The sequence below is a fragment of the Leeuwenhoekiella palythoae genome (assembly GCF_900130045.1).
GTDB lineage: Bacteria > Bacteroidota > Bacteroidia > Flavobacteriales > Flavobacteriaceae > Leeuwenhoekiella > Leeuwenhoekiella palythoae.
Map to the genome: position 1 here is coordinate 61,159 of NZ_FQXT01000006.1, position 57,671 is coordinate 118,829.

A 57,671-nucleotide genomic window follows, 5' to 3' on the forward strand; every position below is an offset into this window, starting at 1 on the left:
CAGTACCGGAGTTTCTGAATCTGTAAGATTACCAAAGCTTGTTTTCATACTGCAAAACTAGGAGTATTCCACTTAAATGTAAAAAGCTTTAACGACATCTTAATACAATGCTAAGAAGCGCTTATATGGGCGTTAAATGCCGTTAATCCTTTAGTGCGCCTTTTGGGCGCTAAGTAACTTTAACCAAGAATACTTGAACCGCAAAAAATACTAATGTTATGGAAACCAGTAAAGAAAATGTTTTAGTGGCAGGCGCAAACGGAACGACCGGAAAATTGATCGTAAGCTATCTCGATCAGTCGCAATATTATAACCCGGTGGCTATGGTGCGCAAACAAGAACAGCAAAAACAATTTAAAATACAAGGAATAGACACCGTTTTAGGGGATTTAGAAAAGGATTTATCTAAAGCGGTAAAAGGTATTGATAAGGTAATTTTTACTGCGGGTTCCGGCGGAGACACTGGTCCTGAAAAAACAATTGATGTAGATCAGGAGGGTGCCAAGCGACTTATAGATGCGAGCAAAGATGTTGAGGTTAAAAAGTTTATCATGCTAAGTTCAATTAACGCTGATAATCCTGAAAGTAGCGAGTCGCTGAAACACTATCTGGAGGCTAAACGTAAAGCAGATAATTATTTAAAGAATAGCGGACTTAACTATACGATTGTGCGTCCCGGAACTTTAAAAAATGAAGAAGGCACGCGTAAAATTGAAGCGGCACTTGATGTAGAGCACGGCGAGGTTACCCGAGACGATGTTGCTTATACGTTGGTTCACGTGTTAAATGATGATGTGGCGCAAAATGCCGTTTTTGAAATGGTCGAGGGCGAGCAAAGAATAGAGGATGCTATTAAAGAATTTTAAACATTTTCCATATGAATCGATATACTTCAATCTGTTTTGTGGTCTTCACGCTCACTTTATTTTCTTGTGTAGAAAGCATTCCTAAAAATCTTGAAGTCGAAAGTCAATCGAAGGAACAAATTTTTGATAAGGGTACCCGCACCTCAAAGGAAAAGTTTGTGGGAGATGTTTATATGAATTTGTTAGTTCCTGAAGATTCGATATACACTACAAAATCGGGTAGCGTAACTTTTGAAGCGGGCTCACGTACCAACTGGCATTATCACCCTAGCGGACAAATTTTAATGGTTACAGAAGGAACAGGGTATCACCAGATTGAAGGCCAAGCCAAAGAAACGATAGTTAAAGGGGATGTGATCAAAGTGCCAAAAAATGTAAAGCATTGGCACGGCGCTTCAGCCGATGAAGCTATGACCCACATTTTTGTGATTCCAAATACAGAGATGGGAGCTTCCGTATGGTTTGAACCTGTAAGCGACGCAGAATTCACAGAGTAGATTACTATTTGAAGTATGAAATCAGGTTAGTTGATTTATCAGTAGAAAACCAAAAAACCCTGTGAAGTGTTAATTTCACAGGGTTTTTTAAATTCTAGTTGTACCCGGGATGGGACTTGAACCCACACGTACGAAGTACACACGGCCCTCAACCGTGCCTGTCTACCAATTTCAGCACCCGGGTCTGTTTAATTCAAAATTACTATAAAATAAAACCAGACGGCAAAATCTGGTTTAAATTCTTGTGACTTGGCTGGGGCTCGAACCCAGGACCCTCTCCTTAAAAGGGAGATGCTCTACCAACTGAGCTACCAAGTCGATGGTGTACTAAAAAACAAAACCAGACGTTAAAATCTGGTTTATGTGGTTTGTGACTTGGCTGGGGCTCGAACCCAGGACCCTCTCCTTAAAAGGGAGATGCTCTACCAACTGAGCTACCAAGTCTTTCCTTAAATGCGGCTGCAAATATACATCCATTTTTTTAATCTACACAAGCCTTTTTGTGATAAATTTGAATAAAATTAAAGAAGCAGGTATAGGCTTCTGAAAATCAGTAATGTTTTAAAATGAAAATCTATTTAATAGGCTATATGGGTTCAGGAAAGTCTACCTTAGGGAAGATCTTGGCCCAAGAGCAGGAGATGAATTTTATCGACTTTGATCATTTTCTTGAAGAAAAAGAAGGAAAATCTATTGCAAAAATTTTTGAGGAGCGCGGTGAAATTTATTTTAGAAAAAAAGAGTCAGAATATTTAAATGAATTGCTTCAGGGGTATGATAACACAATTATAAGCCTGGGAGGCGGTACACCTTGTTACGGAGACGCAATGGAGCGCATTAAAGCGGCCGAAGGAACTTCGGTTTATATAAATGTAGGCGTTGCGGAATTAACACAGCGTTTGTGGTCTCAACGCGATCATCGTCCTGTTTTAAAACATCAAGATACTCCAGAAAAATTAGAAGAATTTATACGGAAACACTTATTTGAGCGCAGTTATTACTACAATCAAGCAGCTGTCAAATTGATGGTTAAAGGAGAGCCTGTAGGCGAACTCGTCGCGCAATTGCAACAAAAACTATTCTAAGATCGCAGAGTCTTTGCCGGGCTTGAAGCGCACTTTAACGCGTTCATTAAGTGAAGTGCTCAAGGAGATACCTTTAAAATCTGCCTTAACCGGATATTTTTTATGATTACGATTGACTAAAACAGCGGTCTTAAATTGTTTTAGAGGTACATCTAGAAAGTGCTTTACACCGTAAATCAGCGTCGTTCCGGAATTCAAGACATCATCTATAAGCACAAGAGATTTATCTTTGTATTCTGATGCATTAAGAGAGGTTTCAACTGTGCCTTGAGGAGCAGTTTTATTCATTGTAACTTTGCACAAGGTACATTGAAGCGCTGAAACTTCCTCGAGAATTGCTTTTAAACGCTCGGCAATAACATAACCGTTAAGTGCGATTCCGGCAAGAATAATTTCTTTTTCGTCTACGTTGCTTTCGTAGATCTGATAAGCAATTCGGCGAATTTTATTCTTAATGTCTTCGTGATCTAAAATGGTTTGCACCTCGATTTTCATCATTTAGCTGTTGTTGATTTTTCAAAGATAAAAAAGAGTTCGTTGCCTTGTCTTGGTTTTATAGAATTATAGCAGGCTTCTAAAGTTCTAAATTCAAAATAAGGCGTAAATAAGTTTTGATATTCTGTTAGGCTTCCGCCAAATGGAGGTCCTTTTTCGGTCAATTCAAAGTTGAATAAGACTCCAGCGATTTTGCCTTTTTCAGCTAATAGATCAAAGCAGTGTTGGACATAGCTAGGTCTTAAATCAGGTTCTAAAGCACAAAAAAAGGTTTGTTCTAAAATAAGATCATACGTGCCGTTATGGTCAAAAAAATCACCTTCGATCAGTTGATAGTTACAGTTTTCCGGCAGGCGCGCTTTAAGATTTCGCAACGCGGAAACTGAAAAATCAACTACCGTGACATTTTCAAATCCTAAATGCGCTAGGTGCAGCACTTCGTGGCCATAACCAGCTCCAGGAACAAGAATTTTTAAATCTTTGTTAGTGATCTGGTCAGTATATTCTTTTAAAGGTTGAGTCACTTGGCCGGCGTCCCAACCCGTTTGATCATTTTGATACCTGTGCTCCCAATAATTTTTATTTAAATCAGTCTTCAAAAAAGTCGTCGTTTTCGTAAAAGTCATCAAGATCACGCCGATCTTTTTTAGTGGGCCGCCCGGTTCCTTTTTTTCGATAATAATCCTGTGAATATTTTAAAAGATCTAGTTTTTCAAGGTTTTCAGCAGGAGTTTTATCAACGCAGTAGAGGCCAACCAATTTGGCTCCCACGCGACTAGGCGGATGGTCTAAGACCTCAATGACATAGTTAATTTGATTTTTTCTTACTTGAATGGTGTCTGATGGAAACACTTCTCGCGAAGGCTTCACTGCAACATCATTAATTTTTACCTGTCCTTTCTTACAGGCATTTGTAGCTATAGAACGTGTTTTAAAGTATCTCACACACCACAAATATTTGTCAACTCGCATAATCTATTGCTTTAAAGCTCGTTTTTAACAATACAAAAATAGCGTAAAATTGTATCTTGCGCGACCTAAAAGCAATATGATGACTATGGTAAGAAAAGTGTTTGTGGCGGTTATGGGCCTTTTATTTTTTGTTTCTTGTAAAAAAGATGACGACGGAACTACAGAGATCGAAGTTCGTGATCGGGGGGAAGTGCAAGTAGAAAGTTCGGCCAACTTGAGAGCTTATCTTGATACGCACTTTTATAATTATGAGGAATTTGAAACGCCTGCTGCTGACTTTGATTTCAAAATTCGTTTTGATACGATTAGCGGAGCTAATGCTGATAAGACACCACTTTCTAGTCAGGTGATCACACGTCAATATACTTTTGAAGATACTGATTACGAACTATACATTTTAAAAGCTCGTGAGGGAGCAGGAGTGCAGCCTACTTTTGCCGACTCAACTTTTGTGAACTATCAAGGAAGTGTTGTAGGCGGAGATCGTTTTGATGCTTCAGTTACGCCGGTTTGGTTTGATTTAACTCAGGTGGTTTTTGGTTTTGCTAACGGAGTAAGTGAATTGAAAGCCGGTACGCAGTTTACTCAAAACGCTGATGGTACATACAGCTTTGGAGATGATTATGGCATTGGAGCTGTTTTTATTCCAAGCGGACTAGGGTATTTTAATAGTTCTGGGACAGGTTTTTCGGCATATTCAGATCTTGTGTTCACCTTTGATCTTTATCGTGCGGTAGAGGATTCAGATAATGATAATGACGGGGTTCCTAACTGGAAGGAAGACATCAATGGTAATCATTATGTAAACGAATTAGGAGATGATACTGATGGAGATAATGTTCCAGATTATTTAGATACTGATGATGATGGTGACGGAACGTCTACGCGCGATGAACTGGATTTTGATGAAGATGGAAATACCATATACATTGACTCAAATAATGATGGTCTTGATGATTATTTAGATCCAGATATAGGGTAAGAAAACCATAAAAGGAAATAAAAAAGCCCGTTATCATTTTTGATAACGGGCTTTTTATTGGTGCCACCAAAGATTTTAGCACTCTGTGGCTTACCTTATGAACATGATTATAAATTAAGTGATACACTTAAAATAAGTTGATCAGGTCGTGTGTCTATTCTTGATCCTGAAGTGATGATTCCGTTAGAATCTAAAAACTCTGCTTCGTTATCACCAAAACCACGCTCATAGCGTAAGTCAACGCCAAGTTTTCCTAAAGCGATTGCTGCGCCCACATTGAGACCTACTGTAAAATCGTTTTTTACATCTCCCAGGGTGATGCCGTCATACTCGGTATCTAAAATGTATTGAAAAGCAGGACCTGCAAAAACTTGTAGTGGCCCAATAACTTCAAGACCTACTAGAACTGGTAGGTCTAGCTTTTGCATGCTAAAATCATCATCTTCATAGGTAGAATTGAGCTTGGTATAAACAAGTTCTGGTCGCAAGAAGAGTTTTTCTCCTGTACGCCCAAAGACCCCCACGTGATAGCCTATATCGCTACTTGGGTCTTGATAAGCGTTTTCGGCAGAGTCGCTAATGTCTCCTGTGCCTCCGTAGTTAAGACCGGCTTTAATTCCAAAACCAGGATCTGATTGTGCGTGTGCAAACGACACGGCTAAAAATAAAATTCCTAAAAATGCTCTTTTCATATCAGTTAAGTTTAGCTCAAAATTGAGCGGTTAAAGTTAAAAGAGATCTGTAAAGATCGCCTTAAACTAGCTGATAGAAGCAAACATTTTTAGGAATAGAATCTATAAAAGTGCTTACTTCTTAGCTAGCACTCTATTAACGGCTTCTACAATAGATTTAGTATTAAGGCCGTATTTTTCCATAAGTTGAGCAGGAGTTCCACTCTCACCAAAAGTATCATTGGTTGCTACGAATTCTTGGTAAACAGGATCGTTTTTAGCAAGCAAGCCAGAAACGCTTTCGCCAAGACCACCTAAGTAATTGTGCTCTTCACAAGTTACTACACAACGTGTCTTTTTTATAGAATTTAAAATAGCTTCATCATCAAGTGGCTTGATGGTGTGGATGTTAATAACCTCTGCGCTGATTCCTTTTTCCTCAAGTGCTTCGGCAGCTTCTAGAGCGTGCCATACCAGGTGACCGGTCGCTAAAATGGTTACATCAGAACCTTCAACAAGGTGCAATGCCTTACCGATTTCAAATTTTCCGTCAGCTTCAGTAAAGTTAGGAACGCTAGGTCTACCAAAACGTAAGTAAACCGGTCCGTCGTGATCTGCGATCGCAATGGTGGCTGCTTTAGTTTGGTTAAAGTCACAAGGGTTGATCACGGTCATTCCCGGTAACATTTTCATTAAACCTAGATCTTCAAGAATCTGGTGCGTTGCTCCATCTTCACCAAGAGTAAGACCGGCGTGAGAAGCACATATTTTTACATTTTTTCCAGAATACGCAACACTTTGACGAATTTGATCATACACACGACCAGTTGCAAAGTTTGCAAAAGATGTTGCGTAAGGTATTTTTCCGCCTATGGTCATACCGGCAGCCATACCAATCATATTAGCTTCTGCGATACCGGTTTGAAAAAAGCGTTCTGGATGGTTTTTAGCAAAGTCGTTCAGTTTTAAAGAGCCGGTAAGGTCCGCACAAAGCGCCACAACATCTTCATGAGTTTTGCCCAATTCGTCCATACCTGCACCAAAACCAGAACGTGTATCTATATTTCCTGAATTTGTGAATTTTTTCATATTTCTGACCCCATTTTATTCGTTATGAGTAAAATATATTCGGGGTAATTTTTAAGGTTAATAGTTTCTTTTTGATGGGTGTCAATTAGTAATCCCCTAAAGTTTCAGGGTTTTGCGCTAGTGCTTTTTCTAATTGCTCATCATTAGGCGCTTTACCGTGCCACGCGTGACCATTCATCATAAAGTCAACACCGTGTCCCATAATGGTATGTAGTAAAATACAAACTGGTTTTCCTTTACCGGTGCGTGATTTAGCTTCGTTGAGACCAGCGATAATCGCTTCGATATCATTTCCTTTTTCAACATCTAAAACGTCCCAGCCAAAAGCTTCAAATTTAGCACGTACACTACCCATGTTCAACACATCGTCAGTGCTTCCATCAATTTGCTGACCGTTGAGGTCAATAGTAGCAATTAGGTTATCTACCTTGTTACCGGCAGCATATAAAATTGCTTCCCAGTTTTGACCTTCTTGTAATTCACCGTCACCGTGAAGGGAATAAACAAGGCTGTCATCACCATTTAATTTTTTAGTTTGAGCAGCCCCAAGAGCAACACTCATTCCTTGTCCTAGAGAACCTGAAGCGATGCGAATGCCTGGCAGGCCTTCGTGAGTTGTTGGGTGACCCTGTAAACGAGAATCTATTTTTCTAAACGTATTTAATTCTTCAACCGGAAAATAGCCAGAACGAGCCAAAACGCTGTAAAATACAGGAGAAATATGTCCATTAGACAGGAAGAATAGATCTTCGTCCTTTCCGTCCATATCAAAACCTTCTTTACGTTTCATTACTTCTTGATATAAGGCTACAAAAAATTCAGTACAGCCTAAAGATCCTCCCGGATGCCCAGAACTCACTTGGTGTACTTGCCTTACGATGTCTCTTCTTACCTGAGAGACAAAATCTTCTAATTGTTTTGTGTTTGGCATTTTAATTAAGTTAAAATTTGAAGTTCAAAAATACCCATTTTAAACACGTATTACAATCAATAACCCATATATTACTAAGCTTTTAAGGAAATTTAAGAAGATTGATATTTTAAGTGTAAAATTCGCACTTATCTTGTGCTTTTCTGTATCAAGACTATCTATTAAATAGTTTTATCTTTGCCGCTCTAAATTATACTATGCTATTTAATCTTGTCACAAAAGACGCTGCCAGTAAGGCGCGTGCAGGAGCAATCACCACCGATCACGGAACCATTGAAACCCCAATTTTTATGCCTGTGGGCACCGTTGCCACGGTAAAAGGGGTGCATCAGCGGGAGCTAGAACAAGATATAAATCCTGATATAATTTTAGGAAACACCTACCATTTATATTTAAGACCACAAACCGAAATCCTCGAGAAGGCCGGTGGCTTGCATAAGTTTATGAATTGGGACCGAAACATTCTAACCGATAGTGGCGGGTATCAAGTTTATTCACTTTCTGCAAATCGAAAGATCAAAGAAGAAGGTGTGAAGTTTAAATCACACATCGATGGCTCATTTCATATGTTTACACCAGAGCGTGTGATGGAAATTCAGCGTAGTATTGGCGCCGATATTATTATGGCTTTTGATGAGTGTACGCCGTATCCTTGCGATTATAATTACGCAAAACGCTCGATGCATATGACGCATCGATGGTTAGATCGCTGTATCAACCACTTGGCTAAAACTCCGGTGAAATACGGTTATGATCAAGCGTTTTTTCCTATTGTTCAGGGAAGTACGTATAAGGATCTGCGGAAACAATCTGCAGAATATATTGCTAACTCGGGAGCAGTGGGTAACGCCATTGGCGGACTCTCAGTAGGGGAGCCGGCGGAAGAAATGTACGCGATGACCGAAGTAGTGACTGAAATCCTTCCGGAAGATAAACCACGGTATTTGATGGGTGTGGGAACACCTATCAATATTTTAGAGAATATTGCGTTAGGTATAGATATGTTTGACTGCGTAATGCCTACGCGTAACGGGCGCAACGGAACTTTGTTTACACAACACGGTACGATAAATATTAAAAATAAAAAGTGGGAAGCTGATTTTTCTGCGCTTGATCCTGACGGAACGACTTGGGTAGATACCGCGTACTCTAAAGCCTATGTGCGTCATTTATTTAGTGTGAACGAAATTTTAGGGCGTCAGATAGGCACCATTCATAATCTTGGTTTCTATATGTGGCTGGTACGCGAAGCCCGAAAACATATTATTGCCGGAGATTTTTACAGCTGGAAAGAAAAAATGGTAAAACAAATGGATAAAAGACTTTAGATGAAAATCCTTGATTGGTACATACTGAAGCGTTATCTGGGCACTTTTATAGGAATGCTGCTCTTATTTATCCCCATCGGGATCACGGTAAATCTCGCCGAGAAGATAGATAAGATGTTAGCTAACGAGGTGCCTTTTGTTGAGGTAGCGATCTATTATCTCAATTTTACCATCTATTTTGCCAATCTGTTATTTCCGTTGTTTTTATTCCTGTCGGTGATTTGGTTTACTTCAAAACTGGCAAACAATACTGAGGTTATCGCATTTTTGAGTAGTGGTGTTTCGTTTTACAGGTTTTTACGACCTTATCTTATAGGAGCAACGCTGGTTTGTATCGGGGCTTATATTCTGGGTACTTATCTTGCGCCTAATGCCAGTAGAGGGTTTAATGAGTTTACTTATGAATACCTCAAAAATGGTAAGGCAGCACGGGAAACCCGAAATGTTTACCGCCAGATCAATGATCACGATTACATCTACGTGAGTAGGTTTACACCGTCTAGCAAAATGGGGCAGAACTTCACTTTAGAACATTTTGAAGACAATACGCTGCAATATAAAATTCAGGCGCGCAGTATCGTCTACCGTCCTGAAGATACACTCTACCGCCTTAATGGTTATAAAAAGCGAATTGTAGGTAAAGAGGGTGATATTTTAATTTCAAAACCAAAATTAGACACCTTATTTTCTTTTGACCTAGAAGATCTCACTCCGCTAGAATATATCGCGGAAACTTTGACGACGCCGAGACTACGAGAGTTTATAGATAAGGAGCGTGCTCGTGGTTCTTCGGCGATCAACAGGTATGAAGTGGTGCTGTACAAACGCTACAGTTTACCGGTAAGTGCCTATATCTTAACCATTATTGCCGTTGCAGTTTCTTCGATGAAGCGCCGGGGAGGAATGGGAATCAATCTGGCGTTGGGGATTTCACTAGCCTTTATATTTATCTTTTTTGATAAGGTTTTTGGGACCATTTCAGAGCAATCAGATTTTTCGCCTATGGTTGCCGTATGGCTGCCTAATGTGCTTTTTGGTATTTTAGCTGTTTATCTTCTCAACCGTGCAAAACGATAGTCTTAAAAGTTACCTTCATTTTCACGTCATCGTGTTCATTTGGGGGTTTACGGCAGTTCTGGGTGCTTTGATCAGCATTGGTGCTACGGCATTGGTTTGGTATCGTATGCTCATCGCTTCTCTGGTAATTTTTGTCTACATAAAAATTAAAGGGATTTCGCTCAAGGCGAAAGGAAAAACAGTTTTAGAGCTTGCAGGTGTAGGTGTTCTAATAGCCTTGCATTGGTTGACGTTTTTCGGCGCGGTAAAAATCGCTAATGTTTCTATCACTTTGGCGATGATGAGTACTGGTGCTTTCTTTACAAGCATATTAGAGCCTATCTTTTATAAACGGAAACTCATCTGGTATGAACTCGTTTTTGGTTTGCTTGTTATTGGTGGCTTATATCTCATTTTTGAAGTAGAAACACGTTACACCGAAGCTATCATCGTTGCGCTTATTTCGGCATTACTGGCGGCCTTGTTCACGCTATTTAATGGTAAATATGCTAAAAAGCACGATTCGGTGATGATCTCTTTTTATGAGCTGCTCACCGGAGCCTTGTTTATTACTGTTTTTCTGGCGGTAACTAATCGTTTTGACGCTTCCTTTTTTCAGGTGCAGCAAACAGACTGGATCTACCTTATAATTTTGGCTACGGTGTGCACCGCCTATGCATTTATTGCTTCTGTGAAAGTTATGAAGCATCTAACGCCGTATACGATTATGCTCACCACAAATATGGAACCGGTTTATGGAATCATCCTCGCATTTCTCATTTTAGGCGACGCTGAACAAATGAATACCGGATTTTATTTTGGAGCGATTCTTATTTTATTGACGGTAATTTTAAACGGAATTTTAAAAAATGCCAGAAGACGCAAGGCCGCTCGTGCATTAAATACGATAAAAACAAACTAAAAAAATGACCGGTTAAAAACCGATAAGGGTTTGGGAGAAGCTTTTTAAAACCTTTATATTTGTCAGCTAACTAAAAATTTCCCCTAAATGGAATATTTAGAATTTGAACAACCTATTAAGGAGCTAGAAGAACAGCTCCAGAAGTGCTCACTTATTGGTCAGGAAAGTGATGTTGATGTGACCAATACGTGTAAGCAAATAGAGAAAAAACTCATTGATACTAAGAAGGAGATTTACAAAAATCTTACACCTTGGCAACGAGTTCAACTTTCACGTCATCCTAATCGCCCGTATACATTAGATTATATCAAGGCGCTTTGTGGGGATACTTTTTTAGAACTTCACGGCGATCGCAATGTCAAAGATGACAAAGCGATGATAGGTGGCTTAGGTAAAATTGGCGACCAAAGTTTTATGTTGATCGGTCAGCAAAAGGGATTCAATACAAAAACACGTCAATACCGTAATTTTGGTATGGCAAATCCAGAAGGCTACCGTAAGGCTCTGCGACTTATGAAAAGTGCAGAGAAATTTAACCTTCCTGTAGTATGCTTTATCGATACTCCGGGAGCTTACCCGGGTCTTGAAGCTGAAGAGCGCGGTCAAGGAGAAGCGATCGCTCGTAATATTCTTGAAATGACCCGTCTTAAAGTGCCAATCATCGTCGTGATCATTGGGGAAGGAGCTAGTGGTGGAGCTTTAGGAATAGGTGTTGGAGACAAAGTATTGATGCTTGAGAATACGTGGTATTCTGTGATTTCTCCAGAATCTTGTTCTTCGATTTTATGGAGAAGCTGGGAGTTTAAAGAGCAAGCGGCAGATGCCTTAAAGCTTACCGCAAAAGATATGAAGAAGCAAAAGCTTATTGATGAGATCGTAAAAGAACCTCTTGGTGGGGCGCACAGCGATCGCGAAGCGACCTTCACTACAATAAAAGAAGAGATTTTAAAAGCGTTTAAAGAGTTTAAAAACTTATCACCAAAGGATTTGGTTGAAAAACGTATGGATAAATATTCAAATATGGGTGTGTTTAAAGGCTAATACACTTAAACATCACTTGCGACAAAATTCCGGAGTTTTGCACTCCGGATTTTTTTATGCTTGTTAACAAGAATGTTTAGTTATCAACAAGCTATTTGTTAACTTATGGTGGACAATGACAGTATTGAAAAGTTGAACCTGCCAAAGCAAATTTTTTACATTCGCCCTCATGGAAAATCTGAAAACCAAGCCCAATTTTATAAATCCTAAAAAAGATGTGATCTCCTTAGAACGCGGTAAATTACCACCTCAAGCTATTGATTTAGAGCAAGTTGTTTTAGGTGCGATGATGATCGATAAGAAAGGTGTAGATGAGATCATAGATATTTTAAGTCCGGAAGTTTTTTATAAAGATGCGCATCAACATATTTATGATGCCGTACGTGCTTTATTTGAAAACGGTGAGCCTATTGACTTATTAACTGTTTCTCAGCAGTTAAAGCAAATGGGGAAATTAGACCAGGCCGGCGGCGATTACTATTTGATTCAATTAACTCAAAAAGTATCGTCTTCAGCACATATTGAGTACCACGCCCGTATTATTCTTCAGAAATACATTCAGCGTAGTTTGATTAAAATTTCAAATGAAATTATCGAAGAAGCTTACGACGAGACCACAGATGTTTTCGACTTACTCGATAATGCCGAAAGTAAACTTTACGAAGTGACTCAAGGTAACATTAAGCGTAGTTCTGAAACCGCGCAGAGTTTGGTAATTCAGGCAAAAAAGAAGATTGAAGAGATCTCGAACAAAGAAGGGCTTTCAGGGATTCCATCAGGTTTTGATCGTTTAGATAAATTGACTTCAGGATGGCAGGCTAGTGATTTAATTATCGTTGCTGCACGTCCGGGTATGGGTAAAACGGCACTCACGCTTTCTATGGCGCGTAATATTGCAGTAGGGCAAAACATTCCGGTGGCGTTTTTCTCTCTGGAGATGGCTTCGGTACAGTTGATTACCCGTTTGATATCTTCAGAAACCGGTTTGTCTTCAGAAAAATTACGAACCGGTAAACTCGAAAAACACGAGTGGGAACAGCTCAATGTCAAAGTAAAGAGCTTAGAAAAAGCGCCTTTATTCATTGATGATACGCCATCGCTTTCCATCTTTGATTTACGTGCAAAAGCACGGCGTCTGGCATCACAACACGGGATTAAGATGATCATTATTGATTACCTGCAGTTGATGACCGCCGGTGGTAGTCAAAAGGGTGGAAACCGTGAACAGGAAATCTCAATGATCTCGCGTAACCTTAAAGCACTCGCAAAGGAATTGATGGTGCCGGTGATCGCATTATCACAGCTATCGCGTGCGGTTGAAACGCGTGGTGGAAGTAAACGACCGCTGCTTTCTGACCTTCGTGAATCTGGTGCGATCGAGCAGGATGCTGATATTGTATCGTTTATCTATCGTCCTGAGTATTATAAGATTGATGAGTGGGATGACGAAGAGCGCAGCCCAACAGAAGGCCAAGCCGAATTCATCATCGCGAAGCACCGTAATGGTGGATTAGAAAACATTAGGCTGAAGTTCTTAGGGCACCTTGGTAAATTTGACAACCTTGATGATTTTAGTACTCCGTATCAGTTTGAATCTGCAATGAATCAAAATGCTGCAGCTAACGATGACACCTTTACTCCAGACAGTTTCCCAACGCCTGATCAGGCTTTTGGAAGCTCGATGAATGATGGAGGCTTTGATCGAAACGGAGAAGATGAGGTTCCGTTTTAGAATTTAAAGAGAATAATTAGAGAAAGGAAGTCGGTTTTGGCTTCCTTTTTTTATTGGAGCCGCTAAGGGGAAAACAGCCAGGTTGTTTTTGGTATAGTTTATTAAATCAACTTAGCTAAATACTAGGCATAGTCTTTGAATCGTTGTAACTTCAACAGCATAAATCAGTAGACTTTTGTTTTGAGCTTGAATATATATTGTACTTTTCGACGGTTTTTTCTATTTCTTTGCTTGTGTGTTTTTTCGCTTCCTGCGAGCGCTTCCTATGTGTTGATCCCAATGGATGCCGAAAGTCAGAAAGAACATTTAAAAGCATACGGAATCACCTATTGGACACTAGCACAGCAACAAAAAGTTAAATGGTTGCTCAATTACAGAGGTGGAGCTTTTTTACTTCCGGATACTGAAGAGCTTCAAAAAGAATGTAAGATACGTGGAGTTTCGTTTGAAGTTCTAAGCGATGCGAAAACCGAAAGTATTTTATCCGAAATTGAGAGTCCGTCGCAAAATATGGAAGCGATCGTGCTAGAAAAAGCGCCTAAAATAGCGGTCTACACACCAGATAGTTCGGTGCCGTGGGATGATGCGGTTACAATGGTTTTAGAATATGCCGAAATACCTTACGATAAAATATATGACCGCGAAGTGCTGGCAGACGAACTCGTGCTGTATGACTGGCTGCATTTACATCACGAGGATTTTACCGGACAGTATGGAAAATTCTACGGCTCGTACAGAGCGACTTCCTGGTATATCGAAGAAAAGAAACAAGCCGAAGCTCTTGCGACGGAATTGGGTTACGATAAAGTTTCTAAAGCGAAGCTCGCAGTTGCTACTAAAATCAGTGATTATGTGATAGGTGGCGGTTTTATGTTTGCGATGTGTAGCGCGACTGATAGCTTTGATATTGCGCTTTCGGCAACGGGAGTTGATATTTGCGAACCTATGTTTGACGGTGACGCTTCAGAGGCTAATTATCAGTCAAAAATCAATTTTGAACGCACCTTTGCTTTTACAGATTTCACGTTGGTTAAAAATCCGCAGCAGTATGAATTCAGTAGTATTGATACGACGCCGTTTAGAAGAGTTCCTGCAGATACTGATTATTTTAGTCTGAAAAGTTTTTCGGCAAAATGGGATCCTGTACCTACGATGCTCTGCCAGAACCACACCGCTTTGGTGAAAGGTTTTATGGGGCAAACCACTGCTTATAATCCTAAAGAGATCAAAGCGAATGTGCTAGTTATGGGCGAGAACAAAGCCAATGGTGAAGCACGCTACATACACGGCGTGAAAGGCAAAGGCTTTTTTACCTTTTATGGCGGTCACGATCCTGAGGATTATCAGCACCGCGTGGGTGACCCCAAAACAGAATTAAAATTGCATCCTACAAGTCCCGGATACCGTTTGATTCTCAATAATATTTTGTTTCCGGCAGCAAAGAAGAAAAAACAAAAAACGTAAATGAAACGTACTGTTCTGCTTCTGTGTTGTCTGTGTTTGCTAGCCGGGCTCCAAAGAAAGTCGGCACGAATGCCGTGGCGGTCCGGGCATACATTAAGGTGGTCAGACTTCCAGGCGTTACCTGATGAGCACAGCGGGTTTTCTGCCAGTGCTAACACAGGAATTAGTCATCGATATACGATTTCTAAAGCGGGTGTGCTTGATCCTTCAAAATCAATTATCAAAGCTAATTTTTATCCCAAACTTTCGTGGTACAAGCCGGAACTCATAGATGAGTTTACGCTGAAACACGAGCAAACGCATTTTGATATTTCTGAAGTGCACGCGCGAATGTTTCGCAAGGCGGTGGCAGAATTTCGATTTACCCGAAACTCTAAAGCTGAAATTCAGAAAATTTATAAGAAGATCGAAAGTAGCCGTCGGAACATGCAACAGCAGTTTGATGCAGAAACAGAACACTCCGTAAATCGGGAGGCTGAACGGCGCTGGGAGTTCAATGTAGAAGCTTTACTGCGTAAGTACAGGCATTGGGCCGATTGAAACGCTTGATTTTAAGGTTTCTTATGTAATAGGCGTTAATCTTGTGTTAGAAAATTTAAGTTTCCCGAAGTTCTCGGCTAACTTTAAAAGAAAAACTATGATACGAGAAGGAAGTACAGTACAATGGAAATGGGGTAACGGTACCGCAAAAGGCGAAGTAAAAGAATCTTACGCTAAAGAAATTACCAAAACAATTGATGGTAGCGAAATTACCCGAAAAGGAGAACAAGGCAATAAAGCGCTTTTAATCAAGCAGGAAGATGGTTCTACTGTTTTAAAATTAGAAAGCGAAGTAGAGAAAGCATAATAACGAATGGCAGAGTTTATAAAACTTTATGACGAAAACCCCAGCGAACGTGAGATCAAACGTATTGTTGAGGTTTTAAAAAATGACGGGGTGATCATTTATCCCACAGATACGGTATACGGTTTGGGTTGCGACATTACCAGCAATCGAGCATTGGAGCGGGTTGCACAGTTGCGCGGAGTAAAATTGGCGAAAGCTAATTTCTCTTTTATCTGTGAAGATTTGAGTAATCTTTCAGATTATGTGCGGCAGATAGATACGCCAACATTTAAATTATTGAAACGGGCATTGCCGGGACCTTACACCTTTATTCTTCCTGGGAACAATAATTTGCCTACTGTGTTTAAAAAGAAGAAAACTGTTGGGATACGAGTGCCGGATAACAACATCGCTCGTGCTATTGTGAAGCATCTTGGGAATCCCATTATTTCAACTTCGATTTATGATGAAGATGATGTGATTGAGTACACTACAGATCCAGAGCTTATTCTTGAAAAATGGGACAAGCTTGTAGATGTTGTGGTTGATGGCGGTTATGGAGGTAATATTCCTTCTACAGTGATTGACTTGACTAGTGGTGAGGCTGTTTTAATTAGAGAAGGTAAAGGAGATCTTACGATTTAGAATTCACTCATTAATTTGAGAGCACTACACGATTCCAGAGCAATTTCTTGAGACTTTGGGTAGAGCTTTAATTTAGATTAGATGTAGACTTTAAATAGGAAATCTTTGGCTGATGCCAATAAAAAACCCGGTCATTTGACCGGGTTTTAATATTTTAAAACTAAAGCTTTTTAGTTTTTAGGCATTCCCTCTTCAATCATTTTGTAGAATTGGTCTAGTTTAGGAAGAACAACGATACGTGTTCTACGGTTACGAGCACGACCTTCTGCAGTATCATTGCTAGCTAAAGGCACGTAGTAACTTCTACCTGCTGCAACCATACGCTCTGGTGGTACACCAAATTCTTCTTGAAGAATACGCACTACTGAAGTTGCACGCTTCACACTAAGATCCCAGTTATCTTCAATTACTGAAGTACTAATTGGTTTACTGTCTGTGTGACCTTCTACCATAAACTCGATGTCTGGCTTGTTTTTAACTACAGTTGCAACTTTACCAAGAACTTCTTTAGCGCGGTTAGTTACATCCCAACGACCACTGTTAAATAATAATTTGTCTGAGATAGAAACATAAACAACACCTTTCTCAACGTTGATCTCGATGTCTTCGTCGTTAAGGTTACCTATGGCTCCTTTTAAGCTGGTAACAAGAGCAAGCGTTACAGAATCCTTACGGTTCATCGCATCACGGAATGCTTTGATCTGAAGGTCTTTTTCTTTCATTTGCTCAAGAGACTTCTCTAAGTTTTCAGCACCTTTAGCTGAAAGTGTAGTCAAGTTTCCTTGCGTATTGATCAAATTGTTATTTGCACTTCTTAGGTCAGTGATCTGCTCTTTCATCGTTTCACTCTGCGCTAAACAAGCGTTAAGTTTTACGGTTGCTGTGTTAAGCATATCCTGCGTTTCTTTTTGTTTTGCCTCTAATGCAGCATATTTCTTTTGAGATACACAAGAGGAAAGAAGTACCAGCGCTGATGCCGATACCATCATTAATTTTCTCATAATTTCAGTTGTTATCTTTAATTTTTAGTAACGTCAAATGTATTAAAATTCGTGCCTAATTGCCCAACCTTAACAATACTTTAGATTTTGTTAAAATATGTCGGTGTAGTGCATATTTTTCCTTATGAAATACTCCCAGACGATAGATTTGACCTTGGCGTAGGGCTGATTTCCTGAAGTGCGCGCACGCTTGTTAAGCAATTTGGGAATTTGGGCATAAAAATTGAAATGCGCTTTGAGCACTGCTGTAAAATGTTTCGGTTTTCCTTCTGTTAAGAATTTAAAAGCGGCGATTCCGTCGAGGCACATTCTCGCAAATAGAATAGGGTAAACCTTAAAACCTGCTACGTTTTTTAATAAAAGCATCAGGTTATTTCTAAAATTCAAAAAGGTTTTTTTCGGATTCATTTGCTCTAGCGTGGCTCCGCCTAGGTGATACACCACACTTTCTCCTATATATTGAATAGAATACCCCAGATTCTTTATTCTCCAGCACAGATCAATTTCTTCCTGATGTGCAAAGAAATCTTCATCAAGAGCGCCGGCCTGCCAAAAAACTGATTTTCGCACGGCTAAACAAGCGCCAGTCGCCCAGAAAATTTCTAAAGAATCATTGTATTGCCCGGTGTCTTCTTCACAGGTGTCAAATATGCGTCCGCGACAAAAAGGATATCCTAAAGAATCTAGAAATCCTCCGGCAGCACCCGCATATTCAAAGTGTGTTTTCTTTTTTAGATCTAAAAGTTTTGGTTGGGCAGCCCCCAGATTTGAATCTGTTTCAAAAGCTTTGATCATAGTTTCAAGCCAACCGGAAGTTGTTTTAATATCACTATTCATCAGGATCAAAAGCTCTTCGTCCAAGTATTGCAAGGCGTCATTATAGCCTTTGGCATAGCCGCCATTTGAAGCATTCTGAATGATTTTTACTTGCGGAAATTCAGCCTGTACAAAAGCGACAGAAGCATCGGTTGAAGCATTATCGGCTACATAAATGGTCGCTAAATGCGCGCTATGTTTGATGACGCTGGGTAAAAATTCTTCTAGTAGTTTTTTACCGTTCCAATTGAGTATAACGATGGCTGTTTTCATAAGCTGTAAACCGGAATATCTCGTAAGAACACATATTTTTTCGCTTCATAATCCATCTGACAATAGTAATGGTTGAGTCCGTTAGTCACCATTAAATATTCTGCTTTTACCGCGAGATTATACCGCGCAATCTGATCAAAAGTTTCCTGTGTGATTTTAACCTTTGGGGCTTTGCATTCAATGATCAAAAAAATGCTTCCGTCAGGATTAAAAACAACGCCATCATAACGTTTTGAGGTGTTATTGATCTTTAATTCTTTCTCAACATTTATAAGCGATAACGGATATTTATACGCGGCTAAAAGATGTTTTACCACGTGTTGCCGCACCCATTCTTCCGGGGTGAGTACCACAAATTTTTTACGAATAGGGTCAAATATAAGCGGTTTATTTTCGCTACTTTTGAGCCTGAAGGCATATGGAGGAAAATTTAATTCTTGCATCGTTTCAAAGGTAATCAACCTACGGAATTTTTTAAGCCTGCATCAGTTTTAAAACTTCGTCCCAATCGGGATATTCATTTATAAAGAGATTCAATACAACCTTGGTAGAAGAAGTTACACGCATTGTAAAGGATATTAAAAAAGGCAATCTGAGACCCATTTATTTTTTAATGGGAGAAGAACCTTATTATATAGATCAGCTTGCCGATTATATTGCTGATAATGTGTTGACCGAAGAAGAAAAGGGATTTAATCAGATGGTGCTTTACGGGCGCGATGTGTCTCTTGATGATGTGCTATCGCAGGCCAAACGTTTCCCAATGATGGCAGAGCGTCAAGTGGTTATCGTAAAGGAAGCACAGGATATGTCTCGTGAAATTCTGGCGCAACCTGATAAAAGCAAGAACAAACTTGAGGCTTACGCCGAAAATCCGCAGCCAACTACGGTTTTAGTGTTTTGCTATAAGTACAAGAAGCTTGATAAACGCAAGCGGGTTTATAAGGAAATTGCCAAGAGCGGACTCATCTTTGAAAGTAAGAAGCTTTATGAAAATCAAGTGGGCGACTGGATTCGGCGTGTGATGTCTGGCAAAGGCTACACCGTAGAACCCAAAGCGGCGCATATGCTTGTAGAGTTTTTAGGAACCGACTTATCGAAGATCAATAACGAATTAGAAAAACTCCGGCTAATTCTTCCTGAGGGCAGCACGATCACGCCACTTGCGGTAGAAGAAAATATCGGGATCAGTAAAGATTTTAACAACTTTGAGTTGCAGCGCGCCATTGGTGAAAAAGATGTGGTAAAAGCGCATCGTATCATCAATTATTTTAGTCAGAATCCTAAGGATAACCCGATGGTCGTAACCATTGCTTTGCTTTTTAGCTTCTTTCAGAATTTATTGATCTATCACGGTTTGCCCAGTAAAGACAAGAGCACCGTTGCAAAAGCGCTAAAAGTAAATCCTTATTTTGTTGGCCAGTATGTAGATGCAGCGCGTAATTACCCGATGAAAAAAGTGAGCCACATTGTCAATTTATTACGCACGGCAGATGTGAAAAGTAAAGGCGTTGGCGCTTATAACCTTTCGCAGGGAGATTTGCTCAAAGAGCTTTTGGTCCAAATTATGTCTTAATTAAACCTCGTTTACAAAAGCAACACTGTGCGTTGCTACAATTGCGGCAGTTTCGGTGCGTAGGCGGCTTTCTCCAAGCATTACAGGGCTGAATCCGGCTTGAATGGCTTGCTCTATTTCGCTAGGCGAAAAATCTCCTTCAGGACCTATTAAGATTAAAACATCTCTTTTAGGCTGAAGTTTTTGTTTGAGCGAAAATCTGTTAGTTTCTTCACAATGCGCGATAAAGCGATCTCCGTTGAAATGTTTTGCAGCCTCTAAAAAATCACTGAAGAATTGCGCTTCATTCAGTTTAGGAATATGCGCTTTCAATGATTGCTTCATAGCACTTTGAATGATACGCTCATAACGTTCTTCTTTAATGACTTTACGCTCGCTATGATCACAAATAATAGGAGAGATTTCTGAAATTCCTATTTCAGTGGCTTTCTCGAGAAAGAGCTCAAAACGATCATTCAACTTTGTTGGCGCAACAGCCAGATGTAAATGATAGGGTAGTGGCTGTTCTGAGGTTACTTCTAAGATCTTAACCGTACAGTTTGACGGACTAGCTACGATGATTTCGGCTTTAAAGAAGTTTCCAGCCCCGTTGGTGATATCCAGCACGTCACCGGTACGTTTACGCAGTACTTTAATAATATGCTTGCTTTCGTCTTTAGGAAACGTTGCTTCTTTAGCTTCCGCAGCAATTTCGGGATGATAAAAGAGTTGCATACTTAAATTTTTAGACGTGATTGCGCCATTACTTTGGTATCTGTATAACCGGTTTCGGCTAGATTTTCCTCAAGGTATTTGAGGTATCCAACGATCCCGATCATCGCTGCATTGTCTGTGGTGTACTCAAATTTGGGGACAAAAGTTTTCCAGCCATATTTCTGCTCTGCGTCTTTAAGCGCTTTACGGATCCCGCTGTTTGCTGAAACCCCGCCGCCGATGGCCACTTGTTTAATGCCGGTTTGCTTTACCGCTTTCTTGATTTTATCCATCAAAATATTAATGATCGTATGCTGAATGGACGCACAGATATCATTGCGGTTTTTCTCAACAAAATCAGGATCTGCGGCGACCTCTTTCTGATAAAAATAAAGCACCGCTGTTTTGAGTCCGCTAAAACTAAAATCCAGATCGCCTACTTTCGGTTTAGTGAATTTGTATGCCTTAGGATTTCCTAGTTGCGCGTATTTATCGATCAATGGTCCGCCGGGGTAAGGAAGGCCAAGAATTTTGGCACTTTTATCAAAAGCTTCGCCCACCGCATCATCTAAGGTTTGACCAATTACCGTCATATCAAAATAACTGTCCACACGAACAATTTGGGTATGTCCGCCGGAAATCGTCATCGCCAGAAATGGAAACTCTGGTTTATCGTAACCCTCTTCTTCAATAAAATGAGCAAGAATATGCGCCTGCATATGATTTACATCGATCAACGGAATGTCTAATCCCATCGCCAAAGACTTTGCAAAAGAGGTCCCTACGAGTAACGAACCCATAAGTCCGGGACCACTGGTAAAAGCAATCGCATTAAGGTCTTCTTTTTTTACATTTGCCTTGCGCAGCGCCTCGTGCACCACAGGAACAATATTTTGTTGATGGGCGCGTGAAGCTAGCTCAGGAACCACACCGCCATATTGCTCGTGAACAGCCTGGCCCGCCACAACATTTGCAAGGGTTTTGTCGTTGTGAAGCACAGCAGCCGCTGTATCATCACAAGAAGATTCTATAGCAAGGATATAGGTGTTATTTTTTGACATTAGGTCGCAAGGTATAGGGAATGTTAATGTACTTTTACTCGAAAATTCGGTAGTAGCTATTTATAGGTTTCCTTTAAATAGTAAGGGTTGAGCAATTCGTCTAAAACAGAAGTTTTGCCGTTCCTAAGTACGTATGCTGTGTTTCAATAAAATTAAGGCTTTAGTTTTGTGTTTTTAAATCTAAAGCGGGACAAAGTTAAAACTTAAAAACGTATCAGAAAATTCAGAAAAATAATTACGCGAACCCTATTTATTTTAATAGGTGTCTTTGCATTGCTTTTAATTATTTTTTCGATTCCGGCGGTACAGACTTCGGTCGCTAAAAAGGTCACTAAGGCGCTTAATGATACCTACGGCACCGCAATTTCTATAAATAAAATTCAGCTAAAATATAATGGTAATGCGCTCATAAAAGAGGTATATATCGCAGACCATCATCAAGATACGCTTATTTATGCTCAAACTGTAGAAACAAGTTTGCTGAGCATTCGATCACTGATTGAGAATGAGATGCCACTGGGCGATATCTATCTTGGAGCGGCAAAACTTTATGTGAAAAAATACCAAGGGGAAGAAAACGATAACCTCTATGTATTTTCTCAAAAATTCAACACCGGGAAAACGGGCGGAACTCCTTTTAAACTTTCGGCTTCAGAAGTTGAAATTGAGGATATGCACTTCAAGTTTATTGATGAAGATCTGGACACTCCGGAAGTTATAAATTACCACAACCTGTATATACGTGCCGAAGATTTTGACCTTGATGATGTGACCATCACGACCCAGATTAAAGATCTGCGTTTTGATGCCGACCGCGACTACCACTTAAGAGGACTAGAAGCTGATTTTAAATACAATCCTGATGAGATCATTCTTAAGGAAATGGTGTTGTCAACTGAACACTCTGTGATACGCGGTGATGTGTATTTAGACACGCGTAATGACGCTTTTCAAGATTTTAATAATCTGGTCAAGATTGATATTGACTTTGATGAGAGTAAAATCTCCACTACTGATCTGCAAGCTTTTTATGCTGAATTTGGTGCGGGAGAAGACATTTTACTTTCCGGAAAATTACAAGGAACACTTAATGATTTTACCGTAACAGATTTTGATCTTACTGGTTTAAGCAACAGTCGCATTCTTGGGAATGTGAGGTTTGAGCAGCTTTTAGGAGACAACAGTACCTTTAGAATCAATGGGGATTACAGACAGCTGAAAACGACCTACCTTGATTTGACCTCTTTATTACCTAATATTTTAGGGAACAATCTTCCGCCGGAATTGGTGCGTTTGGGAACCGTTGATCTTACCGGGACTTTAAATGTTTCTGAAAATACGGTATATGTTAAAAGTAATATTCAGACAGACCTTGGTTTTCTTGAAACCGATATTGATCTGAGGAATACTCAAAATATTCAGAATGCTTCGTATGTAGGAATGTTGCGCGGAGAACAGTTTAATATGGGGCGTTTGCTCAAAGTGCCAGAACTCAAAAATATCACCTTTAATGTACGGGTAAATGGTTCTGGTGTTGAAGCCGAAACGTTAGATACTCGTGTGGAGGGTGTGATCAGTTCGGCGACGTACAATAACTATACGTATCGCGGAATTACCGTAGCCGGAAATCTGCAAAACCCCAATTTTGATGGTCGTCTGACCGTTCGGGACCCTAACGCCAACTTTACATTTGATGGTCTTATTGATGTTTCAGAAGAAATTCACACGTACGATTTTACTGCAGATATCGCACGCATAGACTTAGGGAAGCTTAATTTCCTAAGAGATTCCTCGGCTGTATTAAAAGGAAAGGTTGTGATGGATATGCGCGGGACGAACATAGATGATACTGGTGGGGTTATTGCGTTTAGTGAAGCGAGCTTCGAGAATGCTAATGACCTTTACGAGTTTCAAGATTTTGTGATCACTTCAGGTTTTAGACGCGGCATACGTACGATCACGATGAACTCCCCTGATATTATTTCGGGGCAGGTTTCCGGAGTGTTCAAAATTGGGGATGTAAAGGCCTTATTTCAGAATGCAATAGGAAGTCTATACACCAACTATGAGCCGCAAACGGTTACTGAAAATCAGTTTATGGATTTCAATATTCAGATTTACAGTAAGATCGTAGAGGTTTTGGTGCCTGATGTTGAGCTCGAGCCTGATACTTTCGTCCGCGGAAGCGTAGTTGCTGACGATTCTGATTTTAAATTGACGTTTAGATCGCCGCGCATCAAAGCTTTTGGCGTTATGGCCGAAGCGATCAATGTACGTGTAGATAATAAGAATCCGCTGTTTAATGCCTATGTCGAAGCGGATAGCATTGGTAGCGGCGTGTATGGAGTAAGCGATTTCAACTTGATCAATGTAACTCTGAAGGACACCTTGTTTATTCGGTCTGAATTTAAAGGCGGTCCTGACAAGCAGGATAATTTTGATCTTAGTTTTTATCACACCATTAATGAAGAGAATAATTCGGTTGTAGGTTTTAAGCGCAGCAGCCTTCGGTTTAAAAACAATGAATGGTTTTTAAATGAGCAGGACAATAAAAACAATAAGATCGTTTTTGATAATAACTTTTTAGATTGGGATTTAAAGGAATTGACGTTGTCTCACGACAAGGAACGAATTTCCTTAAAAGGTCAGGTTAAAGACAGTACGTATAAAGACATACAGACTAATTTTGAAAATGTGAGACTTTCGCATATCACTCCATATATAGATAGTTTGGATATGCGCGGACTCGTAAATGGAAATCTTGATGTTCTTCAGAAAGAAGGAGTTTATTTACCTAACAGTAGTGTGAATATCGCCAATTTCACCATTAATGATATCTTGATGGGAGATCTAGATCTGTCTATTGAAGGCAATGAAAGTTTAACCAATTATCAAGTCAATACGCGCCTGAATAATGATGATGTTGAAGTGTTGTCTGCTCTGGGAACCATTGATGTAGGTCAAGAAAACCCGTCTATAGATCTGGATGTGCAATTGCGCAAGTTGAATATGAAAGCGTTTAGCCCATTGGGTGGAGAAGTGATTTCAAAAATAAGAGGTTTAGCAAGTGGTAGGGCGACCGTCACGGGTGATTATCGCAATCCTGATGTGGATGGCGAACTGTTACTACGAGAAGCAGGTCTGGCGATACCTTATTTGAATACCGATTACGACTTTAGAGGTACAGCGAGAATTACGCTAGATGATCAAGAATTTAGATTTGGTTCAGTAGCGTTGGTTGACACTAAATACAAAACCACAGGTACGCTCACCGGAAGCATCAGTCATCAGTATTTTAGAGACTGGGAGATGGATCTTGATGTGAATACAGATCGCCTTGTAGTTTTAGATACCGAGCCAGATGATTTTGCATTGTATTACGGTACTGCGTTTATAAGTGGCGAAGCCAGTCTTACCGGTCCTACCGATGAATTGGTGATTGATGTGACCGCCACCACTCAGGAAGGTACTGTGTTTAAGATTCCGCTGAGTGATACTGAATCTTTTGGTGACAACAGTAATATTTACTTTTTAAGCCCGGAAGAAAAACAAGCCCGACTAGATGGGGAAGAAGTGGTAATCGAAGAGATCAAAGGTTTAGAGCTGAATTTTGATCTGGAGGTGACACGCGATGCTGAAGTTGAGATCGTTGTAGATGAGGTAAACGGAAGTACGTTAAAGGGAAGAGGAGCGGGATACTTGCTGATTCAGATCAATACCAATGGGAAGTTCAATATGTTTGGTGACTTTACACCCTATTCAGGAACCTATAATTTCAGGTACAGTGGGGTGGTGCAGAAGCAATTTAATATCCTTCCGGAAGGAAAGATTAGTTGGGATGGAAATCCTACCGAAGCCTTGCTAGATATTAGCGCGGTATACAACACCCAGGCCAACCCGTCTATCTTATTAGAGAATCCTTCCATAAACCGAAAAATCCCGGTAAATGTGATCATCAATCTTGATGGCGAATTGATTCAGCCTGAGATCACTTTTGATTTTGAATTCCCTAACACGAGTTCGATCGTAACCTCAGAATTAGCATACAGGTTAGACAACAGAGCTACGCGAGAGCTTCAGGCGTTTTCCTTAGTTACGCAAGGTTCGTTCTTCAGTCAAAGCGGAATCGATGCCCAGTCAGCAGCCTACGGAAACTTGATCGAGACGGCTTCGGGTATTTTTAATGACCTGCTTTCAGACGAAGACGGGAAGTTTAATGTAGGCTTAGATTATGTGCAGGCAGACAACCGGCCTGACTTGCAAACTTCAGGACGTTTTGGATTTACCCTTTCGACGCAGATTTCTAAGAAAGTATTGATCAATGGTAAAGTAGGTGTGCCGGTAGGTGGGATCAGTGAGCAGGCTGTAGTGGGTGATGTCGAGGTAAATTTCTTATTAAATGAAGATGGAAGCTTGCGTGCAACAATCTTCAACCGTCAAACTGATATTCAATTTGTAGCCCGAAACAACGAAGGCTATACCCAAGGAGCCGGATTATCTTATTCGGTGGACTTCAATACATTTAAAGAATTAATTCAGAAAATCTTCAAAGGAAAAGCCCGGGAAGTTGAAGAAGAAATTAAGGTGATTCAACCGGATTCTGAAATCCCGTACAACGGTTTTGACCAATAAGGCGATAAGCAATTCTTTTTGTGAATATGATATTTTGAGGTTGTGTAAATTTTTAATCTAATAAAAACACCCTATTTAGATTATAAATCCGCCAATTTTATCCCTTTTTAAAAAATAGTTGTTAACGATAACGATTGAAATTGCGAATGCCGTGAAATTCATTAAGAATGGCTTAGGAAAATGCAATTCAATTGCTATTTTTACTTCTCATTCAACAGTAAATGGCACAAAAAATTAGAAAAATCGGAGTTTTAACTTCTGGTGGGGATTCCCCTGGAATGAATGCAGCGGTGCGTGCAGTTGTACGTACGTGTGCATATCATAAAATTGATTGCGTAGGTATTTACCGTGGGTATGAGGGATTGATTGATGGAGATTTTGAACCTATGGATGCGCGTAGCGTACGTGATATCATAAATAGAGGAGGTACAATGCTTAAATCGGCGCGTTCAGACCGATTTAGAACCCCTGAAGGAAGAAAAATTGCATACGACAATTTAGTAGAAAATAAAATTGATGGCCTCGTTCTTATAGGAGGTGATGGTACGTTCACAGGCGGACTTATCTTTAATAGAGAGTATAATTTCCCGGTAATGGGAATCCCTGGAACGATAGATAACGACATCAGTGGTACAGATAAAACTTTAGGTTACGATACCGCGCTTAATACAGCTGTAGAAGCGATAGATAAAATTAGAGATACGGCTAGTTCACACAACCGTTTATTCTTTGTGGAAGTAATGGGGCGCGACGTAGGTCATATCGCCTTAAACGCAGGAGTAGGAGCAGGAGCAGAAGAAATTTTGATTCCTGAAGAAAATCTTGGTTTAGATCGTCTTTTAGAGTCGTTATTGCGCAGTAAGGCCAGCGGAAAAACTTCTAGTATCGTTGTGGTTGCAGAAGGAGATAAAACAGGTAAAAATGTTTTTGAACTAAAAGACTACGTAGATGAGAACCTTGATGGTTATGATGTGCGTGTGGCAGTTTTAGGGCATATGCAGCGTGGAGGATCTCCTAGTTGTTATGATCGTGTTCTGGCAAGTAGAATGGGTGTTAAAGCTGTAGAATCACTCCTAGAAGGCGAAAGCAATTATATGGTAGGTATTCAGCATGAAAAAATGGAACTCTACCCTATTGAAAAAGCGATTAAAGGAAAATCACATATAAATAAAGAACTCGTTCGTGTGTCTGAAATAATGACCACATAATTAGTAATACAAATCAAATAGTAAATAAAATGGGAAATTTAAAATTAGGTATCAATGGTTTTGGCCGTATAGGTCGTATCGTTTTTAGAGCAACCGTAAAACGTGATAACGTAGACGTTGTAGCGATCAATGACTTATTAGATGTTGAGCACTTAGCATACCTTTTAAAATACGACTCAGTACACGGAAACTTTGATGGTACTGTTGAGGTAAAAGACGGTAACCTTGTGGTAGATGGTAAAACAGTACGTATCACTGCAGAGCGTGACCCTAAAAACCTTAAGTGGGATGAAGTAGGAGCAGATGTTGTTGCAGAATGTACCGGTATCTTTACTTCTATGGAGACTGCTGATTATCACATTCAGGCAGGTGCTAAGAAAGTTGTTATTTCTGCACCTTCTAAAGATGTACCTATGTTTGTAATGGGTGTAAACCATAAAGATGTAACTGCTGATAACAAAATCGTTTCTAACGCATCTTGTACTACAAACTGTCTTGCTCCATTAGCAAAAGTTCTTAACGATGCTTATGGTATCGAAGAAGCTTTAATGACTACAGTACACGCTACTACCGCAACGCAAATGACTGTTGATGGTCCTTCTAAGAAAGACTGGAGAGGTGGTCGTTCTGCTTTAGCAAACATCATCCCTGCTAGTACTGGTGCTGCTGTAGCTGTAACCAAAGTTATTCCTGAATTGAAAGGAAAATTAACCGGTATGGCTTTCCGTGTTCCTACTCCAGATGTATCTGTTGTAGATTTAACTGTAAAACTTTCTAAAGACACAAGCTACGAAGACATCAAGAAGACCTTTAAAGCGGCTTCTGAAGGTGAGATGGCTGGTGTATTAGGTTATACTGAAGAAGCAGTAGTTTCTCAAGACTTTGTAAGTGACCCACGTACTAGTATTTTTGATGCAGGTGCTGGTATTGAATTGAATTCTAAATTCTTCAAGATCGTTTCTTGGTATGATAACGAGTTTGGATATTCAAACAAGTTAGTTGACTTAGCGGAATACGTTAATTCACTTTAATCGTATTAACTGAATATATGCCCTTTAAACCATTATGGTTTAAAGGGTTTTTTTAAACTCTTACAAACACATGATATTATTAGTAGATAGCGGATCGACAAAGACTGACTGGATCGCATTAAATGCTGAAGGTACCGAAATATTTCAAACACAAACTTTTGGACTCAATCCACAAGTTTTGTCTGCAGAAATCTTAACAGAGCGTATCATCAACAACTATGAATTGTACAAACATCGTCACGATGTTACTCACGTGCACTTTTATGGTGCCGGTTGTGGTACTCAAAAACCTAAGGAATTAATCCAGGGTGTTTTTGAAGATTTTTTTGATAAAGCACAGGAAATCGACATTAAAGAAGATACCTATGCTGCACTTTACGCTACTACTAGAAAAGATGAAGCCGGTATTGTTTGTATCATTGGTACAGGTTCTAACTGTAGTCTTTATGACGGTGAGAATATTGAGCAAAAGGTAACTTCATTAGGATATATCCTGATGGATGATGGTAGCGGAAATTATTTTGGACGTCAACTTTTGCGTGATTTCCACTTTAATAAGATACCTAAAGAGCTTGCCTATGAGTTTGCTAAGCAATTTGATTTAACGGCAGAAAGCATTAAAAATCATTTGTATAAAATGCCGAATCCTAATACGTATTTGGCGCAGTTTGCACGCTTTGTGATCACTAATAAAGACCACGAATACTGCAGAAAACTCATCCGTAAAGGGTTTAAATTATTTATTGAGCATCAAATTCTTCAGTTTGAGAATGCTAAAGAAATTCCGGTGCACTTTGTAGGTTCAATTGCATTTTATTTACAAGCTGAGCTGAAAGAATTACTTCAGGAGTATGACCTGAAAATTGGTAAAGTTCTAAAACGTCCTATTGAAGGATTAGTGGCTTACCATAAAAATTATATGATGGTGTAAGTACAACTACACCTATCAACATTAAAAAAGCCTGAACGCATCGTTCAGGCTTTTTTAATGCTATTTGGGCAAGAGCTTATTTTATGGCGATAACCGAAATTTCAACATTTACAAATTTAGGAAGGTTAGCCACTTCAACAGTTTCACGAGCCGGAGCGGTTTCTTCCTTAAAGAAAGTTCCATAAACTTCATTTACTTGTGCAAAGCTGTTCATATCGCTTAAAAAGATCGAGCTTTTAACCACATTTTCAAATGTGAGTCCGGCTTCGGTTAAAATAGCTTCTAAGTTTTGCATTACCATTTTAGTTTCCGCAGCAATATCTCCGCTAACGAGTTCGCCTGTTTTTGGATCTAACGGAATTTGACCACTTACAAAGAGCGTGTCTCCTGCAAAAACCGCTTGATTGTAAGGTCCTATAGGTGCCGGAGCATTGGTGGTACTAATGATTTTTTTCATGGTATTTGGTTTTTTAGATTGGTTTAAAGTTGCTGATCTGGCGTGCGGCGTTGCTCGTATTTCAGATCGCTTAAGACACTAGACTTAATTCCTATAAAGAAGTTCCACGAGGCATAGGTCCCAAATGGAGTCCAGGCAAATGTCATATTAAAACTCTCCAGATCTCGCGCAAAGCGCAACTGGGTGGGGGTAAATTTCCCGGTGGTAAGGTCAATACCAGACGAGGCCCCAACAAACCATTTTTCGCCAAGCTCCACATCGCCACTAAAGTTGATCGCGTGCGAAGTGATCATATTCTGGCGGGCTGCATTACCATAATTCACATTATAGTTTACCCGCAAATTCCACGGAATGGTATAATTGTACAATTCCTGTTCTTTATCAGGATCTTCGTCTGCGCCCTCGGTGTCGTTAAACTTGTTTTGCAATTGCCTGCTGTCTTCACCAAGTAAGTTATCGCGCCTCCCGCCATTACGAGCGGTCTGCGTGTTTTCATCTTCAAGATCGTCATTTTCTTTCCCAAAACTTTTACTGCTGAAGGAGTAACCAAAGTTAGCGCTCGCATTGGTCAGTCTAAACAGGCTTCCGCCATTGGCGATATTCAGTTTATCTATGCGTCGGTTGTTATTATTTAAAGCATAAGGGTCAAGCGTCATATTAAAGTTTACGCTTAGCTTGCTTTGAATGATCGGGATGGTCCCTCGTACCGAAACCGGACTTAGTTTTAAACTGTCTGCTAAAAAGTTATAGTTGGTTGAAATTGCTAAGTTGCTGATCAGGTCTATCTTTTTGGGCTCAATGGCGGTACTGTCTCTATCGCGCACTTTAGCTTCAACAGTGTTGTTTACGCTAAAGCTAATTCCGCTGGAGCTAAAATTACTGGGAGCTCCGTAGAAACCGCCTTCAAAACGAGAATAAGTCACCTCTCGTGTAAGATCGCCATTAGGATCATCTAGTTCAGGTGCTAAGAACGTCTCATAATATTGGTCAAAAGCCGGATTGTAATTGAAAGAGACCGAAGGTTTCATCGTATGACGGATAGCCTGAATCTTTTTATCGTCTCCAAAATTAGCCTGACCGTAAACCGTGGTTCCCACGCTGGTACTAAAATTATACGTATTAAAACGATCAAAACCATTAACGGTATCGAGTACGATCTCGCGGGTGGTGGGGTCAAAACGTTGATCAATAGTTTCAAAAACCCAGCTTTCCTGAAGGTTTGTACTCGCCGAAACACTAAAGTGTTTAAACAGTTTAAAGTTGGTCGTCACAGGGATGCTGTGACGCACGCCTAACTCAGCATCTCTAAACATTTGTGGGGTGAAAAATAAGCTGTCTGTCGTTTCAAAACGGTTTTCACCACTCATACTGTAGTTGAAGTTGATGTTTTGAAAAATTCCTTTTTTGCTTCCGGCTTTAGGAGCAAACGGGTAAATACGATCTACGTTAAGATTTACACTAGGCAAGGTCATATTTATAGCTTGCGTTTGTGTGTTTTGAGAGTGTCTCGCCGTAAGGGCTAAATTTACCTGCGGAACGGTTTGAAACGTCTTAGAATAAGACACCGAAGAACTCAACGTGTTAGTTAATCTACTCGCCGTATTATCAATGTTTGTCGACTGTTGAAAGTAATTACTACTTCCTAGGTTTACCGAAGCAGAAAATCTGGAATTAGGATTTGACTTACTATCTTGACTATGCGACCACTGAATGTTGTAGGTGTTGGTTTCAGAAAAATCAGGAAGACCACGTTCACTAGATAACAAACGCTCAAAACGAATGTTTACGTTACCACTAAACTTATAACGCTTTCTATAGGCACTGGCTGCGCGTAGCGCGTAACTTCCGTTAGTATAGTAATCACCCGTTAGCGTAAGGTCCATATAATCATTCAGGGCAAAATAATAACCACCATTTTGCAGAAAGTACCCACGCTCATTATTTTCTCCCGGAGAGGGCATAATAAATCCTGATACGCTGGTTTCCTTTTCCATAGGAAAATAAGAAAAAGGAACACCTAAAGGAATTGGGACGTCATATACAAACATATTGACCAACCCGGTAACGATCTTTTTATTGGGAACGAATTTTACTTTTCGCGCATAAAAATAGTACTCAGGATCTTCTTCATTTTCACTGGTAGTAAAGCGCACGTTTTTCATAAAAACAACCGAGTCGTTTACTCGCTTACTCACTTCATTTTTGATATAGAACTCTTGCTGCTGGGTACGCGAACCGTAAATAAGTGCTTTTTCGGTTTTAAAATTATATTTGATAGAATCAGGCTCAACGGTATTTGGGCCTTGAACAAAAACCGGAGGTTGCGTGTAGCCGGTAGAATCTGTTATACCTTTAGCAAAAACAGTATTGGTATTATTGTCCACGATGATTTGCCCGGCAGTAATAGTGATATCTGTGTAAGCAACCTGCGCTTCGTTGTAGAGGTAGAGTTTATTTGCTCTACGGTCAAATCTAGAATAATCGGTAGCGGTGTATTTAACAATATCGGTTAGCGCTTCGCGCGGAGCAACAATGCTATCTTGAGCGGTACTGTCTTGAGCGCTTTCGTCTGGCGTCTCAACCAGCAAGTTTCCTTTAGGAATGAGTCGGTTATTAGATTCTGTAGTATCTGCAGGAATCGTTTTTAGCGTATTAACCGGAAGTTCCTGAGCTTGTAAAGACCCATAGTAACTAAGGCTTAAGCCTAAAACTAGCAGTACTGAAAGGATCTTTGTTTGCAATGGGATTAATACTATTTTTGTAAATGTAAGGGCAATTTTCAAAGTGCCAAAATTACATCTATTTTTTAGAAGCCCTAAAGTTATACGCATTAAATATGGCGAAAGAAACTTTACAAATCTTCTGCATTTTAGAAATATGTTGAATAAAACTTTTAAGTACTCCTTAACGTGCAAAAATGATTTCTATTTATAAAATAGGAGCACTTGATTGACGTTACCCAAATATGAGAACGATAACAACCTATATATTAGTATTCCTTTTGGCAGTGACTGGGCAAAATATTTTTGCAAATAAAAAACCTGCTGACACTAAGAAATTTGTGGTAGTCATTGACGCCGGGCACGGCGGAAAGGATCCCGGGAAAAATGCTAAAGGAAATCTGCTGGAAAAAAACATCGCGCTTAAAATTGCCTTGTTAGTAGGAGAAGAGCTCCAAAAGCATAGCGATATTGAAGTGGTATATACCCGTAAAACCGATGTTTTTGTAGAACTCGCAGAGCGCGGCGCAATTGCTAACCGGGCAAATGCAGACCTGTTTGTCTCTATACATTGTAATGCTCATAATTCTCAGGCATTGGGTGCAGAAACTTATGTTTTAGGATTACACCGAAATAAAACCAATTTTGAGGTTGCTAAAGCAGAAAATGAGGTGATTTATCTGGAGGATAATTATGAGGAAAAGTATGCGCAGTATAACTTGAATTCGCCTGAATCTTTAATCGGACTTACTTTAATGCAGGAAGAATTTTTAGATCAAAGCATTCAGTTGGCGAGTTATGTTCAGGATAATTTCAGAGTAAAACTACACCGAAAGGACCGAAGCGTAAAGCAAGCAGGGTTCGTGGTTTTGCACCAAACCGTTATGCCGAGTATTCTTATTGAAACAGGTTTTATTACTAATGATGAAGAGGGGCGTTATTTGAATTCGTCTAATGGTCAAAAAGAAATTGCTCACGCCATCGCTGAGGCAGTAGGGAAATATAAAGACAATGTAAGCACCAATGATTTTCTGGGGATTACTAAGGTTGTTCCGGCGGTAGAGGTTAAAGATGTCATTGTAGACGATGCTATTTTTAAAGTGCAAATAGCCGCAAGCAGTCGCAGTCTGGATACGAAACCTTATAACTTTAAGGGGTTGAGAGGTATTCAGAAAAATAAAGAAGGTAAGTTGTATAAATACTATTATGGCGATACCTCTAACTACACAGAAATTGAACGGAAATTGCAGGAAGCAAAATCTAAAGGATACAAGACTGCGTACATCGTTGCTTTTAAAAATGGGATTAAGCAAAACGCAAATGAATTTATAAATAAAAGTTAGCGTGTAAAGCCTTAATAGAATTTATTCCTAAATTTGAGGCTCATCAAAAAAAAAATTACATTGAACATTTCTAGAGAAGTAAAAACAGGTCTTCTGGCAGTAATTGCTATAGCTCTGCTCATCTTCGGTTATAGTTTTTTAAAAGGGAACAACCTCTTAAATAACGACCGAACCTACTACGCAATTTACGACAATGTAGAAGGCTTGTCACAAGGCTCTAACGTTACCATTAACGGTCTTGTGGTAGGTAAAGTGTTGTCTATTGACTTTGCTGATTCTCGTGGGGATCTTTTAGTGACCTTTAATGTTCAGAATGATTTTCAATTTTCAAAAAACAGTAAAGCCCAGATTTACGGAGGTGGATTGATCGGCGGGAAAAACCTTTCTATCGTTCCTGACTATGAGCGCGGCGATGTTGCAGAATCAGGAGATACGTTGCAGGGGACTATTGACGAAGGTATTTTTGAGCTGGTTAATGAGCGCCTTACGCCATTACAAGCTAAAGTAGAAGAGGTGATCAATAGTACTGACTCTGTTCTCGTAGGTGTGTCAGATGTTTTAGATAAAAAAACGCGTAAAAATTTAAGAGAAACCATTGAGCAGATCAGTCAGACTGCGGCTAACTTTAATCAGGCGTCTAACTCGCTTAACAAGCTTTTAGCTGATAATGACCAGAAACTTACCCGTACGTTTACCAATCTTGATGAGATGTCAGCTAACTTTAATAAAGTGAGCGATAGCCTTTCAAAGGTTGATGTGAACGCTTTGGTGATGCGTATGGAAAGTGTATTGGCAGACTTTGAAAGCATTTCTTCAAAAATTGAAAATGGAGAAGGCACTTTAGGTCAGTTTATCAATGACGATAAAATGTATAACAACCTAGAGCGTGCTACCAAGCAAATGGAAGAATTGATGCAGGACATCAAGCTAAATCCAAAGCGCTATGTACATTTTTCGGTATTCGGGAAAAACCCGGGACCGTATGAAGAGCCCAAAGATTCACTTAGATAATTTCTATGCAGTATTTACCTAATATTTTGTTTGTAATTGCGCTCGCAGCAGGAGTTGGCTTTTTTGTATTCAATATTAAAAAGCTCATTCGCAACATTAAATTAGGTCGCGATGAAGACCGCACAGATAACAAAGCACAACGTTTTAAAAATATGGCTAAGATTGCACTTGGTCAATATAAAATGGTCGTGCGTCCGGTTTCAGGGATTATTCACGTTTTAGTCTATCTTGGTTTTATCATTATTAATCTTGAGGTTCTAGAGATCATCATTGACGGGATTTTTGGTACTCACCGTATTTTTAGTTTCTTAGGTGGGTTTTACGATTTCTTGATCGCGGTTTTCGAAATTTTTGCGCTTTTGGTTTTGGTAGGTGTGATCATCTTCTGGATCCGCCGAAATATCCTTCATATCAAACGCTTCTTGAACCGAGAGATGAAAGGTTGGCCCAAGTTAGATGCTAACCTCATTCTTTATTTTGAAGTGGTTTTGATGCTGTTGTTCTTGACGATGAATGCGGCAGACTTGACGTTGCAGACTAAAGGTGCTGAACATTATGCAAGTGCAGAAGGAATTGTAGGAGCCTTTCCTGTAAGTCAATTTATTGCGCCATTTTTTGAAAACTTAAGCATCCCTACGTTAATCGTGATTGAGCGTGCGGCGTGGTGGATTCATATTTTAGGAATTTTAGTATTCTTAAACTATCTCTATTATTCAAAACATTTACATATTCTGCTTGCATTCCCCAATACGTATTTTGCACGTTTAAAGCCGCAGGGACAATTTGATAATCTCGAGGCAGTGACCAACGAAGTTAAATTAATGATGGACCCTGAAGCTGACCCGTACGCGATGCCTGAAGAAGGGGCGGAAGATGAGGTACCGGCAAAATTTGGAGCTAGTGAAGCTACAGATTTAAGTTGGGCACAATTATTAAATGCCTATACCTGTACGGAGTGTGGTAGATGCACCAGCGAGTGCCCTGCAAATCAAACAGGAAAAAAGCTTTCGCCACGTAGAATTATGATGGCAACTCGAGATCGTATAGAAGATATAGGCAAAAATATAGATGCTAATAAAGGAACCTTTAAGGAAGACGGTAAACAATTATTAGATGACTATATTAGCCGTGAAGAATTATGGGCATGTACTACGTGTAACGCGTGTGTAGAAGCCTGCCCGGTAGGGATAAACCCGTTATCTATTATTATGGATATGCGTCAGTATTTAGTGATGGAACAGAGCGCTGCTCCTACTGATCTTAACAACGCGATGACTAATATAGAAAACAATGCAGCTCCGTGGCCTTTCAATCAGATGGATAGAGCCAACTGGATCTCTGAAAACTAGAAACCAACCAGTAAATATCAAAATAGAGAACTCATGAAAAAAGAGGAAGTAGACAAAATGTTAAGCGACAAACTGCAAGACGGCGAACACGTAAGCCCGGTTTTGCCGGAAGGAGTTAAAAACTACCTCATTGACATAGACGGTACAATTACAGAAGATGTGCCTAACGAAGAGCCTGAACGTATGGCAACGTGCAAGCCATTTCCAGATGCTTTGGCAACCTTAAACAAATGGTATGATGAAGGGCATATTATATGCTTCTTTACTTCTCGTACCGAAGAGCATCGCGAGGTGACTGAAAACTGGCTCAATGAGCACGGTTTTAACTATCATAGTCTTTTAATGGGAAAACCACGCGGTGGTAATTATCACTGGATCGATAATCACCTAGTACGTGCTACACGCTACAAAGGGAAGTTTACAGACCTAGTAGAAAAAGATGTAACAATTGAAGTATTTAAAGATTAAGTTCTTTAAAAAATAGCAAATATTAAAATTATGGCAGAAGCTATCAAGGTACCTACGATGGCAGAATATATGGCGCAAGGAAAGTCTCCAGAAGTACTATTCTGGGTAGGCTGCGCTGGAAGTTTTGACGATCGGGCAAAAAAGATCACAAAAGCATTTGTTAAGCTCTTAGCAAAAGCAGGGGTCGATTTTGCAGTATTGGGTACTGAAGAAAGCTGTACAGGCGATCCTGCAAAACGTGCAGGAAACGAGTTTTTATTCCAGATGCAGGCGGTGACCAATATTGAGGTTCTAAATGCATACGACGTAAAAAAAATAGTTACTGCTTGTCCACATTGTTTTAATACTATTGCTAATGAATACCCCGGTTTAGGCGGTAATTATGAGGTGTTGCACCATACACAGTTTTTAAAAACGCTTATTAAAGAAGAGCGTCTAACTGTAGAAGGAGGAAAGTTTAAAGGAAAGCGTATAACCTTTCACGATCCGTGTTATTTGGCACGCGCTAATCGCATTTACGAGGCGCCTCGTGAATTGCTTGAAAAGCTTGAGGTAGAACTAGTAGAAATGAAGCGCTGCAAGACTAAAGGCTTCTGCTGTGGAGCCGGTGGGGCACAAATGTTTAAAGAGCCGGAGCCAGGAACTAAAGATGTAAACATCGCACGTACCGAGGAGGCACTAGAAACAAAGTCTGAAGTTATTGCTGCGGCTTGTCCTTTTTGCAACACAATGATGACCGATGGGGTTAAAAACAAAGAAAAAGAAGATGCTGTTGCGGTGATGGATATTGCAGAAATGATCGCCTCAGCCGAAGATTTATAGAGCAGAAATGTTCTAATTTTTAAGCCACTCTCAGACAGAGTGGCTTTTTTAGTTTTACTATTCAGATAACTACAGACTTTATATTGGTATTTTGAGGTTCTAAGCCTTCAATTTCAGAGCCTTTTAACACTATCTGTTTTAAAGAGACCTTGAATAAATGTTAAGTTTGTGAGACTAAATATCACGTATTTTATGTTGACTCCATTTTCAGAATTATCAGATACATCAAGACTTTGGATTTACCAAAGCGACCGCAAATTCACCGAAGAAGAACTGCCGCTGCTTCAGCAGTATTTATCAGCTTTTTTAGAAAAGTGGACGGCGCACGGTGCAGCCCTGAATGCAGGTTTTGAGATCAAATATGACCGCTTCATCATCATCGGTCTTGATCAAACACAAAGCTCAGCCAGCGGATGTTCTATTGATGCTCAGGTGCATTTTATTCAAGAGCTTGAAAAAGAATTTTCGGTGACCTTGCTTGATAAAATGAATGTAACCTACATTCAGAATGATCGTTTGCACTTTAAACCTTTAGCAGATTTTAAAAAGATGGCTAAAGATGGCGCTGTTGGCAAGAAAACCATAGTATTTAACAACCTAGTGAATACTAAAGAAGAATATTTAGATCAGTGGGAGGTTCCTGCAATAGAAAGTTGGCATAGTCGTTTCTTTTAATAACTAATGCTCAAATTTTTAATTCCGTAATCGGGGAAAAAGTACATATGCTAAGAGATCGTTTTATACTGGGAGTAGTCCTTTTACTTACAATATCCTGTTTTTCACAAACTAGAAATCCGCTTATCGCTAAAGACTTAACAGAGCAGCAAGCTTGGGTTGATAGTATTTACGACGGGATGACGTTGAAGGAAAAAATAGGGCAGCTTTTTATGGTTGATGTTTTTTCTAGAGATCCCAAATCGGTAACCGATGCGGTAAAAACACTGATCAAGAAACATCACATAGGCGGACTCATTTTTTCAAAGGGTGGCCCGGTTCGGCAAGCCAAACTTACTAATGAATACCAAGCCTTGAGCAAAGTGCCGTTAATGGTTGCTATGGATGCCGAGTGGGGATTAGCGATGCGCTTAGATTCTACTTACGCGTTTCCTTGGAATATGACCTTGGGAGCGATCAAAGATGATAAGCTTGTTGAACAGGTAGGAAGACAAATAGGCTTGCACAGTAAGCGTATGGGAGTTCACATCAATTTTGCTCCGGATGTGGACATCAATGTAAATCCTGAAAATCCTATTATTGGGAATCGTTCTTTTGGTGAAGATCGGGATAATGTAACAGATAAAAGTGTCGCCTTTCTTCGGGGGATGCAGGGAGTTGGAGTTTTAGGAAGCGCAAAACATTTTCCCGGGCACGGAGATACCAATCAGGATTCGCATAAAACCTTGCCAACAATTCCTTTTTCGCGCAAGCGTTTAGATTCCATTGAAATGTACCCGTATAAAAAGGTGATTGACGCTGGGATCGCAAGTATTATGGTTGCGCATCTTAATGTTCCTGCTTTAGACAACCGAGCTGGATATCCCACATCGTTATCCAGCAAGGTAGTGACTGGTATTCTTAAAGACAGCTTGGGCTATCAAGGTCTCATTTTTACCGATGCCCTTAATATGAAAGGTGCTTCTAATTATGACGAGCCGGGAGAAATTGATTTAGCTGCTTTTAATGCAGGGAACGATATCTTGCTGATGAGCGAGAATGTGGCCAAAGCTATTGCCAAAATCGAGGAAGCCTATACTAAGGGTACGATTACAGAAAAACGCTTAGCACGTTCTGTAAAGAAAATACTATTTGCCAAGTTTAAAGTGGGGCTCAATAACTATGAGCCTATTGCGATGCAAAACCTGTATCAGGATTTGAATAGTCCTGAGGACGAAGTAGTGTATCGCAAAGCTATGGCTAATGCGCTGACGGTCCTGAAAAATAATCAGGCCATTCTACCGGTCAAGAATATTGAAGATAAAAAAATCGCTTATGTAGAGCTGGGCGATGATAGTGGCGCTCCGTTTTATATTGCGCTTCAGAAATATGCTAAGGTGACAAAAATTGAAGGAGCTTCGGCATCTGACTATGTCACCAAGTTAACAGATTTTAATTATGTGATTATCGGTTTTCACCGATCTAATGACAACCCTTGGAAATCTTATAAGTTCACAGCAAGAGAAGTGGGTATTATTGAGGCTATTGCTGCCGCAAAACCAACGGTTTTGGATGTATTTGTTAGACCTTATGCGTTGTTTGATCTAAAAAACACAACCAATCTAGAAGGGGTGGTTATGTCGTATCAAAATAGTACGATAGCACAAGATTTGAGTGCGCAGCTTATTTTTGGAGCGATCGAAGCTAAAGGAAAATTGCCGGTTTCTGTGGGGACTGATTTTAAGATCAACACCAGTTACGAGACTGGAACATTACGCCGCTTAAAATACGGTATTCCGGAAGAAGAGGGAATGGACTCTCAAAAGCTCAATAGTATTGAAGGTTTGATGAAAGAAGGCCTTACCGATGTGATGTTTCCGGGAGCTCAGGTCTTGGTCGCGCGTCATGGAAAGGTGATTTATGAGAAAGCTTTTGGGTATCATACCTATACAAAGAAGCAACCCGTGCAACTTGACGATGTGTATGATTTGGCCTCAATGACCAAAATTCTGGCTACTTTACCATTGCTGATGAAGCGCTATGATGAAGGTAAATTGACCTTAGAGGACAAGCTGGGGACGCTTTTGCCTGTTTTACAAGGAACCAACAAACAAAGCATTACCGTTAAAGAAGTGTTGTCGCATTACGGCAGACTCAAACCGTGGATCCCTTTTTATAGAGCCACTTTTGATGATTCAGGGGCTTTATCTAAAGCGTACTACCGCACAAGACCAGAAGAAAATTTTGATCTTAAAGTAGCCGAAGATCTCTACCTACGAAATGATTATCCTGATACGATCGTAAAAATTATTGCAGACTCAGACCTTTTGAGTCGCCGTGTCTATAAATACAGCGATCTGTCTTATTTTTTATTTAAAAAGTATTTAGAAGACTCCGAAGGAGATGACCTTAACGGACTCACGCAAAAGTATTACTACCGTTCTTTGGGAGCCAATAAAATGGGGTATAAACCATTAGATCGTTTAGCAAAAAAGGACATTGTACCTAGTGAGAATGATAACTACTGGCGTATGCAGCAAGTGCAGGGCTATGTACACGATATGGGCGCCGCTATGGAAGATAACATTGGTGGCCACGCCGGTCTTTTCAGCAATGCCAATGACGTGGCCAAAATGATGCAGATGTACCTGCAAAATGGCTATTACGGAGGTAAACGCTATTTTTCTAAAGAAACGATGGATGCGTTCAATACTTGTTATTATTGTAGTAATGGTGTGCGCAGAGGTGTAGGTTTTGATAAGCCTCAGCTGGGAACCGCCGGCCCTACTTGTGGTTGTGTAAGCGACAACAGTTTTGGACATTCTGGATTTACAGGAACTTTGACTTGGGCAGATCCTAAAACCGAAATCATCTATGTTTTTCTTTCTAACAGAACCTTTCCTACCGCAGATAATCGCAAATTGATCTCGTCTAGTTTGCGCACACGCATTCAAGAAGTCATTGAGAATGCGGTAATTCCATAGCCCTGGTTTTCAGATTAAGATTACCTACTTTTTCTAGTACTTAATGGCTGAATAAATTGGTATTTTTACGTCATGAAAATAGCTATAGTTTGTTATCCTACTTTTGGAGGAAGCGGCGTTGTCGCTACCGAATTAGGAATTGCGCTCTCTAAGCGTGGTCACGAGGTGCATTTTATCACCTATAAGCAACCGGTTCGCCTTGATTTACTTAACGAAAAGATCTTCTTTCATGAAGTAAATGTCCCGGAATATCCCTTATTCCATTTTCAGCCTTATGAGTTGGCGCTATCCAGTAAATTAGTCACTATTATCAAGGCCTACCATATAGATGTACTGCACGTGCATTACGCCATACCGCACGCTTATGCCGGGTATATGGCTAAAAAAATGCTTCAACAGGAAGGTATTACGATCCCAATGGTAACTACACTCCACGGAACGGATATCACTTTAGTAGGAAATCATCCGTTTTACAAGCCTGCGGTAACTTTTAGTATTAATAAAAGCGATGTAGTGACTTCGGTTTCTCAAAGCTTAAAAGATGATACGAATCGGCTATTTGATATCAAACGTAAGATTAAGGTGATTCCTAATTTTATTGATTTAAGTACGGTTAAAAATACATTTACAGATTGCCAACGTGGCTTGATGGCCAGTGAAAATGAGCGCATCATCACCCATATTAGCAATATGCGGGAGGTAAAATGTATACCTGATGTGATCAAGACGTTTTACCACATTCAAAAGGAAATTCCATCTAAACTTATTATGGTAGGAGAGGGGCCGGAACGCGCTCCCGCAGAAACTTTAGCCGAAGAATTGGGCATCGCTACAAAGGTGATCTTTTTGGGCAATAGTAATGAGATCGATAAAGTATTGTGCTTCTCAGATCTATTTTTACTTCCTTCTAAAGCCGAAAGCTTCGGTCTGGCCGCATTAGAAGCCATGGCTCACGGAGTTCCGGTAATTTCATCAAATGCCGGCGGACTTTCAGAAGTAAATATCAATGGAGTTTCCGGCTTTATGAGTGCTGTAGGAGCTGTTGAAGAAATGGCTCAGAATGCTTTACGTATTTTGAGTGCTGATGCAGACTTAGCACGTTTTAAGCAACAAGCACGGGAACAGGCAGCGAATTTCGCGATCGAAAAAATCGTGCCGATGTATGAGGAAGTCTACGAGAAAGCCATTCAAAAAAATGAGCCGAAGAAAACTTCGGTTTCCTAATCTAAAGGTGTGTAGCCATAAACTACACGTTAACGCTATCAGTACACTACCTGAAGATAAACTTAAGAGGCATAGCTTGGATACAAATTTTTAATTGCGAGTTTTAAGTCTTAGAATATAGAAGTTTTTGACAGTGCCAAAAAAAAAATCCCGCTCGATAAAGCGGGATTTTTTATTCGGTTCAATATGTTTTATTAGAACTGATAACGTATACCTAATGCAATATCAAAATCAAGATCGTCATTGTCATAATAATCATTTCCGTCACCAAAACCTATCTCAGGTCTGAAATCAAGTGATAACACTAACGGAATGTCAAAATCATACTCAATACCTATGTCACCAGCAGCAAATACAAAGGTATCATCGTCATAGCGATTGTCGTCATAACCATATGATGCAAGACCACCACCTACACCGGCATACCAGTTAAAACCACCGTCAATATTCCATACCCATTGGTACAAACCGGCAAGTTTAAACCCATCGTAGTTGTCTCCATCTCTCAACCCAAGGTCAAGCTCTAAACGGTTGTTTCCGCCAAGTGCACGCTGATACGAAATTTCAGCACCAAAACCGTCACTGTCTCCTAATCTAAGTCCTAACGCGTTAGGAGCAATATCCTGTGCTTGGGCAGAAAATGAAAATCCTGCGATAACTACAAAAGCTATAAGTAATTTTTTCATAAGTGTTTTTTTTAAATGTTAGTACTGCAAATGTAATCTTGAATAGCATCAGTGTTTACAGGGGTTGCGCCAATATTTTGTTAAGCTTGTCTAAGGTTTTGTTAACGATAAAGACCGGTAATAGTTGTACCTTTAGCCTATGATTACACATCTCACAGAAGCGCTAACTGAACTTAAAGAATCCCTTGACGGCGATTTATTTTTTGATGATTTGCATAAAACCTTGTATGCGACTGATGCATCAGTTTATCGTCAAATTCCCGCTGGTGTTGCGTTTCCTAAAAGTGAGCAGGATATACAGCAGCTTATTCTTTTTGCTGAAAAAAATAAGATTGGTCTTATTCCGCGTACGGCCGGGACTTCTCTTGCAGGACAGTGCGTGGGTGATGGTCTTGTGGTAGATGTGTCTAAATATTTTACTGAAATAATTTGGTTAGACGTTCAGAATAAAACGGTTACCGTTCAACCGGGTGTGATACGCGATGAGTTGAATCGCTATCTTGAACCACACGGTTTATTTTTTGCACCGAATACTTCAACCTCAAACCGTTGTATGATCGGTGGAATGGTGGGTAATAATTCTTCAGGAACTACTTCTATTCAATATGGCGTAACACGCGATAAGGTGTTGCAATTGAAAACCATTTTAAGTGATGCCAGTACCGTACGTTTCCAAGAAATTTCAGCAAAAGCATTCCATAAGAAACGCAAGCTGAATACGCTTGAAGGAAAGCTGTATAGCCGAATCTACAACCAACTCAACAATGCAAAAGCGCAAGAGGAAATTCGATCTAAATTTCCCAAACCTGAAATCCATCGCAGAAATACAGGTTACGCTTTGGATGCTTTGCTTGATAATTCGGTTTTCAATAAAGAAAGCGAGCAGCTGTTTAATATGTGCAAGTTGCTTTCGGGAAGTGAAGGGACGCTCGCATTTACCACAGAAATTACGTTGCAATTAGACGAACTTCCTCCAAAACACGGAGTGATGGTCGCGGCGCATTTTGAAAGTATTACGGCCTGCCTAGAAGCTGTAGTGCCCGCGATGCAACATAAGCTGTATGCGTGCGAGATGATGGATAAGGTAATTCTTGATTGTACTCTTAATAATCGGGAGCAGCAAAAAAACCGCTTTTTTATTGAAGGCGATCCTGCTGCGATCTTAATGCTAGAAGTGCGTGCAAATACGCTAGACGATGCGCGCAAACAAGCTTTGGAATTAATTGCAACCATTGACAATTCTGGTTTGAGCTATGCTTATCCTACCCTTGAAGGTTCGCAAATAAATCAAGCTTTGGAATTGCGAAAAGCGGGTTTAGGTTTATTAGGAAACATTGTAGGCGACCGTAAGGCGGTAGCCTGTATTGAAGATACCGCCGTGGCATTAGAAGATCTTGCGCCTTACATTAATGAGTTTAGCGCGCTGATGGCCGACTTTAAACAGGATGCGGTGTATTATGCGCATGCAGGTGCCGGAGAGCTGCATTTGCGACCTATTCTTGATTTAAAGAAAGCAGATGATGTGGAGCTTTTTAGAAAGATTACCACCGCAGTAGCAAACTTGGTTAAAAAATATCAAGGTTCGATGAGCGGCGAACACGGCGACGGACTCGTGCGTGGGGAGTTTGTAGAACTGATGATTGGCAGTGCCAATTATGAGCGTTTAAAGCAGATAAAGACACTCTTTGATCCACATAATATTTTTAATCCCGGAAAGCTGGTGAATGCTAATCCGATGGACGAGAACCTGCGCTACACTCCAGATCGAGAAGAACCGGAAATAGATACGCTGTTTAACTTTGACGATAGCCAAGGAATTTTACGCGCAGCAGAACAATGCAACGGTACGGGCGATTGTAGAAAACTACCGGCTGCCGGCGGCACGATGTGTCCCAGTTATCGCGCTACACGCGATGAAAAAGATTCCACGCGTGGAAGAGCAAATGCCTTACGCGAATTCTTAACCAAATCTGAACGTAAAAACAGTTTTAACCATAAAGAGTTAAAAGAGGTTTTTGACCTGTGCCTAAGCTGTAAAGCTTGTGCGAGTGAGTGCCCCAGTAATGTGGATGTCGCAGCCTTAAAAGCCGAATTTGAATATCAATATAAAAAAGAGAACGGGAGTTCGCTACGCACACGAGCGTTTGCATTTAATGCTTATTTAAATAAAGTAGGAGCAGTGCTTCCGGGGGTTACTAACCGCTTATACAAAGCTAAATTGAGTGGAAGATTTATCAGGAAAACACTCGAAGTTGCTCCAGAGCGCAGCCTTCCGCCGGTATCTAAACGAACCCTGAGAGCGCGTTTTAAAAAATTGAAAGCTTTCAACCCTAAACAATCGATCAAGACAGTCTATTTATTTGCCGATGAGTTTACCAATTATCTGGATGCTCAAATTGGTGAAGACGCCGTGATCTTATTACAGCGACTCAATTATGAAGTGCGTATAGTGGCGCACGCCGAGAGCGGCCGTTCTTTTATTTCTAAAGGTTTTTTGAAGGAAGCGCGCAAAGCTGCTCAAAAAAACATCACTATTTTTAAAGATCTTATTGATGAGGAGCATCCTTTAATCGGAATTGAACCCTCAGCGATTTTAGGCTTTCGGGATGAATATTTGCGTTTGGCAAAAGACGTTGAGGAGGCAAAAGCTTTAGCTAAAAACACCTTTACTATTGAAGAATTTTTAAGTGCGGAAATCAAAGCAGAACGCATTAAAGCGACTTCCTTTACCACCGAAGCCAAAAAACTGAAGATTCACGGGCATTGCCATCAAAAGTCCTTAAGCGGAATAGAACACACCTTTTCCGTTTTAAACCTTCCGGTAAATTATACGCCTACGATCATTCCGTCTGGTTGTTGCGGAATGGCAGGATCATTTGGATATGAAAAGGAACATTATGCGTTGAGTATGCAAATAGGAGAGCAAACCTTGTTTCCTGCGGTACGCAAGGCTTCAGAAGATACGCTCATCGCCGCGCCCGGTACGAGCTGTAGGCATCAAATAAAAGACGGGACACAGCGCCAAGCACAGCATCCCGTTACTATTTTAAAAAATGCATTGGTTTAGATTTCTAATAAAACAGAAAAAGTTACTCCTTCTTCTGGTAAGGTTTGAAAGCCTTCATTCAGGTTTTCTTGTGCTACTGCGTATGGATAGAAGCTTACCGGTTCTACACAAACCATATTAGTGACTTCGGTCCACAGCATAAAATTGCCAAAACCTTCAGACTTAAGTGTGATCGATTTTTCGTCGTTGAGCGTAATTTCAGTACAGTCGGGCACTTGAAAGGCTCGGCTTCCTACCGCCATAATTTCGGCTAAGGAAATCTCTTTGTTAGGATGGGTTACCGTAGGTTTTTCGGTACGCAATTTAAAGGCAGGATGATACCCCAGCATGAAAGGCATTTCCGGTTCTCCACTAATGACGAAATCAATTGTAAGCCCATTTTCACTAAGACTGAATTGCTTTTTAAACACAAAATCATACGGCCAGCTCAGCCATTCTTCCGTAGATTTTTTAGGGAATTTCGAATTTTTAATCTTGGTTCCCGCAGTATACTGTTTTTCAAAAACCGCTGTGGTGGTGGTTGAAGAAGTAAGCGTGTAAGTGAGTTCGCGCAACAATCCGTGTTGATCTAGGATAGCCTCACCTTTGGGCGTTTTTACTTTAAAATTGGCTTCGTCTGTAGGGCCGATTATAGGAAACATCTCATCGTCAGATTTTCCCCAGCCGGGACTTCCCACTTGGTGAATATACTCATAGTCGTCTTTCTTAAAACTTGAAAGTTGACCTTTATCAATGCTTACGTTAAGGTTGTTTAGTTGTAGTTGTGTCATTTTAGTTCAGCTTTTCTAAGGCGTTATAATAATCGAGATGTAAATCTTCGTGTAAGGCTCCGATCTTTTTATGAATGTATTCCAGTTGGCGTAAATACAAATTACGCAACGTATTGTTATTGCGAATCGCAGGGCGTACGGCTTGCATTTTTTCACAGAAATAAAGCAAAAGTTGTACTTCGGTCTCTTTATTTCCCGAATAACGGATGTACTTCTTGGTCTCGCGCAAAATCTTTCTGATCGACTTTTTCATCCAGTAATAATTTCGCGTGTTGAGTGCTTCAAACTGCTCATCGATGTTTTCTTTGATAAGCGTAACGTAACCCGGTTCATAATCTGATTCAAAAAGCAAATAGGTGAGCAGTTCTTTGTTCTCTTTTTTGAATTTTGAGAGCCTTAAACAAATGTTGAGAAGTTCGTCTTCATCTTTGTGTTTGAGTTCTTTTTTTAACTGCGTAACCGTAGCTGCTTTCATATCTGCAAGTTAACCAAAATGCTGTTAAAGCCCGTTAATACTTGGGTTTTAAACGCTAAAATATATCTAAAGTACTAGGATGCGGTGCCGTTGATGCCTACTTTTAGACTAAACAAAAAAAAGAAAAATAATTATGAAATTTTCAAGAAAAGCATCAGCAAACTGGAAAGGGCAAATCAAAGCAGGAATGGGAACCATTTCTACTGAAAGTAAAGTCCTAGACGCATCAAAATATGGTTTTGCAACTCGTTTTGAAGACGGAAAAGGAACAAACCCAGAAGAATTGATTGGTGCTGCACACGCAGGTTGCTTTACGATGCAATTGACCGCATTTTTAGGCGAAGAAGGCTACACTGCCGAAGATCTAAAAACGGACGCTAACGTAACTTTTGAGGATGGTGCAATCACCAAAATCGACTTGACCTTAGTAGGTAAAGTACCGGAATGTGACGCAGAAACCTTTAAAAAGATCGCAACCAAAGCAAAAGAAAATTGCCCGGTCTCAAAATTGTTAAATGCTGAGATCAGTCTTGATGCAAGCTTAGAAGAATAACAAAATCTTCAATATAAATTTAAAACCTCCCCACCGGGAGGTTTTTTTATGCGTAAGAAGCAAAGGTGTAAAGTGTATCTTTGACGAACAAAACAATAAGAAGTGTCTCCTTTAGTCCTTTACATTTTACCGGCAGTGATAGCGTTTTTAACCAGTTTCATGGTCGGGAGATTGCTATGTACACAGAAGTTAGCGCGGTATTTTATTGATGATATAGGTGGAAAAAAACTACATCAAAGGGCGGTACCTGCCTCAGGAGGAATAGCATTGATAATTGGTGTTGTGCTACCAATTGTATTATTTGACCAAATTATAATCAACAGTGCCTATTTCTATTTTATGATGGGAGCAATAGGGATGTTTTTATTGGGCTTAGTTGACGACCTCAAACCCTTGGGATGGTTGCTTAAGCTTCTTTTTCAGATCGCAATTATTACTGCAGTGGTGGTTTTAGGAGATTTGCGGTTAGAGTCGGTATTGTTAGAACACAGTTTTTTTCGGTTACCTTATGCTTTGAGTGTTTTGATCAGTGTCGTGATGATCACTTTTTTAACTAATGCTTTTAATTTTATCGATGGCGTTGACGGGTTGGCGACGGCAGTAGCACTCGTATTTATATTAGGGTTATTGTATTTTCAGACGCCATTTTCGGGAGTCTTTTTGATGTGTCTGGCTGCTGCTTTATTCGGATTTAGGCAATTGAACCGCGAGCCGGCGGCGTTGTTTATGGGGGACAGCGGTTCATTATTCATTGGTTTCTGCTGTGCTTGTTTAGGAATTTTCTTTTTAGAAGCAGATCTGAATATCAACAACACGCAATTAGACTCATTTCAGCAACGTTTACCAGTTCTACTTGCGCTTTTTTGGTTTCCCATTGCAGATACGATTCGCGTCTTGATTTTGCGACTAAGCCGTAAACAATCACTTTTCAAAAGAGATAAATTACACAGTTATTCTTCGCTCCTGCGATTGGGACACAGCCATTCTAGAATTGTAACGCTTGTGGTGATTTTGACATTATTAAATGTATTTGGGGCTTGGTATTTAGAACCTCTTTTAGGAGTGTCGTTATTTCTGGTGGTACAAGTCGCATTTAGTATAGTACTGCATTTCTATCTCAATAGTTTGATCAAGAAGTTCACTTATCAAAAAGAAAGCAGCAATGGATGAGCCAAAAAAAATAGCGCTTGCATTGCCTTCTATTGAGGCCACGGCGGTAGATTATCTTGCTGAGGTTGTCAATCAAAATTGGGTAACTTCCGGTGGGCCCACGGGGACAAAATTTGAAAAGCAACTTCAAGAATTTCTTCAAACGGAGCGGGAAGTAGTGGCTTTAAACTCAGGAACGGCAGCCTTACATCTAGCTTTAAAATTAGCCGGAGTGCAACGCGACGATTTTGTGCTTTGCCAAACGATGAGTTTTGTGGCTTCGGCAAATCCTATAGACTATTTAGGTGCGATTCCTGTATTTATTGATAGTGAAAAGAGTACCTACAATCTTGCTCCTGAATATGTAAAGGAGGCTATTAAATGGTGCCTAAAACAAAACAAAAAGCCGGCGGCTCTGGTTGCGGTTCATTCCTTTGGGATTCCCTGTCAAGTAAAAGAAATAGCCAGGCTTTGCAAAGATTATGAGATTCCATTGATCGAAGATGCTGCCGAAGCTTTAGGGAGTAAGTATAAGAATCAACCTTGTGGACTTTTTGGCGATTATGGAATGCTATCCTTTAACGGTAATAAAATCATCACGACCGGTGGCGGTGGTGCGCTGATTTGTAAAGATACTCAAGAGGCCGAGGAAGCCCGGCATTTGTCGCGTCAGGCAAAAAGTACGGCAATAGGATTTGAACACGATGCGGTAGGCTTTAATTATGCAATGCCGGGATTAAATGCAGCGCTTGGTTTAAGTCAGTTACAAACGCTCACAGAACGAATTCAAAAGAAGCGGGAGCTTTATCAGTTTTATCAGGAATGCTTTGCCGAAATAGAAGAAATTGAAGTACTCAGCGTTCAAAATGAGGAATATTATGCGAATTATTGGCTGACTGTAATTCGATTTACAGGAAGTAATTCGACCAAAAATCCGGAACAATTTCAAGCTTTTTTAGCCAAAAAAGGTATTGAATCCCGTTTCCCGTGGAAGCCCTTGCATCTTCAAGAGATTTATGATGAACAGCATTATTTTGGAGCGCAGAACGCAGAGACCTTATGGAAGACCGGATTGTGTCTGCCATCTGGATGTGGTTTGATAAAAGAGGATCTTAACCGAATTCAGCAGGCAATAAATGCTTATTTTTCGGCTTAATTATGGAGATTTCTGAGCTTAAAAACCAAACCATTCTCATAACCGGCGCCGCTGGAAGCATTGGCCGCGAACTGGTTTTAGGCCTAGCGCAATACGAACCCCAGCAATTGATTCTGGTAGATATCTCCGAATTGGGAATGCATAGCTTACTACAAGAAATGGCGATACATTTTCCGAAGGTGAAGTTGACCTATTACCTAGAAAGTATTTGTGATGCTACTTTTATTGCGGCGTTATTTGAAAGACACCTCATCGATCTCGTTTTCCACGCAGCGGCCTATAAACACGTTTCTTTAATGGAAGTAAATGTGTGTGCAGCGGTGAAAACAAATATTAAGGGCGCCAAATTACTTATTGATACTTCCTGCAAACATAATATCTCAAGATTCATCTTTATTTCAACCGATAAGGCTGTTGAGCCGGTGAGTATAATGGGAATGACGAAAAAAGTGGTCGAAGAATATTTGCTTTTTAAAAAGACGGAAAATATAACGACACAGCTTAGTATTTTGCGTTTGTGCAATGTATACGATTCTTCGGGTTCTGTGGTTCCTGTGTTTAAAGAGCGAATAAAGCAAAATCTTCCGTTGGAAATAAAAGGGAATGATGTTCAACGCGCTTATATCCACAAAGATCAGTTATTACCAATGGTCCTTGCAATTCTTGATAGTGAGCACAGCGATGGAGTTTTTATCCCAAAGCATTTTTCGGTGCAGACCGTAGCACAAATTGCAAATCATTGGGTTCAAGAATTGTTAGGTAGTTCTTTGTCAGAGTATCCGGTAGTAAACAAAGCGCTTCCGGAGTATGAAAAAGAAAAAGAACTTCTGCACTTAAAAAGCGATACGGTACATTCAATGGATAATGATGTCTTGCTACGTATCGCCCCTTCCACAACGCAAATTGATATAGAAATGCTAACGCAGAGTATTAAGGCAGCTGAAGCATTTAAGGACGCTGAAGCACGTGTATTACTTCAGAAGCTTGCCATAGCTTAGCTAAAATTAGCATTGGTATTGCTAATGATTCGATCGAGATCTTGCTCGTATTTTCCGGCAAATTTCACCTTTTTCAAATTCTCAACGTGACGCATATGGTGCGTGTCTGTACCGATAAAATCATACATTCCTTCGCTGAGTAATTTCAGCGCGATTTTAGCAATACCGGGTCCGTAGTAACCGCTAATAGATAAAGCATTCAACTGAAATTTACAGATATTCTTAAGTTCGTTATAAGTATCGTATTTGGCGTGATAAAAAGCATAACGCTCAGGATGCGCCAAAACAGGTACAAAACCAGAATTACCTACTTTAAAAAGGATTTCTCTAAGGTTTACAGGGGGTTGTAAATACGACATTTCAACCAAAACATAGTTGTCTTTTAGCGGTAAGATCTGTTTGTTCTCCAAAAGATCTACAAGGCCGGAATCCATCATATATTCTGAGGAAGACCGGATGCTGAACTCCGAGTGGCCGTTTTCTTTTAGAAAGGTTTTCAGCGTAGCTTCAGCATCTAAAATAGTCTCAGGCGTATTGGGGTAATAATCACTCATCGTATGCGGTGTGCAAATGAGGTTGGTAATACCCATTTCCTTAAACTGCGTTAATAGCTGAAGAGAATCTTCGGGAGTTTTAGCTCCGTCGTCAATTCCCGGTAAAATATGATTATGAATATCGGTGAATTCACCCAGTTTAGCGGCAAGAAATTTTTTCGAACTGAAAATAGAGAACATTAAGCTGAAATTTTTGGCAAAAGTAAACAATTCTAAGCGGAGATAAAGAACGTAAAATTTAGTTTAATTTAAAATGCTATTCCGCAAAAAGAGGTTCTCTACGTTTCAGATGTGTGTACTGGAGGAAAGAATCAGCACGCTTCTTGATGTGGTAGAACGCATAAAAAGATTGCAGCTAATTGAGTATATTGCCCGGTGATGCGATTTACGAGACCCTTATATATGCTGTTTTGGTTGTGTTTTATTTTTACAAGCACTGCCCAAGAGTTGCCGCCTGTACTTAATTTTACTCCCGAGCAATACAATGCGGAAAACCAGAATTGGGATATTACACAAGGGGAGGATAAGCTTATCTACGTGGCCAATAATTCGGGATTGCTCGAGTATGATGGCGCCAAATGGCGTTTGTACCCTACTTCTAATAAAACCATTATGCGGTCCGTTGCGACTCAAGGTGATCTGATTTACACAGGGGCGTACATGGAATTTGGCTATTGGGAGCGTGGCAGTAATGGCTTGTTGCAGTATACGTCGTTAAGCGATAAATTAGATGAGCCACTTATTGAAGATGAGCAGTTTTGGAATATTATTTTGGTTGATAACCTCATTCTTTTTCAATCTTTAGATCGCATTTACAGCTACAATACAGAGACTTCAAATTTTCAAATCATTGATTCAGAATCGGCTATTGTACGGTCTTTTCTAGTTGGGAAATCCGTTTATTTTCAACAGGAAGGTTTGGGTTTGTACCAACTTCAGAACGGTCAACCCGTATTGATAGCTGACGCATTGCCGTTTTCAGACTACTTGTTGGTCGCATTGTATAGCAAGGATAATACACTAATGGTAGTCACCCAAAAACACGGGATTTTTCAGTTAAAGCCTAATGGCGAAATGTCGTCTTGGAACTATGAAGCACAAGATGCGATTGCTAACGAAACGGTGTATGCAGCGCTTCAACTATCTGATCAAACCCTGCTTTTAGGAACAATATCTAACGGCCTGTACCATCTTGATGCCTCGGGAAAGATAAAGTATCAAATTGATCAGGTTTCAGGACTTTCTAACAATACGGTACTGAGTCTTTGGGAAGATCAGGAGGCACACGTGTGGCTTGGTCTGGATAACGGGATCAGTGTGGTTAATAGCAATTCGGCTTTTAGAGTGTATACCGATTATGACGGGAGTTTAGGGGCGGTCTATGCGGCAAAGAAGCATAAGGGCTATTTATATCTGGGAACCAACCAAGGACTTTTTTATAAAAAGGATGCTGCTGCCAGTGAGGAATATCAACTTATTCCGGATACTAAAGGGCAGGTGTGGAGGTTGAACATTTTGGGTGATGCGCTTATTTGTGGCCATCACGAAGGAACTTTTCGTGTAGAAGAGAATAGAGTGATTCCCATAGCTAATATTGCCGGAACCTGGGATGTGCATCAATTGAACGATACGCTCGCGATTCAGGGTAATTATAGCGGACTCTATATTTTAGAGCGAAAGGAAACGGGATGGCAGTTACGCAATAAACTGGAAGGCTTTGATATCTCGAGCAGGTATTTTGCTTTTAGCGGTCCACAGGAGCTTTATGTAAGCCACGAATATAAAGGGGTTTTTAAATTGAATATTGATGATAGCTTTAGAACGATCACTGAATCCAGACTCCTGAAGCAGCTCCCTAAAGGTGCTAAGTCCAGTATTTTTAAATACAATAATGAAGTGCTATACGCCTATGAGGAAGGGATTTTTAGACTGAATAAGTCCGCGAAAGTTTTTGAAAAAGACAGCTTACTTTCTCGTACGTTTTTAGAATCAGGAGGCTATTCTTCGGGTAAACTTACCTATGACACCGGCAATAATAGGCTGTGGGCTTTCAATGAGCAGGAAGTGCTGTATTTTGAGCCCGGAATTCTTGCAGATCAGCTTAAAGTAAGAAGGATCGCCTTGCCTGCAAAAACAAGAAAGGATATTCCCGGTTTTGAAAACATTACCTATCTAGACGCAAATACCTATCTGCTGGGTAATGCAACGGGTTATATTGTTTTAGATACCGAAAAGCTTAGCGATGAAAAGTACTCTATAAAGCTTAGAACAATGAAGAACGGTAGTCGCGAAGGAGAATTGGTCACACTAGATCAAACAACTACCGAAGCATTTCATTACAAACAAAATACATTCGCTTTTGATTTTAGTGTAGCAGAATACGAGAAGTTTAGAGCAGTCGTCTATCAGTATCGTTTAAAAGGATTGTATGAAGAATGGACCAATTGGTCAACCAGTGCTACGGCCTCGTTTGAAAATTTACCACCGGGAACGTACACCTTTGAAGCTAGAGCACGCATAGGGGATCAATTATCAGAAAACACGCTGCACTATTCTTTTACCGTAGCACGCCCGTGGTATTTGTCTGTGGTTGCGATTATAATTTACGGAGTACTTCTTGTTTTAATATTTATAGGGATTCAGGTCGTTAACCGTAAGTTTTATAAAAGGCAAAAAGAACGGCTAATTGAGATCAATCAGCGTAAGTTGGAAGTAGCAACCTATGAGAATGAGCGCCGAATCATGAAACTGGAGAATGAGAAACTGCAACAAGATGTAGAAAGCAAGAACCGTGAATTGGCCGCTTCCACGATGAGTATTGTTAAGAAAAACGAATTGCTCAATGCTATTAAAAAAGAATTGGATTCGGATACTCAAGAAAATGAATTGAAATCCGTAATTAAGATTATAGATAAAAACCTGAACCCTAAAAAGGATTGGGAGTTTTTTAGAGAAGCATTCAATAATGCAGATAAAGACTTTCTAAAGAAAATTAAAGAGCAGCATCCTAAACTTACTCCAAACGATCTTAAACTCTGCGCATACCTTAGACTAAATTTATCCTCAAAAGAAATAGCGCCTCTTTTAAACATTTCTGTGAGAAGTGTAGAAATCAAAAGATACCGTTTACGCAAGAAAATGGAGTTAGAACACGAAGAAAGTCTTGTTGAGTATATTTTGTCGATTTAGATCACCTCATCAATTCTTAAAATCACCTATACATTACCTATACGAAAACGATAGTAATTTTATTTACAGCTATTTATAGCCTTTACATTTCTAAATTTAACAACTGCTAAAAAGCCTTATAGCGAAAGCGTTTGCGCTAAAAATTGAAGCATTTTCGATTTAATTAAGCATCTGTATATTTTTTGTTGAGGTCGTTTTCTCGAATACGATATAGTTATAAAATAGATTTGATTTCCAAATTAAAATTTATGAAATCATTTTTATCCTTGATCTTATTCGGGTTGCTCACTTCGGGGCTCTTTAGCCAGACCGGTACCGAAGTGCGCGTTACAGGTACTGTGACAGATATGTCAGGAATGCCACTGCCGGGAGTGAATGTCATTGTGAAAGGTTCTTCCTCAGGAACAAGTACAGATTTTGACGGTCTTTTCAGTTTAGATGTCCCGTCTTCGAGCATTTTAGTGTTTTCCTATTTGGGCTTTCAAACTCAGGAAATAGCCGTAAATGGGGCTGCAGACCTTAACGTGCAATTGGTTGAAGATACCAGTGCACTAGATGAAGTCGTCGTGGTTGGTTACGGAACGCAAAAGAAGAAAGAAATTACCGGTGCGGTAAGCGTTGTAGGTTCTGAAACAATTGAGGAGCAAAACCCTGTGCGGGTAGAACAAGCCTTACAAGGTCGTGTGGCCGGGGTAAATATCAGCTCCAATTCGGGATCGCCGGGTAGTGCTTCTACGATATCTATCCGTGGTATTTCTACCAACGGAGACAACCGACCTTTAATTTTGGTTGACGGTGCGGTGATCGAAGATCTTAGTGTGATCAACCCAAATGATATCGAGAGCATCAATGTTTTAAAAGATGCTACAGCCGGTATTTACGGGGTGCGAGCTGCAAACGGTGTGATCTTGATCACAACAAAGGGAGGTCGTAAAAACAGTGACCTCCGTGTAGACGTTGATACGTATGTAGGTCTGCAAGAAACCACACGTAAACTTCCGGTGCTTAATGCAACCGAATATGGTGTGATCATTAACGAGGCTTACGCAGCGGGCAATCAGGCGCTGCCATTCCCTAATCTTGCGGTTCTTGGTCAAGGAACCAACTGGCAGGATGAGGTGTTTAGACAAGCCTTACTCTCAGATATAAATGCTACCGTATATGGTGGTGGTGAAAAATCGGCGTATTCTGTAGGTGCAGGATATTTAGATCAGGATGGAATTGTTGGAGGCGGAGCGGTAAACTTCAACCGTTTTACAGGAAGAGGAAGTTACGATTATGATATTTTAGAAAATCTCAAGTTTTCTTCAACAGCGATCTATACGCACTCCAATAGAAAAACCCTTTCTGAAAATGCATTGGGATCTGTGTTGTTCAATGCGGTGAATATGGCGCCTACGTTCAGTGTTCGTGATGCCAATGGGGATTTTACGATTGCAAACGGTCTAGGGAATGAGGTGATCAACCCTATCGCGCAAATTGCGAATACCTTTAATACCAACGAGGTAGATAAGCTTACTGGGACGGTTGGACTTTCGTATAATTTCTGGAATCATTTTACGGCAGAATCACGCTATCAGTTCAACTATTCTGAAGTGCGTGGGCGTAGTTATTTACCGGCAGGATTGAATTTTGGAGACGGAAAAGTCTTCAACAATCTGGGGGTAAATCAATATTTTGTAAACGACAGTTTCTTTAGAGATTATACGTTTGATAACTTCTTGACTTATCAGAATACGTTTGCAGATGATCACAACCTTACCGTTTTATTAGGGATGTCTGCATTTAAAACCAGTGGTGAATTTTACAATTTCACAGGACGAGACGTGCCGGGAACTGCTTTTGGCGAAGCTACACTTGACGGTGCAGGCGAGGTGATCGATGCTCGTGACATCAGTGGCCCTGCTGAGTTTGATCAGCGCTTGCTTTCTTATTTTACGCGTGTTCAGTATAACTACAAAGAGCGTTATTTGCTTTCAGCAGTGTTACGCCGTGACGGTTCTTCAAACTTCGGACCGGAGAATAAATTTGGTTACTTCCCTTCGGCTTCTATTGGTTGGGTGGCGAGTGATGAACCCTTCTTCGGTTCTAGCGATTTGCTCAACTTTTTAAAGCTTAGAGCGAGTTACGGTATTTTGGGTAATGACCGTATTGGAGCGTTTGGTTACGTTTCTACACTTAATGCAGAAGGAACTTACGTGTTTGATGACGAACTCGT

The 57,671-nt window shown here is 40.2% G+C and carries 51 protein-coding genes and 3 tRNA genes (2 of these 54 only partly in view); 33 read left to right on the forward strand and 21 right to left on the reverse strand.

The window, feature by feature from the left end:
• Positions 1–48: the beginning of a thioredoxin gene (gene trxA / locus BUA96_RS15135; RefSeq protein WP_072984514.1), read on the reverse strand. 249 nt of this gene lie to the left of the window's left edge; 48 of the gene's 297 nt are visible here — the first part of the coding sequence; its start codon is at positions 46–48; its stop codon lies beyond the left edge, outside the window.
• Between the two features lie 170 nt (positions 49–218).
• On the opposite strand from trxA, the gene BUA96_RS15140 reads away from it, so the two are divergent.
• Positions 219–866 (forward strand): SDR family oxidoreductase, encoded by a 648-nt coding sequence (locus tag BUA96_RS15140; RefSeq protein ID WP_072984516.1) that lies wholly within the window; start codon positions 219–221, stop codon positions 864–866.
• Between the two features lie 11 nt (positions 867–877).
• Positions 878–1,363, forward strand: coding sequence for a cupin domain-containing protein (locus tag BUA96_RS15145; RefSeq protein WP_084673187.1), 486 nt, complete (start codon positions 878–880; stop codon positions 1,361–1,363).
• Positions 1,364–1,464: 101 nt separating this feature from the next.
• Here BUA96_RS15145 and BUA96_RS15150 read toward each other — a convergent pair.
• The 3 genes from BUA96_RS15150 to BUA96_RS15160 all read right to left on the reverse strand — a co-directional run bounded on the left by BUA96_RS15150 (position 1,465) and on the right by BUA96_RS15160 (position 1,807).
• Positions 1,465–1,547: transfer RNA gene (locus BUA96_RS15150), tRNA-Leu, on the reverse strand.
• A 61-nt stretch (positions 1,548–1,608) separates the two neighbouring features.
• Positions 1,609–1,681, reverse strand: a tRNA-Lys gene (locus BUA96_RS15155).
• A gap of 53 nt (positions 1,682–1,734) precedes the next feature.
• Positions 1,735–1,807: transfer RNA gene (locus BUA96_RS15160), tRNA-Lys, on the reverse strand.
• A 122-nt stretch (positions 1,808–1,929) separates the two neighbouring features.
• Between BUA96_RS15160 and BUA96_RS15165 the strand changes: the two genes are divergently transcribed.
• Entirely contained in the window at positions 1,930–2,448 is a 519-nt protein-coding gene (locus tag BUA96_RS15165; RefSeq protein WP_072984518.1) for a shikimate kinase, read from the forward strand.
• Here BUA96_RS15165 and BUA96_RS15170 read toward each other — a convergent pair.
• From BUA96_RS15170 to BUA96_RS15180, 3 genes are read right to left on the reverse strand one after another with little or no spacing between them, the layout of a single operon-like run.
• Positions 2,440–2,943, reverse strand: coding sequence for a phosphoribosyltransferase family protein (locus BUA96_RS15170; RefSeq protein ID WP_175546506.1), 504 nt, complete (start codon positions 2,941–2,943; stop codon positions 2,440–2,442). The two genes, BUA96_RS15165 and BUA96_RS15170, sit on opposite strands and share 9 nt — an antisense overlap.
• The gene (locus BUA96_RS15175) at positions 2,943–3,542 is read right to left on the reverse strand and encodes a methyltransferase domain-containing protein (RefSeq protein WP_084673196.1); all 600 of its coding nucleotides are present in this window, start codon (positions 3,540–3,542) and stop codon (positions 2,943–2,945) included. The genes BUA96_RS15170 and BUA96_RS15175 overlap by 1 nt, the downstream gene beginning before the upstream one ends.
• Positions 3,532–3,915: an RNA-binding S4 domain-containing protein gene (locus BUA96_RS15180; protein ID WP_072984522.1), complete on the reverse strand. Its 384-nt coding sequence runs from the start codon at positions 3,913–3,915 to the stop codon at positions 3,532–3,534. Before BUA96_RS15180 ends, BUA96_RS15175 begins: the two co-directional genes overlap by 11 nt.
• An 85-nt stretch (positions 3,916–4,000) precedes the next feature.
• Between BUA96_RS15180 and BUA96_RS15185 the strand changes: the two genes are divergently transcribed.
• Positions 4,001–4,897: an FKBP-type peptidyl-prolyl cis-trans isomerase gene (locus tag BUA96_RS15185; RefSeq protein WP_233430662.1), complete on the forward strand. Its 897-nt coding sequence runs from the start codon at positions 4,001–4,003 to the stop codon at positions 4,895–4,897.
• 107 nt (positions 4,898–5,004) lie between these two features.
• Here BUA96_RS15185 and BUA96_RS15190 read toward each other — a convergent pair whose 3' ends face one another.
• The 3 genes from BUA96_RS15190 to BUA96_RS15200 all read right to left on the reverse strand — a co-directional run bounded on the left by BUA96_RS15190 (position 5,005) and on the right by BUA96_RS15200 (position 7,588).
• Positions 5,005–5,589: an outer membrane beta-barrel protein gene (locus BUA96_RS15190; protein WP_072984526.1), complete on the reverse strand. Its 585-nt coding sequence runs from the start codon at positions 5,587–5,589 to the stop codon at positions 5,005–5,007.
• A gap of 114 nt (positions 5,590–5,703) precedes the next feature.
• Complete coding sequence (locus BUA96_RS15195; protein WP_072984528.1) at positions 5,704–6,657, reverse strand: transketolase family protein; 954 nt, start codon at positions 6,655–6,657, stop codon at positions 5,704–5,706.
• An 85-nt stretch (positions 6,658–6,742) separates the two neighbouring features.
• Positions 6,743–7,588 (reverse strand): transketolase, encoded by an 846-nt coding sequence (locus BUA96_RS15200; RefSeq protein WP_072984530.1) that lies wholly within the window; start codon positions 7,586–7,588, stop codon positions 6,743–6,745.
• A gap of 197 nt (positions 7,589–7,785) precedes the next feature.
• Between BUA96_RS15200 and tgt the strand changes: the two genes are divergently transcribed.
• The 9 genes from tgt to BUA96_RS15245 all read left to right on the forward strand — a co-directional run bounded on the left by tgt (position 7,786) and on the right by BUA96_RS15245 (position 16,602).
• A complete protein-coding gene (tgt, locus tag BUA96_RS15205; RefSeq protein WP_072984532.1) occupies positions 7,786–8,916 on the forward strand; it encodes a tRNA guanosine(34) transglycosylase Tgt in 1,131 nt (376 codons plus the stop codon).
• Positions 8,917–9,993 (forward strand): LptF/LptG family permease, encoded by a 1,077-nt coding sequence (locus BUA96_RS15210; RefSeq protein WP_072984534.1) that lies wholly within the window; start codon positions 8,917–8,919, stop codon positions 9,991–9,993. It abuts the gene before it with no gap.
• On the forward strand, positions 9,980–10,894 hold the full coding sequence (locus tag BUA96_RS15215) for a DMT family transporter (RefSeq protein WP_072984536.1): 915 nt from the start codon (positions 9,980–9,982) through the stop codon (positions 10,892–10,894). Before BUA96_RS15210 ends, BUA96_RS15215 begins: the two co-directional genes overlap by 14 nt.
• A gap of 87 nt (positions 10,895–10,981) precedes the next feature.
• Positions 10,982–11,935 carry an acetyl-CoA carboxylase carboxyltransferase subunit alpha gene (locus tag BUA96_RS15220; RefSeq protein WP_072984538.1) on the forward strand — a complete coding sequence of 318 codons (954 nt, stop codon included), beginning with the start codon at positions 10,982–10,984 and terminating at the stop codon, positions 11,933–11,935.
• A 169-nt stretch (positions 11,936–12,104) separates the two neighbouring features.
• A complete protein-coding gene (gene dnaB / locus BUA96_RS15225) occupies positions 12,105–13,667 on the forward strand; it encodes a replicative DNA helicase (RefSeq protein ID WP_072984540.1) in 1,563 nt (520 codons plus the stop codon).
• A gap of 279 nt (positions 13,668–13,946) precedes the next feature.
• Positions 13,947–15,131 carry an asparagine synthetase B gene (locus BUA96_RS15230; protein ID WP_072984542.1) on the forward strand — a complete coding sequence of 395 codons (1,185 nt, stop codon included), beginning with the start codon at positions 13,947–13,949 and terminating at the stop codon, positions 15,129–15,131.
• Entirely contained in the window at positions 15,132–15,671 is a 540-nt protein-coding gene (locus BUA96_RS15235; protein WP_072984544.1) for a DUF922 domain-containing protein, read from the forward strand.
• Positions 15,672–15,768: 97 nt separating this feature from the next.
• Positions 15,769–15,978, forward strand: a complete 210-nt coding sequence (locus tag BUA96_RS15240) for a hypervirulence associated TUDOR domain-containing protein (protein ID WP_072984545.1) — start codon at positions 15,769–15,771, stop codon at positions 15,976–15,978.
• A 6-nt stretch (positions 15,979–15,984) separates the two neighbouring features.
• Positions 15,985–16,602, forward strand: coding sequence for an L-threonylcarbamoyladenylate synthase (locus BUA96_RS15245; RefSeq protein WP_072984547.1), 618 nt, complete (start codon positions 15,985–15,987; stop codon positions 16,600–16,602).
• A 170-nt stretch (positions 16,603–16,772) separates the two neighbouring features.
• On the opposite strand, the gene BUA96_RS15250 is transcribed toward BUA96_RS15245, so the two are convergent.
• The 3 genes from BUA96_RS15250 to BUA96_RS15260 all read right to left on the reverse strand — a co-directional run bounded on the left by BUA96_RS15250 (position 16,773) and on the right by BUA96_RS15260 (position 19,135).
• Positions 16,773–17,603, reverse strand: coding sequence for an OmpA/MotB family protein (locus tag BUA96_RS15250; protein ID WP_072984549.1), 831 nt, complete (start codon positions 17,601–17,603; stop codon positions 16,773–16,775).
• Positions 17,604–17,693: 90 nt separating this feature from the next.
• The gene (locus BUA96_RS15255; RefSeq protein ID WP_072984551.1) at positions 17,694–18,692 is read right to left on the reverse strand and encodes a glycosyltransferase family 2 protein; all 999 of its coding nucleotides are present in this window, start codon (positions 18,690–18,692) and stop codon (positions 17,694–17,696) included.
• Complete coding sequence (locus tag BUA96_RS15260) at positions 18,689–19,135, reverse strand: type I restriction enzyme HsdR N-terminal domain-containing protein (RefSeq protein ID WP_072984904.1); 447 nt, start codon at positions 19,133–19,135, stop codon at positions 18,689–18,691. The genes BUA96_RS15255 and BUA96_RS15260 overlap by 4 nt, the downstream gene beginning before the upstream one ends.
• A 101-nt stretch (positions 19,136–19,236) precedes the next feature.
• Between BUA96_RS15260 and holA the strand changes: the two genes are divergently transcribed.
• Positions 19,237–20,268: a DNA polymerase III subunit delta gene (gene holA, locus BUA96_RS15265; RefSeq protein ID WP_072984553.1), complete on the forward strand. Its 1,032-nt coding sequence runs from the start codon at positions 19,237–19,239 to the stop codon at positions 20,266–20,268.
• On the opposite strand, the gene BUA96_RS15270 is transcribed toward holA, so the two are convergent.
• Positions 20,269–20,982 (reverse strand): 16S rRNA (uracil(1498)-N(3))-methyltransferase, encoded by a 714-nt coding sequence (locus tag BUA96_RS15270; protein WP_072984555.1) that lies wholly within the window; start codon positions 20,980–20,982, stop codon positions 20,269–20,271.
• A gap of 2 nt (positions 20,983–20,984) precedes the next feature.
• Complete coding sequence (tsaD, locus tag BUA96_RS15275) at positions 20,985–22,022, reverse strand: tRNA (adenosine(37)-N6)-threonylcarbamoyltransferase complex transferase subunit TsaD (protein WP_072984557.1); 1,038 nt, start codon at positions 22,020–22,022, stop codon at positions 20,985–20,987.
• 273 nt (positions 22,023–22,295) lie between these two features.
• Here tsaD and BUA96_RS15280 point away from each other — a divergent pair, with 273 nt between their 5' ends.
• The 4 genes from BUA96_RS15280 (at position 22,296) to BUA96_RS15295 (ending at position 29,824) form a co-directional block, all read left to right on the forward strand.
• On the forward strand, positions 22,296–26,654 hold the full coding sequence (locus tag BUA96_RS15280; RefSeq protein ID WP_072984559.1) for a translocation/assembly module TamB domain-containing protein: 4,359 nt from the start codon (positions 22,296–22,298) through the stop codon (positions 26,652–26,654).
• A gap of 221 nt (positions 26,655–26,875) precedes the next feature.
• Complete coding sequence (gene pfkA, locus BUA96_RS15285; RefSeq protein WP_072984561.1) at positions 26,876–27,862, forward strand: 6-phosphofructokinase; 987 nt, start codon at positions 26,876–26,878, stop codon at positions 27,860–27,862.
• Positions 27,863–27,891: 29 nt separating this feature from the next.
• Positions 27,892–28,893, forward strand: coding sequence for a type I glyceraldehyde-3-phosphate dehydrogenase (gene gap / locus BUA96_RS15290; RefSeq protein WP_072984563.1), 1,002 nt, complete (start codon positions 27,892–27,894; stop codon positions 28,891–28,893).
• A gap of 70 nt (positions 28,894–28,963) precedes the next feature.
• Entirely contained in the window at positions 28,964–29,824 is an 861-nt protein-coding gene (locus tag BUA96_RS15295; protein WP_072984565.1) for a BadF/BadG/BcrA/BcrD ATPase family protein, read from the forward strand.
• Between the two features lie 76 nt (positions 29,825–29,900).
• Here BUA96_RS15295 and BUA96_RS15300 read toward each other — a convergent pair whose 3' ends face one another.
• Positions 29,901–30,281: a RidA family protein gene (locus BUA96_RS15300; protein ID WP_072984567.1), complete on the reverse strand. Its 381-nt coding sequence runs from the start codon at positions 30,279–30,281 to the stop codon at positions 29,901–29,903.
• A gap of 23 nt (positions 30,282–30,304) precedes the next feature.
• On the reverse strand, positions 30,305–33,112 hold the full coding sequence (locus BUA96_RS15305) for a putative LPS assembly protein LptD (RefSeq protein ID WP_072984569.1): 2,808 nt from the start codon (positions 33,110–33,112) through the stop codon (positions 30,305–30,307).
• A gap of 134 nt (positions 33,113–33,246) precedes the next feature.
• On the opposite strand from BUA96_RS15305, the gene BUA96_RS15310 reads away from it, so the two are divergent.
• From BUA96_RS15310 to bshA, 8 genes are all read left to right on the forward strand, one after another.
• A complete protein-coding gene (locus BUA96_RS15310; protein WP_072984571.1) occupies positions 33,247–34,344 on the forward strand; it encodes an N-acetylmuramoyl-L-alanine amidase family protein in 1,098 nt (365 codons plus the stop codon).
• A 60-nt stretch (positions 34,345–34,404) separates the two neighbouring features.
• Entirely contained in the window at positions 34,405–35,355 is a 951-nt protein-coding gene (locus BUA96_RS15315; RefSeq protein WP_072984573.1) for an MlaD family protein, read from the forward strand.
• A gap of 5 nt (positions 35,356–35,360) precedes the next feature.
• Positions 35,361–36,704: a 4Fe-4S dicluster domain-containing protein gene (locus BUA96_RS15320; protein ID WP_072984575.1), complete on the forward strand. Its 1,344-nt coding sequence runs from the start codon at positions 35,361–35,363 to the stop codon at positions 36,702–36,704.
• Positions 36,705–36,737: 33 nt separating this feature from the next.
• Complete coding sequence (locus BUA96_RS15325) at positions 36,738–37,172, forward strand: LNS2 domain-containing protein (RefSeq protein ID WP_009779419.1); 435 nt, start codon at positions 36,738–36,740, stop codon at positions 37,170–37,172.
• A gap of 30 nt (positions 37,173–37,202) precedes the next feature.
• Complete coding sequence (locus tag BUA96_RS15330; RefSeq protein WP_072984577.1) at positions 37,203–37,994, forward strand: (Fe-S)-binding protein; 792 nt, start codon at positions 37,203–37,205, stop codon at positions 37,992–37,994.
• Positions 37,995–38,186: 192 nt separating this feature from the next.
• Positions 38,187–38,669, forward strand: a complete 483-nt coding sequence (locus BUA96_RS15335) for an ABC transporter ATPase (protein ID WP_072984579.1) — start codon at positions 38,187–38,189, stop codon at positions 38,667–38,669.
• Between the two features lie 47 nt (positions 38,670–38,716).
• Positions 38,717–41,632 (forward strand): serine hydrolase domain-containing protein, encoded by a 2,916-nt coding sequence (locus BUA96_RS15340; RefSeq protein ID WP_072984581.1) that lies wholly within the window; start codon positions 38,717–38,719, stop codon positions 41,630–41,632.
• Between the two features lie 72 nt (positions 41,633–41,704).
• Positions 41,705–42,856, forward strand: coding sequence for an N-acetyl-alpha-D-glucosaminyl L-malate synthase BshA (bshA, locus tag BUA96_RS15345; RefSeq protein ID WP_072984583.1), 1,152 nt, complete (start codon positions 41,705–41,707; stop codon positions 42,854–42,856).
• 194 nt (positions 42,857–43,050) lie between these two features.
• Here the strand turns inward: bshA and BUA96_RS15350 are convergent, their stop codons facing one another.
• Positions 43,051–43,542 (reverse strand): hypothetical protein, encoded by a 492-nt coding sequence (locus BUA96_RS15350; protein WP_072984585.1) that lies wholly within the window; start codon positions 43,540–43,542, stop codon positions 43,051–43,053.
• Between the two features lie 139 nt (positions 43,543–43,681).
• Between BUA96_RS15350 and BUA96_RS15355 the strand changes: the two genes are divergently transcribed.
• Positions 43,682–46,609, forward strand: coding sequence for an FAD-binding and (Fe-S)-binding domain-containing protein (locus BUA96_RS15355; protein WP_072984587.1), 2,928 nt, complete (start codon positions 43,682–43,684; stop codon positions 46,607–46,609).
• Here the strand turns inward: BUA96_RS15355 and BUA96_RS15360 are convergent.
• Together BUA96_RS15360 and BUA96_RS15365 are read right to left on the reverse strand one after the other, a co-directional pair.
• Positions 46,606–47,379 (reverse strand): aldose 1-epimerase, encoded by a 774-nt coding sequence (locus BUA96_RS15360; protein WP_072984589.1) that lies wholly within the window; start codon positions 47,377–47,379, stop codon positions 46,606–46,608. The two genes, BUA96_RS15355 and BUA96_RS15360, sit on opposite strands and share 4 nt — an antisense overlap.
• 1 nt (position 47,380) lies before the next feature.
• A complete protein-coding gene (locus BUA96_RS15365; RefSeq protein WP_072984591.1) occupies positions 47,381–47,854 on the reverse strand; it encodes a hypothetical protein in 474 nt (157 codons plus the stop codon).
• A gap of 133 nt (positions 47,855–47,987) precedes the next feature.
• Between BUA96_RS15365 and BUA96_RS15370 the strand changes: the two genes are divergently transcribed.
• The 4 genes from BUA96_RS15370 to BUA96_RS15385 all read left to right on the forward strand — a co-directional run bounded on the left by BUA96_RS15370 (position 47,988) and on the right by BUA96_RS15385 (position 51,710).
• Positions 47,988–48,407, forward strand: coding sequence for an OsmC family protein (locus BUA96_RS15370; protein ID WP_072984593.1), 420 nt, complete (start codon positions 47,988–47,990; stop codon positions 48,405–48,407).
• A 159-nt stretch (positions 48,408–48,566) separates the two neighbouring features.
• Complete coding sequence (locus tag BUA96_RS15375; RefSeq protein ID WP_072984595.1) at positions 48,567–49,577, forward strand: MraY family glycosyltransferase; 1,011 nt, start codon at positions 48,567–48,569, stop codon at positions 49,575–49,577.
• Positions 49,570–50,712, forward strand: coding sequence for an aminotransferase class V-fold PLP-dependent enzyme (locus BUA96_RS15380; RefSeq protein ID WP_072984597.1), 1,143 nt, complete (start codon positions 49,570–49,572; stop codon positions 50,710–50,712). The genes BUA96_RS15375 and BUA96_RS15380 overlap by 8 nt, the downstream gene beginning before the upstream one ends.
• A gap of 2 nt (positions 50,713–50,714) precedes the next feature.
• Positions 50,715–51,710 carry a polysaccharide biosynthesis protein gene (locus tag BUA96_RS15385; RefSeq protein WP_072984599.1) on the forward strand — a complete coding sequence of 332 codons (996 nt, stop codon included), beginning with the start codon at positions 50,715–50,717 and terminating at the stop codon, positions 51,708–51,710.
• Here the strand turns inward: BUA96_RS15385 and BUA96_RS15390 are convergent.
• Entirely contained in the window at positions 51,707–52,444 is a 738-nt protein-coding gene (locus tag BUA96_RS15390; RefSeq protein WP_072984601.1) for a tyrosine-protein phosphatase, read from the reverse strand. The genes BUA96_RS15385 and BUA96_RS15390 overlap by 4 nt on opposite strands.
• 198 nt (positions 52,445–52,642) lie before the next feature.
• Between BUA96_RS15390 and BUA96_RS15395 the strand changes: the two genes are divergently transcribed.
• Complete coding sequence (locus BUA96_RS15395) at positions 52,643–55,453, forward strand: triple tyrosine motif-containing protein (RefSeq protein WP_072984603.1); 2,811 nt, start codon at positions 52,643–52,645, stop codon at positions 55,451–55,453.
• A gap of 248 nt (positions 55,454–55,701) precedes the next feature.
• On the forward strand, positions 55,702–57,671 hold the 5' portion of the coding sequence (locus tag BUA96_RS15400) for a SusC/RagA family TonB-linked outer membrane protein (protein WP_072984605.1). Its footprint extends 1,066 nt past the window's final position; 1,970 of the gene's 3,036 nt are visible here — the first part of the coding sequence; the start codon lies at positions 55,702–55,704; its stop codon lies beyond the right edge, outside the window.

Excerpts from the sequence above, each read along its gene's own strand:
- BUA96_RS15140 (WP_072984516.1), top strand. The coding sequence starts at position 219 with ATGGAAACCAGTAAAGAAAATGTTTTAGTGGCAGGCGCAAACGGAACG.
- BUA96_RS15145 (WP_084673187.1), top strand. The coding sequence starts at position 878 with ATGAATCGATATACTTCAATCTGTTTTGTGGTCTTCACGCTCACTTTA.
- BUA96_RS15165 (WP_072984518.1), top strand. The coding sequence starts at position 1,930 with ATGAAAATCTATTTAATAGGCTATATGGGTTCAGGAAAGTCTACCTTA.
- BUA96_RS15170 (WP_175546506.1), bottom strand. The coding sequence starts at position 2,943 with ATGAAAATCGAGGTGCAAACCATTTTAGATCACGAAGACATTAAGAAT.
- BUA96_RS15180 (WP_072984522.1), bottom strand. The coding sequence starts at position 3,915 with ATGCGAGTTGACAAATATTTGTGGTGTGTGAGATACTTTAAAACACGT.
- BUA96_RS15185 (WP_233430662.1), top strand. The coding sequence starts at position 4,001 with ATGGTAAGAAAAGTGTTTGTGGCGGTTATGGGCCTTTTATTTTTTGTT.
- BUA96_RS15190 (WP_072984526.1), bottom strand. The coding sequence starts at position 5,589 with ATGAAAAGAGCATTTTTAGGAATTTTATTTTTAGCCGTGTCGTTTGCA.
- BUA96_RS15195 (WP_072984528.1), bottom strand. The coding sequence starts at position 6,657 with ATGAAAAAATTCACAAATTCAGGAAATATAGATACACGTTCTGGTTTT.
- BUA96_RS15200 (WP_072984530.1), bottom strand. The coding sequence starts at position 7,588 with ATGCCAAACACAAAACAATTAGAAGATTTTGTCTCTCAGGTAAGAAGA.
- tgt (WP_072984532.1), top strand. The coding sequence starts at position 7,786 with ATGCTATTTAATCTTGTCACAAAAGACGCTGCCAGTAAGGCGCGTGCA.
- BUA96_RS15210 (WP_072984534.1), top strand. The coding sequence starts at position 8,917 with ATGAAAATCCTTGATTGGTACATACTGAAGCGTTATCTGGGCACTTTT.
- BUA96_RS15220 (WP_072984538.1), top strand. The coding sequence starts at position 10,982 with ATGGAATATTTAGAATTTGAACAACCTATTAAGGAGCTAGAAGAACAG.
- dnaB (WP_072984540.1), top strand. The coding sequence starts at position 12,105 with ATGGAAAATCTGAAAACCAAGCCCAATTTTATAAATCCTAAAAAAGAT.
- BUA96_RS15230 (WP_072984542.1), top strand. The coding sequence starts at position 13,947 with ATGGATGCCGAAAGTCAGAAAGAACATTTAAAAGCATACGGAATCACC.
- BUA96_RS15235 (WP_072984544.1), top strand. The coding sequence starts at position 15,132 with ATGAAACGTACTGTTCTGCTTCTGTGTTGTCTGTGTTTGCTAGCCGGG.
- BUA96_RS15240 (WP_072984545.1), top strand. The coding sequence starts at position 15,769 with ATGATACGAGAAGGAAGTACAGTACAATGGAAATGGGGTAACGGTACC.
- BUA96_RS15245 (WP_072984547.1), top strand. The coding sequence starts at position 15,985 with ATGGCAGAGTTTATAAAACTTTATGACGAAAACCCCAGCGAACGTGAG.
- BUA96_RS15250 (WP_072984549.1), bottom strand. The coding sequence starts at position 17,603 with ATGAGAAAATTAATGATGGTATCGGCATCAGCGCTGGTACTTCTTTCC.
- BUA96_RS15255 (WP_072984551.1), bottom strand. The coding sequence starts at position 18,692 with ATGAAAACAGCCATCGTTATACTCAATTGGAACGGTAAAAAACTACTA.
- BUA96_RS15260 (WP_072984904.1), bottom strand. The coding sequence starts at position 19,135 with ATGCAAGAATTAAATTTTCCTCCATATGCCTTCAGGCTCAAAAGTAGC.
- BUA96_RS15270 (WP_072984555.1), bottom strand. The coding sequence starts at position 20,982 with ATGCAACTCTTTTATCATCCCGAAATTGCTGCGGAAGCTAAAGAAGCA.
- tsaD (WP_072984557.1), bottom strand. The coding sequence starts at position 22,022 with ATGTCAAAAAATAACACCTATATCCTTGCTATAGAATCTTCTTGTGAT.
- pfkA (WP_072984561.1), top strand. The coding sequence starts at position 26,876 with ATGGCACAAAAAATTAGAAAAATCGGAGTTTTAACTTCTGGTGGGGAT.
- gap (WP_072984563.1), top strand. The coding sequence starts at position 27,892 with ATGGGAAATTTAAAATTAGGTATCAATGGTTTTGGCCGTATAGGTCGT.
- BUA96_RS15295 (WP_072984565.1), top strand. The coding sequence starts at position 28,964 with ATGATATTATTAGTAGATAGCGGATCGACAAAGACTGACTGGATCGCA.
- BUA96_RS15300 (WP_072984567.1), bottom strand. The coding sequence starts at position 30,281 with ATGAAAAAAATCATTAGTACCACCAATGCTCCGGCACCTATAGGACCT.
- BUA96_RS15305 (WP_072984569.1), bottom strand. The coding sequence starts at position 33,112 with ATGCGTATAACTTTAGGGCTTCTAAAAAATAGATGTAATTTTGGCACT.
- BUA96_RS15310 (WP_072984571.1), top strand. The coding sequence starts at position 33,247 with ATGAGAACGATAACAACCTATATATTAGTATTCCTTTTGGCAGTGACT.
- BUA96_RS15320 (WP_072984575.1), top strand. The coding sequence starts at position 35,361 with ATGCAGTATTTACCTAATATTTTGTTTGTAATTGCGCTCGCAGCAGGA.
- BUA96_RS15325 (WP_009779419.1), top strand. The coding sequence starts at position 36,738 with ATGAAAAAAGAGGAAGTAGACAAAATGTTAAGCGACAAACTGCAAGAC.
- BUA96_RS15330 (WP_072984577.1), top strand. The coding sequence starts at position 37,203 with ATGGCAGAAGCTATCAAGGTACCTACGATGGCAGAATATATGGCGCAA.
- BUA96_RS15335 (WP_072984579.1), top strand. The coding sequence starts at position 38,187 with ATGTTGACTCCATTTTCAGAATTATCAGATACATCAAGACTTTGGATT.
- BUA96_RS15340 (WP_072984581.1), top strand. The coding sequence starts at position 38,717 with ATGCTAAGAGATCGTTTTATACTGGGAGTAGTCCTTTTACTTACAATA.
- bshA (WP_072984583.1), top strand. The coding sequence starts at position 41,705 with ATGAAAATAGCTATAGTTTGTTATCCTACTTTTGGAGGAAGCGGCGTT.
- BUA96_RS15350 (WP_072984585.1), bottom strand. The coding sequence starts at position 43,542 with ATGAAAAAATTACTTATAGCTTTTGTAGTTATCGCAGGATTTTCATTT.
- BUA96_RS15355 (WP_072984587.1), top strand. The coding sequence starts at position 43,682 with ATGATTACACATCTCACAGAAGCGCTAACTGAACTTAAAGAATCCCTT.
- BUA96_RS15360 (WP_072984589.1), bottom strand. The coding sequence starts at position 47,379 with ATGACACAACTACAACTAAACAACCTTAACGTAAGCATTGATAAAGGT.
- BUA96_RS15365 (WP_072984591.1), bottom strand. The coding sequence starts at position 47,854 with ATGAAAGCAGCTACGGTTACGCAGTTAAAAAAAGAACTCAAACACAAA.
- BUA96_RS15370 (WP_072984593.1), top strand. The coding sequence starts at position 47,988 with ATGAAATTTTCAAGAAAAGCATCAGCAAACTGGAAAGGGCAAATCAAA.
- BUA96_RS15375 (WP_072984595.1), top strand. The coding sequence starts at position 48,567 with ATGGTCGGGAGATTGCTATGTACACAGAAGTTAGCGCGGTATTTTATT.
- BUA96_RS15380 (WP_072984597.1), top strand. The coding sequence starts at position 49,570 with ATGGATGAGCCAAAAAAAATAGCGCTTGCATTGCCTTCTATTGAGGCC.
- BUA96_RS15385 (WP_072984599.1), top strand. The coding sequence starts at position 50,715 with ATGGAGATTTCTGAGCTTAAAAACCAAACCATTCTCATAACCGGCGCC.
- BUA96_RS15390 (WP_072984601.1), bottom strand. The coding sequence starts at position 52,444 with ATGTTCTCTATTTTCAGTTCGAAAAAATTTCTTGCCGCTAAACTGGGT.
- BUA96_RS15395 (WP_072984603.1), top strand. The coding sequence starts at position 52,643 with ATGCGATTTACGAGACCCTTATATATGCTGTTTTGGTTGTGTTTTATT.